Annotated in this window: 33 protein-coding genes and 2 pseudogenes; 14 read left to right on the forward strand and 21 right to left on the reverse strand. The window is 71.1% G+C overall.

Annotated elements, in window-relative coordinates; translation table 11 throughout:
* Positions 1 to 227 precede the first annotated feature (227 nt).
* Both AB0I18_RS38465 and argF read left to right on the forward strand, forming a co-directional pair.
* Complete coding sequence (locus AB0I18_RS38465) at positions 228 to 1454, forward strand: arginine deiminase (protein WP_363110363.1); 1227 nt, start codon at positions 228 to 230, stop codon at positions 1452 to 1454.
* Between the two features lie 174 nt (positions 1455 to 1628).
* Complete coding sequence (gene argF, locus AB0I18_RS38470; protein ID WP_363110364.1) at positions 1629 to 2636, forward strand: ornithine carbamoyltransferase; 1008 nt, start codon at positions 1629 to 1631, stop codon at positions 2634 to 2636.
* Positions 2637 to 2648: 12 nt separating this feature from the next.
* Here argF and AB0I18_RS38475 read toward each other — a convergent pair whose 3' ends face one another.
* The gene (locus AB0I18_RS38475) at positions 2649 to 3101 is read right to left on the reverse strand and encodes an ATP-binding protein (RefSeq protein ID WP_363110365.1); all 453 of its coding nucleotides are present in this window, start codon (positions 3099 to 3101) and stop codon (positions 2649 to 2651) included.
* 359 nt (positions 3102 to 3460) lie between these two features.
* On the opposite strand from AB0I18_RS38475, the gene AB0I18_RS38480 reads away from it, so the two are divergent.
* Together AB0I18_RS38480 and AB0I18_RS38485 are read left to right on the forward strand one after the other, a co-directional pair.
* Positions 3461 to 4288 carry an enoyl-CoA hydratase family protein gene (locus tag AB0I18_RS38480; protein ID WP_363110366.1) on the forward strand — a complete coding sequence of 276 codons (828 nt, stop codon included), beginning with the start codon at positions 3461 to 3463 and terminating at the stop codon, positions 4286 to 4288.
* Positions 4289 to 4323: 35 nt separating this feature from the next.
* A complete protein-coding gene (locus AB0I18_RS38485) occupies positions 4324 to 6660 on the forward strand; it encodes a bifunctional salicylyl-CoA 5-hydroxylase/oxidoreductase (RefSeq protein ID WP_363110394.1) in 2337 nt (778 codons plus the stop codon).
* 54 nt (positions 6661 to 6714) lie between these two features.
* On the opposite strand, the gene cysC is transcribed toward AB0I18_RS38485, so the two are convergent.
* From cysC to AB0I18_RS38515, 6 genes are all read right to left on the reverse strand, one after another.
* A complete protein-coding gene (cysC, locus tag AB0I18_RS38490) occupies positions 6715 to 7266 on the reverse strand; it encodes an adenylyl-sulfate kinase (protein ID WP_363110367.1) in 552 nt (183 codons plus the stop codon).
* Positions 7263 to 8582, reverse strand: coding sequence for a glycosyltransferase family 4 protein (locus AB0I18_RS38495; protein ID WP_363110368.1), 1320 nt, complete (start codon positions 8580 to 8582; stop codon positions 7263 to 7265). Before AB0I18_RS38495 ends, cysC begins: the two co-directional genes overlap by 4 nt.
* Positions 8579 to 8989 carry a hypothetical protein gene (locus tag AB0I18_RS38500; RefSeq protein WP_363110369.1) on the reverse strand — a complete coding sequence of 137 codons (411 nt, stop codon included), beginning with the start codon at positions 8987 to 8989 and terminating at the stop codon, positions 8579 to 8581. Before AB0I18_RS38500 ends, AB0I18_RS38495 begins: the two co-directional genes overlap by 4 nt.
* Complete coding sequence (locus AB0I18_RS38505; protein WP_363110370.1) at positions 8986 to 9885, reverse strand: sulfotransferase; 900 nt, start codon at positions 9883 to 9885, stop codon at positions 8986 to 8988. The genes AB0I18_RS38500 and AB0I18_RS38505 overlap by 4 nt, the downstream gene beginning before the upstream one ends.
* A 93-nt stretch (positions 9886 to 9978) precedes the next feature.
* Positions 9979 to 10812, reverse strand: a complete 834-nt coding sequence (locus tag AB0I18_RS38510) for a PaaX family transcriptional regulator C-terminal domain-containing protein (protein ID WP_363110371.1) — start codon at positions 10810 to 10812, stop codon at positions 9979 to 9981.
* A gap of 15 nt (positions 10813 to 10827) precedes the next feature.
* Positions 10828 to 12696, reverse strand: coding sequence for an AMP-binding protein (locus AB0I18_RS38515; RefSeq protein WP_363110395.1), 1869 nt, complete (start codon positions 12694 to 12696; stop codon positions 10828 to 10830).
* A 55-nt stretch (positions 12697 to 12751) separates the two neighbouring features.
* Here AB0I18_RS38515 and AB0I18_RS38520 point away from each other — a divergent pair, with 55 nt between their 5' ends.
* A complete protein-coding gene (locus tag AB0I18_RS38520) occupies positions 12752 to 14002 on the forward strand; it encodes an acyl-CoA dehydrogenase family protein (RefSeq protein WP_363110372.1) in 1251 nt (416 codons plus the stop codon).
* 9 nt (positions 14003 to 14011) lie between these two features.
* On the forward strand, positions 14012 to 14410 hold the full coding sequence (locus AB0I18_RS38525) for a RidA family protein (protein WP_363110373.1): 399 nt from the start codon (positions 14012 to 14014) through the stop codon (positions 14408 to 14410).
* A gap of 19 nt (positions 14411 to 14429) precedes the next feature.
* Here AB0I18_RS38525 and AB0I18_RS38530 read toward each other — a convergent pair whose 3' ends face one another.
* Positions 14430 to 14657: a DUF5999 family protein gene (locus tag AB0I18_RS38530; RefSeq protein ID WP_363110374.1), complete on the reverse strand. Its 228-nt coding sequence runs from the start codon at positions 14655 to 14657 to the stop codon at positions 14430 to 14432.
* A 236-nt stretch (positions 14658 to 14893) separates the two neighbouring features.
* On the opposite strand from AB0I18_RS38530, the gene AB0I18_RS38535 reads away from it, so the two are divergent.
* The gene (locus tag AB0I18_RS38535; protein ID WP_363110375.1) at positions 14894 to 15373 is read left to right on the forward strand and encodes a DUF6299 family protein; all 480 of its coding nucleotides are present in this window, start codon (positions 14894 to 14896) and stop codon (positions 15371 to 15373) included.
* 145 nt (positions 15374 to 15518) lie between these two features.
* Here the strand turns inward: AB0I18_RS38535 and AB0I18_RS38540 are convergent, their stop codons facing one another.
* The 4 genes from AB0I18_RS38540 to AB0I18_RS38555 all read right to left on the reverse strand — a co-directional run bounded on the left by AB0I18_RS38540 (position 15519) and on the right by AB0I18_RS38555 (position 22110).
* On the reverse strand, positions 15519 to 17294 hold the full coding sequence (locus AB0I18_RS38540; protein ID WP_363110376.1) for a hypothetical protein: 1776 nt from the start codon (positions 17292 to 17294) through the stop codon (positions 15519 to 15521).
* A 191-nt stretch (positions 17295 to 17485) separates the two neighbouring features.
* Positions 17486 to 19282, reverse strand: a complete 1797-nt coding sequence (locus AB0I18_RS38545) for an FAD-dependent oxidoreductase (protein ID WP_363110377.1) — start codon at positions 19280 to 19282, stop codon at positions 17486 to 17488.
* Complete coding sequence (locus AB0I18_RS38550) at positions 19279 to 20769, reverse strand: amidase (protein ID WP_363110378.1); 1491 nt, start codon at positions 20767 to 20769, stop codon at positions 19279 to 19281. Before AB0I18_RS38550 ends, AB0I18_RS38545 begins: the two co-directional genes overlap by 4 nt.
* A 33-nt stretch (positions 20770 to 20802) precedes the next feature.
* Positions 20803 to 22110 (reverse strand): Nramp family divalent metal transporter, encoded by a 1308-nt coding sequence (locus AB0I18_RS38555; RefSeq protein ID WP_363110379.1) that lies wholly within the window; start codon positions 22108 to 22110, stop codon positions 20803 to 20805.
* Between the two features lie 156 nt (positions 22111 to 22266).
* On the opposite strand from AB0I18_RS38555, the gene AB0I18_RS38560 reads away from it, so the two are divergent.
* Positions 22267 to 23265, forward strand: coding sequence for an Lrp/AsnC family transcriptional regulator (locus tag AB0I18_RS38560; protein ID WP_363110380.1), 999 nt, complete (start codon positions 22267 to 22269; stop codon positions 23263 to 23265).
* Between the two features lie 102 nt (positions 23266 to 23367).
* Here the strand turns inward: AB0I18_RS38560 and AB0I18_RS38565 are convergent, their stop codons facing one another.
* Both AB0I18_RS38565 and AB0I18_RS38570 read right to left on the reverse strand, forming a co-directional pair.
* Complete coding sequence (locus AB0I18_RS38565; protein ID WP_363110381.1) at positions 23368 to 24612, reverse strand: cytochrome P450; 1245 nt, start codon at positions 24610 to 24612, stop codon at positions 23368 to 23370.
* A gap of 529 nt (positions 24613 to 25141) precedes the next feature.
* Entirely contained in the window at positions 25142 to 27913 is a 2772-nt protein-coding gene (locus AB0I18_RS38570; RefSeq protein WP_363110382.1) for an AAA family ATPase, read from the reverse strand.
* Between the two features lie 488 nt (positions 27914 to 28401).
* On the opposite strand from AB0I18_RS38570, the gene AB0I18_RS38575 reads away from it, so the two are divergent.
* Complete coding sequence (locus AB0I18_RS38575; protein ID WP_363110383.1) at positions 28402 to 29181, forward strand: MBL fold metallo-hydrolase; 780 nt, start codon at positions 28402 to 28404, stop codon at positions 29179 to 29181.
* A 290-nt stretch (positions 29182 to 29471) separates the two neighbouring features.
* On the opposite strand, the gene AB0I18_RS38580 is transcribed toward AB0I18_RS38575, so the two are convergent.
* Complete coding sequence (locus AB0I18_RS38580) at positions 29472 to 30488, reverse strand: NADP-dependent oxidoreductase (protein ID WP_363110384.1); 1017 nt, start codon at positions 30486 to 30488, stop codon at positions 29472 to 29474.
* 132 nt (positions 30489 to 30620) lie between these two features.
* Entirely contained in the window at positions 30621 to 31202 is a 582-nt protein-coding gene (locus AB0I18_RS38585) for a TetR/AcrR family transcriptional regulator (RefSeq protein ID WP_363110385.1), read from the reverse strand.
* A gap of 639 nt (positions 31203 to 31841) precedes the next feature.
* Here AB0I18_RS38585 and AB0I18_RS38590 point away from each other — a divergent pair.
* The 4 genes from AB0I18_RS38590 to AB0I18_RS38605 all read left to right on the forward strand — a co-directional run bounded on the left by AB0I18_RS38590 (position 31842) and on the right by AB0I18_RS38605 (position 35317).
* Positions 31842 to 33293, forward strand: a complete 1452-nt coding sequence (locus AB0I18_RS38590; RefSeq protein ID WP_363110386.1) for a DHA2 family efflux MFS transporter permease subunit — start codon at positions 31842 to 31844, stop codon at positions 33291 to 33293.
* A gap of 529 nt (positions 33294 to 33822) precedes the next feature.
* Positions 33823 to 34425: a helix-turn-helix domain-containing protein gene (locus tag AB0I18_RS38595; RefSeq protein WP_363110387.1), complete on the forward strand. Its 603-nt coding sequence runs from the start codon at positions 33823 to 33825 to the stop codon at positions 34423 to 34425.
* Positions 34426 to 34633: 208 nt separating this feature from the next.
* Positions 34634 to 34981, forward strand: a complete 348-nt coding sequence (locus tag AB0I18_RS38600; RefSeq protein WP_363110388.1) for a hemerythrin domain-containing protein — start codon at positions 34634 to 34636, stop codon at positions 34979 to 34981.
* A gap of 189 nt (positions 34982 to 35170) precedes the next feature.
* On the forward strand, positions 35171 to 35317 hold the full coding sequence (locus tag AB0I18_RS38605; protein ID WP_363110389.1) for a hypothetical protein: 147 nt from the start codon (positions 35171 to 35173) through the stop codon (positions 35315 to 35317).
* Between the two features lie 277 nt (positions 35318 to 35594).
* On the opposite strand, the pseudogene AB0I18_RS38610 reads toward AB0I18_RS38605, so the two are convergent.
* The 5 genes and pseudogenes from AB0I18_RS38610 to AB0I18_RS38630 all read right to left on the reverse strand — a co-directional run bounded on the left by AB0I18_RS38610 (position 35595) and on the right by AB0I18_RS38630 (position 40630).
* Positions 35595 to 36263 (reverse strand): annotated as a pseudogene (locus AB0I18_RS38610) (nucleotidyl transferase AbiEii/AbiGii toxin family protein).
* Positions 36264 to 36268: 5 nt separating this feature from the next.
* Entirely contained in the window at positions 36269 to 36661 is a 393-nt protein-coding gene (locus tag AB0I18_RS38615) for a hypothetical protein (RefSeq protein WP_363110390.1), read from the reverse strand.
* 382 nt (positions 36662 to 37043) lie between these two features.
* Positions 37044 to 38573 carry a UDP-N-acetylglucosamine 1-carboxyvinyltransferase gene (locus tag AB0I18_RS38620; RefSeq protein ID WP_363110391.1) on the reverse strand — a complete coding sequence of 510 codons (1530 nt, stop codon included), beginning with the start codon at positions 38571 to 38573 and terminating at the stop codon, positions 37044 to 37046.
* Positions 38574 to 38636: 63 nt separating this feature from the next.
* A complete protein-coding gene (locus AB0I18_RS38625) occupies positions 38637 to 38849 on the reverse strand; it encodes a DUF4236 domain-containing protein (RefSeq protein ID WP_363110392.1) in 213 nt (70 codons plus the stop codon).
* Positions 38850 to 38965: 116 nt separating this feature from the next.
* The gene (locus AB0I18_RS38630) at positions 38966 to 40630 is read right to left on the reverse strand and encodes a regulator (protein ID WP_363110393.1); all 1665 of its coding nucleotides are present in this window, start codon (positions 40628 to 40630) and stop codon (positions 38966 to 38968) included.
* A 22-nt stretch (positions 40631 to 40652) separates the two neighbouring features.
* On the opposite strand from AB0I18_RS38630, the pseudogene AB0I18_RS38635 reads away from it, so the two are divergent.
* Positions 40653 to 40957, forward strand: a pseudogene (locus AB0I18_RS38635) (hypothetical protein); the annotation flags it as partial.

The raw sequence follows: 40957 nt of genomic DNA on the forward strand, positions 1-40957 counted from the left end.
CAGACCCCGTGGGGCATGTGGTCGGGTGCGGGTGGGTGGGGGCTGGTCGCGCAGTTCCCCGCGCCCCTGGAGGGCGGGCTGCGCCCTGCCCTCCAGCCCGGGCACCCTCAGCCCGTCCGGCGTTTGAGGACGAGGCCGATCAACGGAAGAAACCCGAGGGTCGGCCCCCGGAGGGACTTCGGGGTGATCCGTGGGTGAACACGCGTCCGGATGGTCAGGATGGAGACATGGGATTCCAAGTCGACTCCGAGGCCGGGCGCCTGCGCCGCGTCATCCTGCACCGGCCGGATCTTGAGCTCAAAAGGCTCACCCCCAGCAACAAGGACGCCCTGCTCTTCGACGACGTGCTCTGGGTACGCCGGGCCCGCGCCGAGCACGACGGCTTCGCGGACGTGCTGCGCGACCGCGGCGTCACCGTCCACCTCTTCGGTGACCTGCTGACCGAGGCCCTGGCGATCCCGGTGGCCCGCTCACTCGTACTGGACCGGGTCTTCGACGAGAAGGAGTACGGGCCGCTGGCCACCGACCACCTCCGGGCCGCCTTCGAGACGCTGCCCGCGCCCGAACTGGCCGAGCTGCTCATCGGCGGGATGACCAAGCGGGAGTTCCTGGACGCGCACCCGGAGCCGACATCCGTGCGCTTCCACGTCATGGACCTCGACGACTTCCTGCTCAGACCGCTGCCCAACCACCTCTTCACCCGGGACACCTCCGCCTGGATCTACGACGGTGTCTCCATCAACGCGATGCGCTGGCCGGCGCGGCAGCGCGAGACCGTGCACTTCGAGGCGATCTACCGGCACCATCCGCTCTTCCGGGACGAGACCTTCCACCTCTGGTCGGAGGGTCAGGCCGACTACCCGTCCACCATCGAGGGCGGCGACGTGCTGGTGATCGGCAACGGAGCCGTGCTCATCGGCATGAGCGAGCGGACGACACCCCAGGCCGTGGAGATGCTCGCGCACAAGCTGTTCGCCGCTGGGTCGGCGGAGACGATCGTGGCGCTCGACATGCCGAAGAAGCGGGCCCTCATGCATCTCGACACGGTGATGACGATGGTCGACGGCGACACCTTCACGCAGTACGCGGGGCTAGGCATGCTCCGCTCGTACACCATCGAACCGGGCGTCGGGGACAAGGAGTTGAAGGTCACCGACCATCCGGCGGAGCACATGCACCGGGCGATCGCGGCGGCCCTCGGGCTCGACCGGATCCGGGTGCTCACCGCCACCCAGGACGTGCACGCCGCCGAGCGCGAGCAGTGGGACGACGGCTGCAACGTCCTCGCGGTCGAGCCGGGCGTCGTGGTCGCGTACGAGCGGAACGCGACCACGAACACGCACCTGCGCAAGCAGGGCATCGAGGTGATCGAGATCCCGGGGAGCGAGCTGGGGCGGGGGCGGGGCGGACCGCGCTGTATGAGCTGTCCGGTGGAGCGGGACCCCGTCGGCTGAGCGGAACGGGGATCCGGGGACCATCCGGGGACCGACCGTGGCTCGGCACAGCCCTGCGTCCCTGCCTCTGAAGGGCGGCCCTGGTGTGTCCGTTCGAACACGGGGCCGTATAGAAATGTGGAGCGTCGTATAGAATTCCAAGCGTCCCTGTTTACATGACCCTGGAGCGCCCTCATGGCGACTGTCCCGCACGCCCTCGCCGGCCGCCATTTCCTGAAGGAGCTGGACTTCACGGAAGACGAGTTCCGCGGCCTGATCGAGCTTGCCGCCGAGCTGAAGGCGGCGAAGCGGGCCGGGGCGGAGACCCGGTATCTGGGGGGCCGGAACATCGCGCTGATCTTCGAGAAGACCTCGACGCGCACCCGCTGCGCGTTCGAGGTCGCGGCCGCGGACCAGGGTGCGTCGACCACGTATCTCGACCCGTCGGGCTCGCAGATAGGGCACAAGGAGTCCGTGAAGGACACCGCGCGGGTGCTCGGCCGGATGTTCGACGCGATCGAGTACCGCGGTGACAGCCAGGAGAGCGTGGAGGAGCTGGCCGCCCACGCCGGCGTGCCCGTCTACAACGGTCTGACCGCCGACTGGCATCCGACGCAGATGCTCGCCGACGTGCTCACGATGACCGAGCACACCACCAAGCCGCTGAGCGGGATCGCCTTCGCCTACCTGGGCGACGCCCGCCTCAACATGGGCAACTCGTACCTGATCACCGGCGCGCTGCTCGGCATGGACGTACGGATCGTCGCGCCGAAGGCCTACTGGCCCGCCGAGCCGATCGTGACGCGGGCGCGTGAGCTCGCCGTGCGCAGTGGGGCGCGGGTCACGCTCACCGAGGACCTCGCCAAGGGTGTCGCGGGCGTCGACTTCGTGGCCACCGACGTCTGGGTCTCCATGGGGGAGCCCAAGGAGGTCTGGGACGAGCGTATCGAGGCCCTCGGTCCGTACGCCGTGACGATGGACGTCCTGCGGGCCACCGGCAACGCCGACGTCAGGTTCCTGCACTGCCTGCCGGCCTTCCATGACCTGGGTACCAAGGTCGGCCGCGAGATCCACGAGCGGCACGGGCTGGAGTCCCTGGAGGTCACCGACGAGGTCTTCGAGTCGGCCCACTCGGTCGTCTTCGACGAGGCGGAGAACCGGTTGCACACGATCAAGGCGGTCCTGGTCGCGACCCTGGCCTGACCGGCAGGGGCCCTACTGGGGCCTTCGCTGTCTCGGTACCACCGGCAGTCTGAACCAGACCGCCTTGCCGGACTCGGTCGGCCGGTGCCCGCAGGACGAGCTGAGTGTGCGGATCAGGAGCAGCCCGCGGCCGTGCTCCTGCCAGGGGTCGGGCTCGCCCGACGGGTCGGGGACCGTGAGGTCGCCGGGCGGCGACGGGTCTGGGTCGTGCACCTCGACCTGACAGCCGGACGGCAGCAGCTCCACGACCAGCTCTATGGGCGCCTCGCCCTTGGTGTGCTCCACGGCGTTGGCCACCAGCTCGGCGGTGAGCAGCTCGGCGGTGTCGCTGTCGGCGGCGTGCTCGATCTCGGCGAGTGCTGTACGGACCAGGGCGCGGGCGACGGGCACGGCCGCGGCGGTGTGCGGCAGGGCGATACGCCAGGAGGCTGGGGCGTGGGGCTCGTGCAAGGCGGGTCCGTTCATGGAGCAGGAAGTCCTGCTTTCAACAATAGGAATAATACGACGTGGCCGGAAAGAGCTGCTCGTCGGGCTTTTTTCGGGACGTTCGGCCCGGTATCAGGGTGCGTACCCAGCTGAACGGCCCGGCTCCCGCGGTCTGCTCCCGCCGTTACGGGCCTATCGCCGAGTCGTGACTCCGTGACCGGTCTCTGTGTCTGGACTGTGTGCGACCGGAATGTGTGGAGCCGGACCGTGTGTAACCGGACCGTGTGTGGCCGGACTGCGTGACAGGTCTATCGCGCACTCATGACGACAGTCACGGATGGGTGATAACTTCGTGAGTGCAGCACGACCGACGCCCCCGCCCGAGGAGGCCGCACGTCATGAGTCCCTTCACCGGCTCCGCGACCCGCACGTCCGACTGGCGGCATCTGCGCTGCGAGCTCGTCGACGGGGTCGCCACGGTCACCCTGAACCGCCCCGAGAAGCTGAACGCGCTCACCTTCGGCGCGTACGCCGACCTGCGCGACCTGCTCGCCGAGCTGTCCCGGGAGCGGTCCGTGCGCGCCCTGGTGCTGGCCGGTGAGGGGCGCGGTTTCTGCTCCGGCGGGGACGTCGACGAGATCATCGGCGCGACCCTGGCCATGGACACGTCCCAGCTGCTCGACTTCAACCGGATGACCGGGCAGGTCGTGCGGGCCGTACGGGAGTGCCCCTTCCCGGTGATCGCGGCGGTGCACGGGGTGGCGGCGGGCGCGGGTGCGGTGCTCGCCCTGGCGGCCGACTTCCGGGTGGCCGATCCGAGCGCGCGCTTCTCCTTCCTCTTCACGCGGGTCGGCCTTTCCGGCGGCGACATGGGCGCCGCGTATCTGCTGCCCCGGGTCGTCGGGCTCGGACACGCGACGCGGCTGCTGATGCTGGGCGAACCGGTGCGGGCACCCGAGGCCGAGCGGATCGGGCTGGTCAGCGAGCTGACGGACGAGGGACGGGCGGACGTGGCCGCGCAGGCGCTGGCCCGCCGTCTCGCCGAGGGCCCGGCCCTCGCGTACGCCCAGACGAAGGCCCTCCTCACCGCCGAACTGGACATGCCGCTCGCCGCGAGCGTGGAACTGGACGCCGCCACCCAGGCTCTGCTCATGAACGGCGAGGACTACGCGGAGTTCCACGCGGCGTTCAAGGACAAGCGACCTCCCAAGTGGAGAGGGCGGTAACTGTGTCCACCTCAGAGGCGCGGGGCGGTGTCGATATGCGGCTCCGCCGCGGGGAGCGCGCGGCCCCCACCGGCCCGCAGCCGCTCAAGACGCCCAGCCACCTCCGACGCATCGCCATCATCGGCGGCGGCCCCGGCGGCCTCTACGCCGCCGCCCTCCTCAAACGCCTCGACCCGGCCCGCGAGATCACCGTCTGGGAGCGCAACGCCCCCGACGACACCTTCGGCTTCGGCGTCGTCCTCTCCGACGAGACGCTCGGCGGCATCGAGCACGCCGACCCGGTCGTGTACGCGGCCCTGCGGGACGAGTTCGTGCGCTGGGACGACATCGACATCGTGCACCGGGGCACACGGCACACCTCCGGCGGCCACGGTTTCGCGGCTCTCGGCCGGCGCAGACTCCTGGAGATCCTGCACGAGCGGTGCCGTTCGCTCGGGGTCGAGCTGCGGTTCCGTACGGAGGCGCCGTCCCCGGAACGGCTCTCGGAGACGTACGACCTCGTCGTCGCGGCGGACGGTGTCAACAGCACCACCCGCGAGGCGCACACCGATGTGTTCAGGCCACATGTGGTCACCCACCGGTGCCGCTATATCTGGCTGGCCGCCGACTTCGCCTTCGACGCGTTCCGCTTCGAGATCGCGGAGACCGAGCACGGTGTGGCGCAGCTGCACGGCTATCCGTACGCGGCCGACGCCTCCACCGTCATCGTCGAGATGCGCGAGGAGGTGTGGCAGGCGGCCGGGTTCGCGGAGCTCGACGAGCAGGCGTCCGCCGAGCAGTGCGCCAAGATCTTCGCGGACGCGCTCGGCGGACGGCCGCTCAGGTCCAACAAATCCGCCTGGATCAACTTCAGGACCGTCGTCAACGAACGCTGGTCGCACGGGAACACGGTTCTGCTCGGGGACGCCGCACACACCGCGCACTTCTCCATCGGCTCCGGTACGAAGCTGGCGGTGGAGGACGCCCTGGCGCTGGCCGCCTGTCTGGAGGAGCACGCCGAACTGCCGGCGGCCCTCGCCGCGTACGAGGCGGAGCGGCGCCCCGTCGTCGCCTCCACCCAGCGGGCGGCGCGCGCGAGCCTGGAGTGGTTCGAGAACCTGCCGCTCTATCTGGACCAGCCCGCCCGGCAGTTCGCCTTCAACCTGCTCACCCGCAGCCGCCGGGTCACGCACGACAACCTGCGGCTGCGCGACGCGCACTTCACCGCGAGTGTGGAGCGCGAGTTCGGCTGCCCGCCCGGTACGCCGCCGATGTTCACGCCGTTCCGGCTGCGCGGGCTGACCCTACGCAACCGTGTCGTCGTCTCGCCCATGGACATGTACTCGGCCGTGGACGGTGTGCCCGGCGACTTCCACCTGGTCCACCTGGGCGCGCGGGCACTGGGCGGTGCCGGGCTCGTGATGACCGAGATGGTGTGCGTGAGTCCGGAGGGCCGGATCACACCGGGCTGCGCCGGGCTCTACACCGGTCAGCAGACCGAGGCCTGGCGGCGGATCACCGAATTCGTGCATGCCCGGGCGCCGGGTACCGCCATCGGCGTGCAGCTCGGCCACTCCGGACGCAAGGGCTCGACCAAGCTGATGTGGGAGGGCATGGACGAGCCGCTGGAGGAGGGCAACTGGCCGCTCGTGGCCGCGTCCCCGATCCCGTACAAGCCGGAGAGCCAGACGCCCCATGAGCTGACGGCGTCTCAACTCGCTGACATCCGTGAGCAGTTCGCCGCCGCGGCCTGGCGGGCCACCCGCTGCGGCTTCGATCTGCTCGAACTGCACTGTGCGCACGGCTACTTGCTGTCCGGTTTCCTGTCCCCGCTGACCAACCGGCGGACGGACGCGTACGGCGGGACCCCGGAGAACAGGCTGCGCTTCCCGCTCGAAGTCCTCGACGCCGTACGGGCCGTATGGCCCGAGGACCGGCCGTTGACCGTGCGCGTCTCCGCCACCGACTGGGCCGAAGGCGGCACCACCGGCGACGACGCCGTCGCGATCGCCCGTGCCTTCGCCGCGCACGGCGCCGACGCGATCGACGTCTCGACGGGGCAGGTGGTGGCGGACGAACGGCCGGAGTACGGTCGCTCCTACCAGACGCCGTACGCCGACCGGATCCGCAACGAGACCGGCATCCCGGTGATCGCCGTCGGCGCGATCTCCTCCTGGGACGACGTCAACTCCCTGATCCTGGCAGGGCGTACGGACCTGTGTGCCCTCGCCCGGCCGCACCTGTACGACCCGCACTGGACCGTGCACGCGGCGGCCGAGCAGGGTTACACGGGGCCGGGGGTCGAGTGGCCCGCGCCCTACCGCGCGGGCAGCCGGCGTCCACAGACGGGACGCACGGACGCCCCCAAACCCCGGCTCACACTGGGGACTTGACCAGCTTCGAGAGCGTGCGGGCGCGTTCGGCGGATGCCGGGGCCGTCGACGGGCTCATACGAGCCCCCTGGCCGCCAGTACCGCGTGCACCGAGCCCGCCGACTCCTCCGGCGTCTGCGACTGCGTCGCCAGCGTGACGGCCGGGTCCAGCGGCGGCTCGTACGGGTCGTCGACACCGGTGAGGCCGGTCAGCATGCCCGCCGCCTGCCGCGCGTACAGCCCCTTCACGTCCCGCTCGCCGCACACCTCGACCGGCGTCGCGACATGCACCTCGATGTACGGCGTCCCGCTGGCCTCGTGCCGCTTGCGCACCGCCTCGCGGCTGTCGGCGTACGGCGCGATGACCGGCACCAGGGCCAGCACCCCGTTGCGGGCGAGGACTTCGGCGACCAGGCCGATGCGCTGCACGTTGGTGTCGCGGTCCTCGCGGCTGAAGCCGAGGCCCGCGGAGAGGAAGCGGCGGACCTCGTCGCCGTCGAGGACCTCCACCCGGTGGCCCTCGGACCGCAGCCGGCCGGCGAGGAAGCGGGCGACCGTCGTCTTGCCCGCGCTCGGCAGCCCGGTGAGCCAGATCGTGGCCCCCTGAGCCTTGGGCGTGCTGGTCATGCCTGCGGTCCTTTCGCGGCGCCCGCGGGGCGGTGCCGTTGTCCGGAACGGTCGTTGAGCCCGTGAGGTTCGTGCTGCCCGTGCAGTTCCCTGAAGAGGGCCTCCCAGCGCGGGTGCACGGCGTCCGGGCCGTACGAAGCCGCCGTCAGCACGGCCGCGACGCCCATGTCGGCGCGCAGCGCCCGGTCGCCCATCAGCTTGCCCATGGCCTCGGCGAGCGCGTCGGGGTCCTCCGGCGGAACCAGCAGACCGTCGACCCCGTGGGTGAGCACGTCCGACGGGCCGGTGGGACAGTCGAAGCTCACCACGGGCAACGAGTGGCTCATCGCCTCGATCATCACCATCGGCAGCCCCTCGAAGCGCGAACTGAGCACGTAGAAGGAGGCCTTGGCGAGTTCGTCGTCGAGCCGGTCCGAATGACCCATCAGGAACACGTGGTTGTAGAGGTGGTGCTCCTCGATGAGCGTGCGCAGCTCGCACTTCTTCTCGCCGCTGCCGTAGATGCGCAACTGCCAGTCGGGGTACGTCTCGACGAGCTTCGCCCACGCCGGGATCAGCAGGTCGAAGCCCTTCTGCGGGAAGAGCCGGCCGGCCGCCACCGCGATCTTCGACCGGTGGTCGGAGGGGACCTGGTCGAGGGAGTGCACGGCGTTGGGGATGTGGACGATCCGGGTGCCGGGCAGCAGCTCCTCGTACTCCCGGCGGTCCCGTTCCGTCAGGACGGCGACCGCGTCGAAGCGGGGGTAGGTCTCCTGGATGCGCTGCCGTACATCGGGCTTGTGGGCGGCGTGGTTCATGTGTTCCTGCGCGATCCGCAGCACGCCGCCCGTCGCGTACCGCGCGGCAAGGAAGTTGAGGGCGGGCCGCGTGGTCACCAGGACACCGTCCCGCAGCGCGGACAGGTACGCGATCAGCCGCCGCTCGACGTACCGGTCGAAGTGGCGGTAGCCGAACTCGCCCTTCGGGATGTGCCGCGCGGGGTGCTCGGCCAGCCGTCCGCGGCGCCAGTCCTGCCAGCGGCCGACGATGCCCGACGGCGGGATGTACGCCCCTTCGCGCAGGTCGACGACCGTGGAGACCGTCACCCGCGGGTCGAGCGGGAACTGGATGTCGTCCCGGCGGCGCAGCGCGCTCACCAGCTCGACCTCCCAGCCCGCCCGGACCAGGGAGTTGGCCTGGTTCAGCACGGTGCGGATGGTGCCGCCGCGGCCGTAGGCGTGCAGGAGCAGGTAGCGGATCTTCGGTCGCCGCTGGGTCTGCCGGCTCTGCCCGGTCTGTCGGGTCGGCTCGCTCTGCCGGATCTGATGGACGGTCATGTGCTGGCTCCTGTGCGGCACTCCAGTGAAAGGTTGTCCTTCACCGTGTAGTACGGACGCACGCCGAGGCCGTGTACCCGCTGTTCCGGAAAGACCATGATCTTCTTCTTGCCGTGGATGTCGTCGAGCCGGCGCCCGGCCCGCAACTCCGTCTCGCCATCAGTGAGATGGATGTCCCACTCTTCCAGCTCTGCGGCGTCGGCCACCACCAGATCCGCGATGGGCAGCTCGCCCTCGAACCGGTCGCCCTTCACCTGCGCGGGGTAGCCCAGCCGGTGGCCGGCGTGACCCCGGCGGACGAGCAGCAGCCGCCAGTCGCCGTCGGTGGGCCGCCCGTGGATGTGCCCGACGAGCCGGACGCGCCCGTCGCGCGGCCAGACCTCGGCTATCTCGGCGTACGGTTTCACGAGCTGTAGCCCCAGGCCCCGCACATCGGCCGCAGGATCTCCGGGATCTCGTCCTCGCCGGGCAGCGCGCGCCCGGTCTGCACCCGGCCGGTACGGATCTTGTCCCGCCAGTCGCCGAGCCCCTTCACGACCTGGGTGTCGTCCTTCTCGCCGTAGTCGAGCATCGACGGCTCGAAGTCCACGGCCAGGAAGTCGCAGAGCCGGCGCATCTCCTTCTCGGGACCGGCGGTGATGTCCTCGTAGCGCACGGTGTGGCCGCCGGTGATCCCCTTGCGGGCGTTGTCTACGGCCTTCATGTAGCGCAGCGCGTCGGCCGCGGCCTCGTCGAAGCTGCGCTTGCCGGGGTCGCCCTCGTGCCAGGACCGGGCGATGGACACCGGGTGGCGGAGCAGGAAGACGAAGCGTGCGTCGGGCCAGCAGTCCCTGATGCGCCGGTACACGAACGCGTTGCTCGGCGTCTTCTCGACGAGGAAGTCCTTGCCGGACCTGACCAGCTCGCGGTGGAGCACGCGGTCCCACAGGAGGTGTTCCAGGTCGCCGCGCTCCAGGTCGAGGGCGCTCATGGCGCGCTGCGACAGCTTGCTGCCGAAGTCGACCTCCAGGCGGCGGATGTGCAGCTCGTGCGGGGAGAACAGCCGGGAGTGCGCGTTCAGGAGCATCCGCAGCAGGGTCGAGCCGGAGCGCACGGGCGACATGATGAAGACCGGCTGCCGCAGCAGCCGGTCCGTCGCGAGGTCCTCGGGGGCCGGGCACCGGTACACCGGCGTGGGCCGCTTGCCGGCTTTCGCGGCCACGGCCTTCTTCGGCCGGGGCGGCGGCGCGCCGGCTGCGGCCCTACGCACCTGGAGGCCGGTGGTGGCGGAGAGCGCCCGGTTCAGACTGCGCATCAGACTCATGCGGCACGACGCTAGGTAAGGATTATGAGAAGAGGGCCGGAGCAGCCTGAGCGTTCCCTTAGCGCCCTTGAATGTGCCCGACATCACATGACTTCAGGTTTCGGACGGCCTCTCCGGCGCGCCCGCGAAGGCCGCCCCCGCGTCCCGCAGCCGCTCGTGCAGTGCCCGGAAGACGGCCGCCGAGCGGGCGCCCGGCCAGTCCCGCGGCAGCAGCGCGGGCGGCAGCCCGGGATCGGCGTACGGGAGGTGGCGCCAGGAGTCCAGGGCGAGCAGGTAGTCGCGGTACGCCTCCTCCGGAGGAGTGTCGGTCCGCGCCTCCCAGGCGTGCAGCACGCGCGCGTGGCGGTCGAGAAACGCCTCGTGCTGCTTGGCGATCGCGGCCAGGTCCCACCAGCGGGCGACCGCCTCGGCCGTCGCCGCGAAGCCCAGGTGCTCGCCGCGGAACAGCTCCACGTACGCGTCGAGACGCAGCCGTTCCAACGTGTGGCGGGTCTCTTCGTAGAGGCGCGCCGGTGCCAGCCACACCCCGGGGGCGGCCGTTCCGAAACCGAGCCCCGCGAGCCGGGAGCGCAGTACGTGACGTTTCTGCCGCTCGGACTCCGGCACGGAGAACACGGCGAGCACCCAGCCGTCGTCCTTGGGGGGCGAGGCCGCGTAGACCCGGCGGTCGCCGTCGTCGAGGAGCTGGCGCGCGTCCGGCGACAGTACGTACCCGGCCGCGCCCGTCGCCGTACGCGCCGGCCGGAGCAGCCCGCGGCGTTTGAGCCGGGACACCGACGACCGCACCGCGGGTGCGTCCACGCCGACCGCGGCGAGGAGGCGAATCAGTTCGGCTACGGGTACGGGGCCAGGGGTGAAGCGGCCGTACGCGCCGTAGAGGGTGACGATGAGGGACCGGGGGGCGTGCTGCTCGGACACGTTGATCATTCTAGGTCGTCGGCGTCACGCGGGATCGCTTTCCGGGGGCAGGGGATCACTTTCCGTTCGTACGGAAACCCCTGCCGCACGTGCCGGGTTGACGTCCGCCCGCAGCCGGAACCGCTGCAGCTTCCCCGTCGCCGTACGCGGCAGCGCGTCCAGGAAGGCGATCTCGCGCGGGCATTTGTACGGCGCCAGTTCGGACTTGACGAAGGCGCGCAGCGCGTCGGCGTCCTGGCGGGCCCCGGCCCGCAGCACCGCGTACGCGACCACGGCCTGGCCGCGTGACGCGTCGGGCCGTCCCACGACCGCCGCCTCGACCACGTCCGGGTGACGCAGGAGCGCGTCCTCGACCTCCGGGCCCGCGATGTTGTACCCGGCGGAAATGATCATGTCGTCCGCGCGGGCCACGTACCGGAAGTAGCCGTCGGGGTCGCGGACATAGGTGTCCCCGGTGATGTTCCAGCCGTCGCGTACGTACTCCCGCTGTCGTGGGTCGGCGAGGTAGCGGCAGCCGACCGGGCCCCGTACCGCGAGCAGCCCGGGTGTGCCGTCGGGTACGGGCTCACCGGAATCGTCGACCACGCGCGCGTGCCACCCCGGTACGGGGACGCCCGTGGTGCCGGGGCGGATGTGTTCGTCGGCCGCGGAGATGAAGATGTGCAGCAGCTCGGTGGCGCCGATGCCGTTGATGACGCGCAGGCCGGTGCGCTCGTGCCAGGCCTGCCAGGTGGCGGCGGGGAGGTTCTCGCCCGCCGAGACGCAGCGGCGCAGCGACGAGGTGTCGTACGCGTCCAGCTCCGCCAGCATCGCGCGGTACGCCGTCGGCGCGGTGAACAGCACCGAGACGCGGTGCTCGGCGATCGCGGGCAACAGCTGCCTGGGGCCCGCCTGTTCCAGCAGCAGCGCGCTGGCGCCGGCGCGCATCGGGAAGATCACCAGACCGCCGAGCCCGAAGGTGAAGCCCAGTGGGGGACTGCCCGCGAAGACGTCGTCGGCATGTGGCCGCAGGACATGCTTCGAGAAGGTGTCCGCTGTCGCCAGCACATCACGGTGGAAGTGCATACAGCCCTTGGGGCGGCCGGTGGTGCCGGACGTGAACGCGATCAGCGCCACGTCGTCGGCCGCGGTCTCCACGGCGGCGAAGGGCTCGTCGGGCGCGTCGCGGCGCAGCAGGTCGTCGGGGGCGTCTCCGCCGTACGTGGTGATCCGCAGCCCGGGGACCTCCGCCTTCGCCAGGTCGTCCACGGCCCGGATGTCGCACAGGGCGTGCCCGACCCGGGCGATCTCGCACATCGTGGCCAGCTCGTGGGGGCGCTGCTGGGCGAGGACCGTGACGGCGACCGCGCCCGCCTTCAGGACGGCCAGCCAGCACGCGGCCAGCCAGGGCGTCGTGGGGCCGCGCAGGAGGACCCGGTTGCCGGGTACCACGCCGAGGTCGGCGGTCAGGACGTGCGCGATCCGATCCACGCGGGTGCGCAGTTCGCCGTACGTCCACACGTCACCGGACGCCGTACGGAAGACCGGGCGGTCCGGGGACGTGTCGGCGAGGAGTTCCGCGGCGCAGTTGAGCCGCTCGGGGTAGCGCAGCTCGGGGAGGTCGAAGCGGAGCTCCGGCCACTGGTCTGGGGGCGGGAGGTGGTCGCGCGGGAAGGTGTCGACGTGGGCGCCGGTCGTGGTGGCGGCCGTCGTGCCGACCGTGGCGCCGGTCGGCGTGGTGGCCGCGTTCACCGGGACGTAATCGTTCGCGTAAGCGTTTACGTCGGCCGAGGTCGTCGGCCGCCCGGCATTCGTGGGCTCCCTGGGCTCCGTGGGGTCGCTCGGGTCCATGGCGGTTCGCCCCCTTTGTCGTGGTGGGCTCGCACAAGGAGCGTATCGTGTTGGTGACGACAGTCAACGGTCCGCGATAGCCTCGCAGTGCAGCCCGACAGGGGAGAGGGGACCGGTTATGCCCGCATTCTCGCTCGATCCGGCACAGACCGCCTGGTGCGCGGAGCTGCGCGCACTCGCCGCGGACCGGCTGCGCCCACTGGCCGAGAAGGGTGAACCGGGCCACGTCAACCGCCCACTCGTCGCCGAACTCGGCCGACTCGGACTCCTCGATCGCCTGTTCACCTCCGGCGCGCTCGACCTGTGTCTGATGCGGGAGTCCCTCGCGTACGCCTGCACCGAGGCCGAGACGGCCCTCGCTCTCCAGGGACTGGGCGCGCACCCCGTCCACGCGTACGGCAGCCCGGCCCAGCGCGAGCACTGGCTGCCGCGGGTGATCGAGGGCAGCGCGGTGGCGGCCTTCGCACTGAGCGAGCCGGGGGCGGGATCGGACGCGGCGGCGCTCGCCCTGCGGGCGGAACCGGTCGCCCAGCCCTCCGGCCTGCCCGGCTTGTCCGGCCTGTCGAGCGCCGAGCCCGACGGCACCCGTCGCTGGCGGCTCACCGGGGAGAAGTGCTGGATCTCCAACGCCCCCGAGGCCGACTTCTACACCGTCTTCGCGCGCACCGACCCCGACGCCGGCGCCCGCGGCGTGACCGCCTTCCTCGTCCCCGCCGACCGGCCCGGTCTCACCGGCTCGCCTCTCGACATGCTCTCCCCGCACCCGATCGGCGCCCTCGCCTTCGACGCCGTCCCGGTGACGGCGGACGACGTACTCGGGGAGCCCGGCCGCGGGTTCCGGGTCGCGATGAGCACGCTCAACCTGTTCCGGCCGAGCGTCGGCGCGTTCGCGGTCGGTATGGCACGGGCCGCGCTGGACGCCACGCTCACGCATACGGACCAACGCCAGGCGTTCGGCGGCAGGTTGAGGGACCTTCAGACAGTGGCCCACCAGGTCGCGGAGATGGCCCTGCGCACAGAGGCGGCCCGGCTGATGGTGTACGCGGCAGCGGCGGCGTACGACGAAGGTGTGCCGGATGTGCCGAAGCGGGCGGCGATGGCGAAGCTGCTGGCCACCGAGACCGCCCAGTACGTGGTCGACGCGGCCGTGCAACTGCACGGCGCCCGCGCCCTGCGCCGCGGCCATCTGCTCGAACACCTCTACCGCGAGGTACGCGCGCCACGGATCTACGAGGGTGCGAGCGAGGTCCAACGGGCCGTCATCGCGAAGGAGTTGTACGCCACGATCACCGAGGATCCGGCACGACCACCGAAGGGTCGCGATGATCACCGAGGAGTCGGGGATGACCGGAGTCGGGATGACCACTGAGGAGCCGCGATGACCATCGAGCGCGTCAATCCGCCCGAGCTCTCCCCGCCCACCGGCTTCTCGCATGCCGTCACCGCCACCGGCTCCCGCCTGGTCTTCCTCGCGGGTCAGACGGCACTCGACACGGACGGAAAGATCGTCGGCTCCACGCTCCCCTTGCAGTTCGAGCGGGCCCTGGCCAATCTCCTCATCGCCCTGCACGCGGCCGGCGGCGTCCCGTCCGATCTCGTCCGGGTCACCGTCTACACCACGGATGTCGACGACTACCGCGGCCACGCCCCCGAACTCGGGCGTATCTGGCGGCGGTTGGCCGGACGCGATTACCCCGCGATGGCGGTGATCGGGGTGGTCCGGCTCTGGGACGGTCAGGCGCTGGTGGAACTCGACGGAGTCGCCGTACCGGCCTGACCGTGCGACCGAAGGTGCGTCAGGCCGCGACGGCCAGCTGCTCGACCGGCACGCGGTGCGGGGCGACGACCCGGCCGTCGGGCAGCAGCTCACCGGTGTCGTCGAAGACGATCGCGCCGTCGCACAGCAGGTACCAGCCCTGCTCGGGGTGCGAGGCGACGATGTGCGCGTCGCTGTGGGAGCGCCGGGACCGGTCGGAGCGGTCGGAGAAGTCGGCGGACGGGCACGAAGACCGGTGGGAACACATGGTGTACCTCCACGTGCGATGGGTTCGGGCGGCGTCGTCGTCGCCTCGCATAGATAGACCATGCGCCCGGCGAGAACTCATCGGAACAGCCGGGAGGGAAGCGTGACAACACGCGGACAACACTCGGACGCGCCCAAGACGGTCGGTGCGGACTCGCCACCAAAGGGGTGACGATCACGCCCGCGGCCGCACCGGACCGGTACCTGTGGAGACCCCCACCCCCAGGAGGTACTCCGATGCCATCGCGCCAGGTCATGAGCGCAGCCGCGGGCGCCGCGCTGCTGCTGTTCGCCGCCCCGTCCGCGCTCGCCCTGTCCGAGTCGTCCGCGTCCGCCGCGCCGACCGCGTCCGTCGACCCGTACGAGACGGTGACAGTCGACCCGACGGGCCAGGTCGCCGCGGACGGCACCGTCACCCTCTCCGGCACCTACCGCTGTACCGGCGCCACCGGTCCGGTCTTCGTGAGCTCCTCCCTCGGCCAGGGCGACAGCCGCGTACGCAAGGGAGTCGGCGGGACCGCCGCGCTCTGCGACGGCGCCGAGCACCGCTGGACGAACACCGACCGTACGGAGCCGGGCCGGTTCAAGCCGGGCGCGGCCCGCGTCGAGGCGACGCTGATGGAACTGCGCTCCGGCGGTGGCCTGCCGCTGCCGCACTTTCACGCGTCCCAGCAGCAGGACGTCACGCTGGAGGGGGACGCCACCCCCGTCCAGTGATCCCTGTCCAGTGACCGTCGACTCCCGATTCCAGACTCCCGATTCCCGGCTCCTGCCCAGTGACCGTCGGGGAACGCGCCACCGCCGGGTCCGCCCGTCGAGCCCACGAGCTCGGCGGGCGGACCTGTTTCTCAGGAATCCGCTCTCAGGAATCCGCGCCCCGCGCCAGCCGGCAACCGTCCTCCGCCGCGGGCCCCCGCGCATAGCTGGAGTCCAGCCGGTACACGCCCGCCCGCGGCACGACCAGCTCCGTCCAGGGACCGTTCGGGCGTACGCAGGCACCCGTCGCCCGCAGCCACGGCGAGTACCGGACCCGTACGGTCACCGCCCCGGCGCGCGGCATCTTCAGGACCACGGCCGCCTCGCCCGCCCGCACCACCCGGGCCGGCGTCGAGACGAGCGGCTCCGCGTCCCTGACGCGGTAGATCCGCCAGTGCGCGTCGCGCCAGACGGGCGCCAGCCACTTCTGCCCCGACGTGACCAGGGCGGCCTCGTGCTCGGCGGGGCCGTCGGGCTGTCCGTCGGGCACGACGACGTATCCCACGGCCCAGTGGCGCAGCCAGGCGTGGTAGCGCGGAGCGTCGAGGCCGCCCTCGTAGAACAGCCGACCCCGCTCGACGTCCAACTGCCGGTTCCAGCCCCGCATCAGCTGCGCGTGCGGGGCGAAGAGGGTGGCTTCCCGATGGTTGCGGGCGGGCACCACCTCGACCCGGTCGCGGGCCGCGTGCAACCGGTCGAGTTCCGCGAGCACCCCGCCGGTATGTGTGGCCCAGGCCGGTACGGACGTGGCGACCCGCAGGTCGTTGACGGTCGTCATGGTGGTCCAGACGACCGAGACGGCGAGCGCGAGAGCGAGCGGGCGGGTCCGGTGCACGGCCGCCCGCGCGACGCCGGTGGCGGTGGAGGGGGCGGGGGCGGCACCGGACCGGGCGCTCAGCAGGGCCGCGAGCAGCACGGCGGGTGCGAAGAGCGTGGCCAGCCGCTCCACGTTCGTGCCGATCGGCGAGGGAACCAGACAGGTCAGCACCACCCCGACGGCGTACACGGCCGCCCCGCCCCGGGCCGCTCGCCAGCCGTGGGGTGCCGCCCACCACACGGCGGCGGTCAGGAGCAGCGGCAGGACCGTCCGGCCGACCGCCATGGGCTGCTCGCCCTGGAAGGGGAACAGCACGGTCGTCACGGCACAGACGGCGACGGGCGGTACGGCGAGCACGAGGCACTTGGCGTACCGCCGGTCGAGCAGATACCCGGCCCCGGCGACCAGCAGGAACAGCCCGGCCACCGGGCTGGCCAGGGTGGCGAGCAGCGTGCCCAGGGCGCCCGCGGTGAGCCGGTCCGGCCGTTCCGTCCGGCCGGCCAGGGCGAGGAGGCCCGCGAGTCCGAAGGCCAGTCCGAGGGCGAAGGTGGTGCGTCCCGAGGCGACGTTGGCCCAGAGCCCGAACGCGCCGAGCAGCGCGGGCCACAGCGGCGCCCGGCCGGCGGTCCGCGCCAGCAGGGCGCCCAGCAGCCAGGTGGCGGCCACGCCGGAGAGGACGGAGACGGTACGCACGCCGAGCGCCGCCATCAACGGGGGTGACAGCACGCTGTAGTTGGCGGTGTGCGTGCCGCCGTACCAGAACAGCCCGTAGGCCGTGTCCGGGTTCCGGGCGGCGAAGCCCGCCCAGGCGTACTGGGCGGCGAGGTCGCCGCCGCCCGTCGCGAGAAGGGCGGCCCACACCCCGTACAGGGGGAGGACGGCGAGGACCGCGAGGGCCGGTACGCGACCCGTCAGAAGCCGGGGTTGAAGCCGAAGCCGAAGCCGAAGTCGGAACACCCAGGGTCTGCGGGGCGGCCGGTACGCGGGTGGCCGCCCACTGCCTTCGCGGAGTTCCGGTCCCGGCGGCGGGGCCGGGGCGAGCACGGAGGACGGCTGTACGGGCATGGCGGCTGTTCCCGGGGCAGGACGGGCAGAAGGACCGGAACGGGCTGTCGCGGAGGCCGATGCGGTTCCCGCCGGTGACGTTCACCGTTCGGCCACTGCTCGACGTTCCGGTTCCGGTCCAACGACCTGCCTCCGCGGCCGTCACGTGCCGCGCGTCCGAGGGTTCCTCGGTGAGTTGCCCGGCGGGTGCCTCAGCGCAGGGGATGCAAGGCGGTGAGTTCGGCGGGGCTCTGCCCGGTCACGATCGATTCGGCGAGGAGCTTGCCGCTCAGCGGGCCCAGGGCGATGCCCCACATCCCGTGGCCGCCGCAGACATGGACGCGCGGTGAGCGGGTCGGGCCGACGAGGGGCAGCCCGTCCGCGGTGCAGGGGCGCGGGCCCGCCCACACGTCGGTGCGGCGGGCGAAGTCGGCGCCGGGCAGCATCGGGCGAACCGCGTCGATGACGGCCTGGACCCGGCGCGGGTCCGCGGGCCGGTCCGGATCGGTGAACTCCATCATTCCGGCGACCCTTACGCGGTCGCCCAGCGGCGTGCACACCACGCGCTGGGCGGCGAAGTACGTGGGCCCCGCGGGCAGTCCGTCGGCTGGCAGACTGAAGCTGTAGCCGCGGCCTGACTGGACGGGAGCGCGCACGCCGAAGGGCGCCGCGAGCCGGTTCAGCCAGGCCCCGCTGGCGAGAACCACCACGTCGGCACGGAGTTCCGTACTGCCGGAGCTGCCGGAGCTGCCGGAGCTGCCGGAGCTGCCGGAGCTGCCGGAGCTGCTGGAGCTGCCGGAGCTGCCGGAGCTGGGCGAACCGCTGAAGCCGCCGGAGCCGCCGAAGTCGGGAGAACCGCCCAAGCCTCCTGAGCCGTTGGGTCCACTCGAGTCGGCCGAGCCCCCTGAGCTGCTGGAGCTGGGAGAACTGCTCAAGCTCTCTGAGCCGTTGGGTCCGCCCGAGTCGGCCGAGTCCTCGGAGCTGCTGGAGCTGGGAGAACTGCTCAAGCTCTCTGAGCCGTTGGGTCCACTCGAGTCGGCTGAGTCCTCGGAGCCGCCGGAGCTGGGAGACCTGCCCAAGCCATCTGAGCCGCCGGGTCCGGGAGAACCGGTCAAGCCTCCTGAGCCGTCAGGTCTGCCCGAGCTACCCGTGCCGCCCGAGCTACCCGTGCCGTCCGTGCCGTCCGTGCCGCCCGAGCCTCCTGGGCCGTTGGGTCCGCCCGAGTCGCCCGAGTCGCCCGAGTCGCCCGAGTCGCCCGAGGACTCGGTGCCGAGGACGGCGACCTCGTTTCCGAGGTCCCGTATTCCGGTGACCCGTAGGCCCTCGATGATCTTGCCGCCTCGCTCGCGTACCGCGTCGGCGAGTGCCTCGGCATAGGCCCCCGGGTTGAGGAAGCGCTGGCCGTGCAGGCGTACGGCGGCGTCGGTCCGTTCGGACAGTGCCGGCTCCTGGGCCCGGGCCTCGGCGCCGGTCAGCAGGTCGTAGTCGACGTGCTGGCCGGCCGCGCGCACCGCCTCCAGTTCGGCGGTGAACGGCGCGCGGGCGGCCTCGGTGGTGAAGGCGATCAGGCACGGGTCGCTCGGCCGCGTCGGTTCGGCGACGCCGCCCCGGGCGAGTTCGTCGTACGCGGCGAGCGCCTGCCGGTTCAGCGGGGCCAGCGCGCTCATCGCGACGTGCCAGCGCCGCGGCGTGCAGTTGCGACTGAACGACAGCAGGAACCTGGCCAGCCGCGGATCCGCGCGGGGCGGGATGTAGAGCGGCGAGGAAGGGGAGAGCAGCGTGCGCAACCCCAGCCGCAGGGCGCCCGGTTCGGGCAGCGGCACGGCGAGCGAGGGGGAGAGCCAGCCGGCGTTCCCCCAGGACGCGCCGGCCGCGACGTGCCGGCGGTCGACGACGGTGACCTCGACGCCCGCTTCCTGGAGGAACCAGGCGGTGGCCAGGCCGGTCATGCCGGCGCCGATCACGAGGGCGGTGCGCGGGGGTGCGGCGGTGTCCTGGTGAGGGGTCATGACCGGCTTCCGTCCCTCAGGGCGACGGCCGGCCTGCGCTCGGCGGTCCGCGTCGCCTGCTCGAAGGCGTACCCGGCCGCGAGGACCGCTCGGTCCTGCCGGTGCGGGCCGACCACCTGCAGCCCGACCGGCAGGCCCTCCGGGGTGAAACCGGCCGGCACCGACAGCGCGGGGCAACCGGTGACGGAGATCAGGTAGGCCGAGCGCATCCAGTCCAGGTAGGTCTCCATCGCCGTGCCGTCCACGGAGGCGGGGTACGGGAGCCGGATGTCGAACGGGGCGACCTGACTGACCGGCAGCAGCAGCAGGTCGTACGTCTCGAAGAACTCCCGGACGCGGTGGTAGAGGGCCGTTTGCAGCAGTTGTGCGCGGGCCAGCTCCGGGCCGGTGAGTTTGCGGCCTTCCTCGATGTTCCACACCACATCGGGCGCCATCCGGTGGCGGTGCTCGTCCAGCAGGGCTCCGTAAGCGAGTTCCATCTGCCAGGCGCGCTGGACGAGGAAGACCTCGTCGGCGCCGGACAGGTCCGGGCAGGCCTCCTCGACCTCGCAGCCCAGCGAGGCGAACACCTCGACGGCCGGACCCAGCGCGTCCCGTACCTCGGCGTCGACGGGCACGGCTCCGCCGAGGTCGGCCGACCAGGCCACCCGCAGACCGCGCACCCCGCCGTCCAGGGGCCCGGCGAAGGCGGCGCCCGGCGTCTCCAGGGCCAGCGGGCTGCGCGGGTCGGGGCCCGCGAGCACGGACAGGCCCAGCGCGACGTCCGTCACGGTCCTGGCCATCGGGCCCTTCACCGACAGCTGGCTCCAGGGCGCCTTGTCGGGCCAGGACGGCACCCGGCCGGGGGAGGGGCGCAGCCCGACGACGTTGTTGAAGGAGGCGGGATTGCGCAGCGAGCCACCCGTGTCACTGCCGTCGGCGATCGGCAGCATGCCGGCGGCGAGCGCCGCCCCCGCGCCGCCGCTGCTGCCGCCCGCGCTGCGGGAGAGGTCGTACGGGTTGCGGGTGGGCCCGAACACCTCGTTGACGGTGTGCGAACCCATGCCGAGTTCGGGGACGTTGGTCTTGCCGATGGTGATGGCCCCGGCGTTCTTCAGGCGCTCGACGACCAGGTGGTCCAGGTCGGGGACCCGGTCGGCGAAGATCGGCGAACCGTACGTGGTCCGGATGCCCGCTGTGTCGTGCAGGTCCTTGTGCGCGACGGGCAGCCCGTGCAGCGGGCCGACCTCCGCGCCCGACATCAGCCGCGCGTCGGCCTTGGCCGCTTCCTCCAGGGCCTGCTCGGCGACCAGGGTGACGATGGCGTTCACCGCCGGATTGACGCGTTCGATCTGTTCCAGATGGGCGGTGACGACCTCCCGCGCGGACACCTCGCGGCGCCGGATCGCGGCGGCGAGGTCGGTGGCGGTCCGGAAGCAGAGCTCGTCCGGGCCGGTCACCGTGCCGGCCACCGGGCCGGCTGCGGAGTGCACGGCCTGGTCATCCATGGGGTTCACGAAGGGATTCACGCCTCTCGGATCTCAGAACGTTTCCTTGACCTGCACGACGGCCAGCACCCCGAAGAGGAGGAAGGCGCCGGACAGGAGCACATTCGACATGACCTTGTTGCGGTACAGCGGCTCGATGCCCCGGCGGTTGAGCAGCACCAGCAGCGCCCCGGAGAGCAGGGGCAGGATCAGGGACCCGAAGGCGGCGTACGTCAGCACCAGGGCGACCGGCTTCCCCATGAACGTGACGGCCACCGAGGCCAGCGCGCAGTAGAGAACGAAGGCGCGGAAGGGCCGGCTGTGCTGTGCCATGTGGGGCTCGGCGTCGGACTCCGGGATGCCGCGCATGGTCCGCAGGGAGTCCGCCAGCAGGTAGCACAGGGCGTTGAACCCGCCGACGAGCGCGCTGAGCGTCACGAAGAAGAACGTCGCCAGGAACAGGACGCGGGCCGCGGAGCCGAGGTCCGCGCCGAGCGGGTCGGCGAGTGCGGCGAGACCGTCGTTGCCGCTGATGGTGTTGCCGGTGCCGTAGAGCAGACCCGTGCCCACCACGGTGGTGCAGAGCACGAAGAGGAAGGTGACGGCGTAACTGACCGCCGAGTCCGCGCGCATGACGGGCAGCCAGCTCCGGTGCTGCCAGTTCCGCTCCCGTACCCAGTAGCTGTACGAGGCGATGCCGGCCGTGCCGCCCACACCGCCGATGAGGGCGAGCACCGTCACCACGTCTCCCTCCGGCAGCCTCGGGCGCATGGTGGAGACGAGCCCCGGCAGGTCGTCGACGGTGGCGAGCATGGCCACCGCCAGGACGACCATGCCGAGGAACTTGACGAGGATGAAGACGCTCATCACCCGCTCGAAGAGCGCGTACCGGCCGACGTACACGAGCGCGGCGGACGCCAGCGCGATCGCGATGCCCAGCGGTCGCTGGGGGAGCGCGGGGAACAGCGTGGACAGGGCCAGCGAGGCCACCGAGCTCAGCGCGGCCCCGTAGAGCAGGCCGATGACCAGGACGAAGACGAAGAACGCCGGGGGCAGCCAGCGGCCGACCGACCGCAGGCTCGCGATCACCGTCTGGCCGGTCGCCATGTACAGCCGCCCCACCGACTCGGTGAGCACGAACTTCAGGACGACACCGATGAGGATCGCCCACAGCAGGGCCATCCCGTAGCCGGCGGCGCCCGCGAGGGACGTCACCATGTCCCCGGCGCCCACACTCGCGGCCGCCAGGACCAGGCCGGGGCCCAGCAGAGCCAGTCGCCCTCGCCTGGTGGCGGGGGCCTGTGCGGGTTCAACCGCCGGTTGCCGAAGGGGAGTTCCTTGCGTCGCGGTCACGTCGACCATCTCCGTACGTCGTGATGAGAGCGGGGAGTCATCGGTTCGTGCGGCTCGTTCGGTTCGTGCGGTGGTTCGGGCGGCTCACCGGCAGGCTCGGGCACGATGACGGAAGGGAACAAGATTTTCGGCCAGAGTGACGGAATCGGCCATATGCTTGGTGCAATGGACGCACCGCAGACCGGTCCCGTGGCGGATTCACTGGACCGGCGCATCATCAGCGCACTGCAGATCGACGGCCGGGCCTCCTGGCACCGCGTCGCGGCGGCGCTCGGCGAGGCCGAACGCACGGTCGTCCGCCGCGGCACCCGGCTGCTCGACTCCGGGCTCGTGCGGATCGGGGCCATGCCGCTGCACGGCCGCAGCACGGTGGTCGGGGTGCGCTGCGCCCCGGGGCAGGCGCGGATGGTCGCGAGCGCGCTGACCCGCAGGACCGACTGCGTCTTCACCCATGTGCTGACCGGTTCCCCGGACTGTGTCGCGGAACTGCTCTGCCCGCGGGACCAGCTGGCGAGCCTGGTGATGGACGAACTGCCGGGCCTGCCGGGCATGGTGGAGACGTTCACGCTCCCGGTGCTGCGCCACATCCGGACGATCCGCGAGTGGCACTCCGGTCTGCTCACGGACGAGGAGATCGCCGCGCTGGCGGGCCCGCCCGAGGCGCCCGCCGCGTCCTCCGGTGACGTGATGCCGCCCGGTGACGCGGCCCAGGACCTCTCCCGCCAGGACCGCCTCCTGCTCAACGCGCTGGCCGAGGACGGGCGGTGCACCTACGAGGAGCTCGGCCGGGTCGCGGGGGTGTCCGAGGCCACTGCGCGGCGGCGGCTGGGCGCGCTGCGGCGCGAGGGCCGGGTGCGCATCCGTGCCGTGATCGAGCCGGCGCTGCTCGGGCTGCCGGTGGAGGCGGTACTCCGGGTGCGTACCGCCCCGGCCGACGCCGAGGCGGTGGCGGCGGCGCTGGTGGACAACGTCCATGTGCGGTACGCGAGTTTCGTCACCGGGGAGCACCAGATCCTGGTGCTGGCGGCGCTGCCCAGCGAGTCGGCGCTGTACGACTTCGTCACCCGGGCGCCCTGGCTGCGGGGCGTGGCGTCGGTGGACACCTCGCTCGTCCTCAGCTCACTGAAGCGCGGCGGCATGCTCGCGCGACGGCCGCGGGACTGAGGAACCCGCGACCGACCGGGGGACCGGCGACCGACCGGGGAACCGGCGACCGAGGAACCCGGGCACGGGCCGCCGCACGCGACGCGCGATGCGGCTACACGGCTACCAGGTCACCGGCAGCTCATAGGTGCCGTAGACCAGGCCGTCCTCCTTGAACGGGATCCGCGCCGGCTCGGTGGCCAGGCGCAGCGTGGGGATGCGGCGGAGGAGCGTGCTGTAGACGACCTGGAGTTCCAGCCGGGCCAGCGGCTGGCCCAGGCACTGGTGGATGCCGAAGCTGAAGGTCAGGTGGCGGCGGGCGTCCCGGCGGACGTCGAGCCGTTCGGGCTCCGGGAAGTACTCCGGGTCCCAGTTGGCGGTGGCGCCGGGGAGGATGACGCCCTCTCCCGCCCGGATGGTCCCGCCGCCGATCTCGATGTCCTCCAGGGCCAGCCGGCGGTTGCCGACGTGGATGATGCTCAAGTAACGCAGCAGTTCCTCGACCGCTCCCGCGAGGACCTTCGGGTCGTCGGTGTCCCGGACGACGGCGAGCTGATCGGGGTGCTCCAGCAGGGCGAGGGTGCCCAGCGCGATCATGTTGGCGGTGGTCTCGTGCCCGGCGCCGAGCAGCAGGACGCCCAGCTTGGCGGCCTCGAAGCGGGGCAGGTCGCCGGACGCGACGCGGGTCGCCAGCTCGGAGAGCAGGTCGTCGCCGGGGTCGGCGAGTTTCCGGTCGAGCTGATCCATCAGGTACTTCAGCAGCTCGCCACTGGACTCCCTGGTCTGCTCGGGCGTGGCGTCCCGGCGGAGTCCCACCTCGCTGTTGCGCTGGAAGAACTCGTGGTCCTCGTACGGGACTCCGAGCAGTTCGCAGATCACCAGCGACGGCAGCGGCAGCGCGAGGGCCGCCACCAGGTCGGCGGGTTTCGGCCCGGCCAGCATGCCGTCGATCAGGCCGTCGGTCATCCGCTGGACGGCGGGCCGCATGGCCTCCATGCGCTTGATGGCGAACGGGGCGGTGACCATCCGGCGGATCCGGGCGTGCTCGGGATCGTCCATGTTGAGGAAGGACGGCGAGTTGCCCTTGGCGGCCTCCCGGAAGACCGGGCTGGAATAGGGGAACCCCGGCCGGGCGAGGTCGACGCTGCAACGCGGGTCGGAGAGCAGGGCTTTCTGGTCCTCGTACCGCGTGACGAGCCAGGGCGTGCTGCCGTCCCACAGCCGGACTCTCGCGAGCGGCGTCTCGGCGTGCAGGTTCAGCAGCGCCGGGGGAGGGTCGAACGGGCATCCGGCGGCCCGGGGCATGGGGAAGTCCGGAACCGGACCGGCTGAGTCCTCGCCCGCGGTGTGCGTAAGCATGTCGGACATGGCCACTCCTCACAGTGGGGGGAAGGGAGCGGTCGCCATGCAATCCGACGGTCCTGACAGCGGGCGGACAGATACCTGACACGAGGCCGGTGTGAGTGAGATCACGGGCCTCTTGAGGATGCCCTGCCGCGGCCCCTCCGGGTCGGCGTTCTCGCCGGTAGGAGGGGCGCGACGGCGGGGTCTGCTCAGATGTCCCGGAAGAGACCAGACGGCCCTGTGACCTGGCAAGTTGGGTAGAATCGCGCTCCTGACCTGCACAGATGGCCTTTCGGCTGTTTCACGTTCGTGCTCGTTGACGCAGCCGGAAGTCCCAGAAAAGTCCCAGAGGACCCCCGCTGCTGACGGGTGCCCTTTCGGCTCTGGTGAGGGTGAGGCAGCGCTGTGTGGGCTGGATCCTGGCGGTGTGCAGTTCCAGCCGGGGGTATCGGGGTAGCGGCAGGCGGGTCAGCGGTGGGGTGTCGACACCACCTGCCGAAGGGCGGCTGACGTCGGCTCCGCCGCCCTTCAGCCGGTCTTGGGAGACCGCCGGTCAGTCCGTCAGACGCAGCCCGTCCCCGAGGTCGACGCGCGCGAGGTCGGCGCGGGAGACGATGCCGAGCTTGGGGAAGACGTTGGCCAGGTGATAGCCCACCGTACGAGGACTGATCAGCAGCTGTGTCCCGATCTCCCGGTTGGTGAGGCCCTCCGCGGCCAGCCGTACGACTCTCGCCTCCTGCGCGGTCAGGACCGTTGCGGCGTCCCGGTCCGGTGCCGGGTCGCGGCGCACGTGCTGCCCGCTCAGTTCCTGTTCGGCCCGCGTGCGGGCGAGCAGAGGGGCCGCGTCGAGTCGCCGGAAAGTCTCCGCGGCTTCCGCCAGCTGTGCCCGGGCGTCGGTTCGGCGGCGGGCGCGTCGCAGCCACTCGCCGTAGAGGAGGCGGGTGCGGGCGTAGTTGAAGGGCCGCGACTGGGCTCCGGGGACATCCAGCGCGAGCCGGAAGTGCTTCTCCGCCTCCGGTCCGGACTCCAGCAGGGCATGGACAAGGTGCAGCGCGGAGACCGCCCAGGGGGCGTTGGACCGCTCGGCCCACCGCCGCAGCAGCCGCGCCTGATCCTCGGCCGTCGCCCGCTGCCCGGCCTGGAGGGCGGCCTCGGCGGTGTCCGGCGCGGCCAGCAGCGCGATGGTGGGGTGCGCCGCGTGGTGCCCGTCCTCGGTCAGCCGGACCAGGCGGCCCACAGCCTCCTCGGCCCGGCCGCCGAAGAGCGCCGACATACCGAGGCTCCACTGCGCGGCCGCGCTGAAGACGCGCCCTCCGCGCGGCATCCAGAGCTCCATGGTCCGGGCGGCATGGTCCGCGACGGTCCGCCCATCGCCTCGCACGGCGGCCAGCCATCCGAGACAGTTGCGGTACTGCGACGCCGAGTGTTCGTCGCCGATTTCCTGCGCCACTCGGAGTCCCTCGACGGTATTCGCCTCGGCCAGGGCCCAGGCTCCCTGCGCGAGGTCGACCGTCACGGTCTGGGCCAGCGCCTGGGTCAGGGCCGTCACCTGGTCGGTGTGCCGCAGCGTGTCGATCCCGCGGTGGAGGGCCTCCCCGAGGACGTGCTCGATGCCCCAGGCCACTCCCAGCGGCGCCGGTGGCATCAGAAGCCAGGAACTGTTGCTGAGCCGGCCGAAGCCCTCACCGCTGAGAGCCACCACCTGGTCGTGGTCATCGGCGCCGCAGTCCTGGTCCTCCGTCCACCATGCGCGCAGCAACGGCAGCAGATCGGCGTTCGGGAAGTCCCCCTGCGAGAGCCGCCGCTCGAGCCGGCGGAGCGCCTCGCGCTGCAGTTTGCCGTGCCCGGCCGCCCACGCCGCCCACAGCGCCATGATGCCGAGTGTGAACGCCTGCCCGGGATCGGCCACCCGCTCCATGTCCCGGGCAAGCCGACCGCAGGCGGTTTCGAGATGGCCGTGCGTGAACTCGATCAGCCCACGCAAGCCCTCACTGAGGTCCGCGACCTGGGCCTCGGAGGAGATCCGTTCGGCCCGCGCCAGCATGTCCCGCGCCACATCGGCCTGGCCGGCCGCCCAGGCCGCCTTAGCGCCGAGAGCCAGCCGCCTGGCCGCGTCGTCGGTGACAGGGGACAGCGCGGCCGCGCGCTGCAGGGCACGGCCGGCCGTGGCACAGGCGCCGCGTGCCCAGGAGCGATCGGCCGACTCCTCCAGCAGCCGCGCCACCTCCCCGTCAGGTCCGCCCGCGGCTTCCACAGCCGCGGCGAGGTGCCACGGGCGCAGCTCGTCGGCGTTCTCACCGGTCAGCACGGAGGCGAGCGCGCGATGAACCGCCTGCCGGTCCGCGGCCGGCGCCTCCTCGTAGACCACCGCCGCCATCAGCTGGTGGCGGAGGCAGATACGACCGTCCGAACGCTTGGTGAGCAGGCCCGAGCGCATCGCCTCGTCCCACGCGACCGGGTCGAGGCCGAGCACACCACCGGCCTGGCACATGGTGTTCCGGTCGCTGCGGTCATCGGCGGCGATCAGCAGCAGCGCGGTGCGTGCGGGCGCGGACAACCTCCTGATGCGAGTGCGGAAGGCGCGGCGCAGGCGGGGCCCGACGGCGATTTGCTCACCGGCGAGAGGGTGGGTCGGGATGTCACCGGCCGCCATGGAGGTGGGCAGTTCCTGGAGCGCGAGCGGATTGCCGGCCGCCGCGCGGACCGCGCGCCGGATCAGCGTCTCGTCGGCGTGCGGGGCGACGGCGGTGGCGAGCAGCCGGGCGTCCTCGTCGTCCAGCCCACGGAGCTCCATCGCCGCCAGTTCCTCCCACGGTCCCTCGGCGGGATCGTCGTGTCCGGTCAGGAGCATGGCCACGGGCTCGTCGCGCAGCCGGCGGGCGACGAAGGCCAGGCACCGTGCGGAGGGCTCGTCCAGCCACTGGGCGTCGTCGACGGCGATCAGTACGGGCCGTTGCCCGGCCAGCTCGCCGACGAGCGTCAGCACGGCCACACTGATCAGAAACGGGTCCGCCACGTCGCCGCTGAGGCCGAGTGCCCCGTTCAGGGCGTTGGCCTGCGGCTCGGGGAGTGTGCTGATCCGCTCCGTCACCGGCCACAGCAGTTCGTGCAGGCCGGCGAACACCACCCCCGACTCCAGACGGGTACCCCGGCATCTCAAGACGGTGAAGTCTCCACCAGCTGCTTCGGCCACGTGATCGAGCAGGGCGGTCTTGCCGATACCGGGCTCGCCCCACACCATCAGAGCCGCCCCGGCGCCTTGACGAGCCGCGTCAAGGATCCGGTCGAGGGCTGCCTGCTCCTGGCGCCGTCCATACAGGTTCATTTGCTTGAAATCTTAATGGCCCACTGCAGCCGGGGCCACTCACAACACTGTTGGTTCGCCGCCGCTTGGCACCCCTTTGACAGATGCGGTGACAGATCCGCTACCGCCCCTTCCCTCGTAGCGTCATGCCCGCGTGCTCGATGCACTCGCGCTTCACCACAGGAGGACCACATGGCGGCGGCCACCGAAACTGCGCTACGCCGTCGCCCCGGCCGCCTGGTGCGTCAGCACGCCATGCCGCGCGTTCTCGCCTGAGGTGCTGAGCCCTCGACAGGCAGCTTCCGTCCTTACCACTCAAGGTTGGCCGTGGATGATTCGCGCTTCCCTCGGACGGGGGCGACTGCCCGGGCGCCAGGCGCAGATTCGACACGCGATGTCCGCCTGAACGAGAACCCGGCTTCCGTCATACGAAGCAAGACGCCGAGGAGATCCTCAACCCCTACTACAGGGCGGTCTTCGCAGGCGAGAGACTTAGAAGGAGCAGAACAATGAGGGGCACAGTCACCGTCATCGACAAGGGCAACGTGCGGGTGCACAGCTACATGGCTCCCGACACGGGTCTGAACGTCACCACCCAGCTGATCGAAACCCCGAACCTGCTCATCGCGGTGGACGGTCAGGTCAACGTCGCGGACGCCGACGAGGTCGTCGAATACGCCAAGGGACTCGGCAAGCCGCTGGACCGGCTCATCGTCACCCATGACCACCCGGACCACTATCATGGCGCAGCCAGCTTCAACGCACCCATTCACGCGCTGGCGATCGTACGAGATCAGATGGCGGCCCGCGGCGACCTCCAGGACCTGAACGGCGTCCCGGTCCCGGCAGCGCAAGTGGCCCCCACCGACCTGATCACTCCGGGCACCGAGGTCATCGACGGCGTCACCTTCGTCTTCGAAGCCGTCTTGGGCGGTGAGACCAGCGACCAGCTGCTGATCCGGCTGCCCGAGCAGGGCGTACTGGTGGCACAGGACCTCGTCTACCACCACACCCACGCGTTCGTCGGACACAACGACATCGCCCGCTGGCAGGTCATCCTGCAGGAGCTCGCCGACCCGTCCTACGACACCGTCCTGCCTGGACACGGGCTGCCCGCGGGACAGGCAGTTTTCGCCGAGATGGCCGCGTACCTGGAAGCCGCCGACGACCTGCTCGGGGACGACGGCGATGCCTACAAGCGGGCCATCATCGAGCGCTACCCCGACTACGCGGCTCCCTTCGTGATCGACATCGGCAACTTCTACCTGTTCGGCACCCGGCCCGCCTGACCAACACCGTTGAGACGACGCCCGGCTCCCGGTCGAGTCGGCGCCGGTGGACGACCCCGTGTTGTCGACCAGGATGGGCAGGTCGCCGATGACCGCGGCGGCGGTCTGCACGGATGCGGGATCGGTGTTGTCGAGCGCGACCGGTCGGCGCCGGGCAGGTCGACATGGTCGGGGTTGCGGGCGCGGGCGTGGACGGTGGCACCGCGGCTGGGCAGCTCGGCGACGAGGAGGGAAAGGCGGAGGGGCCTGCCGTCCAAGCAGGCCCCTCGCGCAGTCGGCTGAGGGCGGACTCAGAGCTTGACGATCATCTTTCCGGTGTTCTCGCCCCGCATCAGTGCGAGGTAGGCGTCCATGGTGTTGTCGAGGCCCTCCCACACGGTCTCCTGGAAGTGCAGCTTGCCCGTGGCCATCCAGCCGCCGACGTCGCGGACGAAGTCGGGCAGGAGGTCGAGTTCCTCGGTCACCATGAAGGTCAGCATGTCCGAACGCGTCACGGACAGGTTCCACAGGTTGCGCGGCCCGACGACCTCCTCCTCGTTGTACTGGGAGACCATCCCGGACAGAACGATGCGCGCGTGCAGTTTGAGGGCGCCGATCGCCGCTTCCAGGTGCTCGCCGCCGACGTTGTCGAAGAAGACGTCGATGCCGTCCGGCGCCGCCTGTGCCAGTTGTTCGGCGACCGGTCCGTTCTTGTAGTTGAAGGCCGCGTCGAAGCCGTACTCCTCGGTCAGCAGCTTGACCTTGTCGTCCGAGCCGGCGCTGCCGATCACCCGGCCGGCGCCCTGCAGCCTGGCGATCTGGCCGGCCGCGCTGCCGACCGCGCCCGCTGCGCCGGAGACGAAGACCGTGTCGCCCTCCTTGACCTTCGCGAACCGGGTCAGCCCGATGTAGGCGGTGAGGCCCGTGGCGCCGAGCACGCCGAGGTAGGTGGAGAGCGGCGCCAGGTTCGGGTCCACCTTCTGGGCGGTGGCCGCGTCGATGACCGCGTGGTCGCGCATGCCGAGGAAGTGCGTCACGTGATCGCCGGGAGCGAAGCCCTCGGCGTTGGAGGCCAGGACGCGACCGACCGCGGTGCCGTCCATGGGTGCACCCACCTCGAACGGCTCGATGTAGGACTTCTTGTCGCTCATCCGGCCGCGCATGTAGGGGTCGACCGAGAGGTACTCGTTGACGACCAGGAGCTGGCCAGAGCCCAGGGCGGGGAGGTCGACCTCGCGCAGCGCGAAGTCGGACGGCGTCGGTCGGCCCTCCGGGCGGGACTCCAGGTGCCAGGCACGTGCGGTGGTGGGCAGGGTCTGCTCGAGCATGTGGACCAAGTCCTTTCGATGGGGTTCTGCTTCTGTGAACAGAAAGGTCTGTCTACTAAAAACCGAACAGAAGGGTCTGTTCGCTGGGTCGCGGTTGAGGCACCCGCTGGTCGGTGCGCGGGCCCGATAGGGTCAGCCGGTCTCCGGGCAGGCTGCGGCGAGCAGGTCGCGTGCTGTTCGTTTGGCGGCCTCGGCGGCGGCGTCGGCCCGTTCGACGCGGGTAGCCGCCAGCGTGCCGTCGATGAGGAGCGTCAGCTGGAACGCGAGCGTGTCGGGGTCCGCGGCGCCGGCCGCGGCCGCCAGGTCGCGCACCCAGTCACGTACGGCGCGCTTGTGCTCGACGGTGATGGCGTGCGCGGTGCTGCCGGGGGCGTACTCCGCCACCGCGTTGATGAACGCACAGCCCAGGGTGCCCTCTCGCGCCGCCGCTTCCAGTGCGACGAAGAGGCCGAAGAGCTGCTCGCGCGGGTCGCCCCCGGCCGCGAGTGCGGCTGAGCGCAGCTGACGCCGCCAGCTGTCGTCCATCCGCCGGAGGTAGGCGGCGACGACGTCATCCTTGCTGGGGAACTGCTTGTACAGCGTGGCCTTGGCGACTCCCGACTCGGCGATCAGCCGGTCCACCCCCACGGCGTGGATGCCGTGGGCGTAGAACAGCTCGCAGGCGGTGTCGAGGATGCGCTCCCGGGCAGGGAGTCGCTTGGGTGCGATGGCCATGAGATGCAAGTTAACAGACAGGTCTGTCTACTGCAAGGCGGGCTGGACCCGTCTGTACCGGCGGGTTGGAGGATGTCCGATGAGCGGCATTGGCGACCTGGGTCTCGAAAACGTTCGGGGTCTACCCCTTTCTGCGCCCGAGTTCAGCGATCAACTGTCCTGAACCACTGCCGCATCACCACCGGCGCCCGTCATCACGGAGAAGAGTCCCCGTCCGCCGCTCCTACTCAGAGGGCAGTGTCAAGTACGCCGCCGCGTACCGGTGTTCAAACGCCTTGATCGCGCCACTGCGCCAGCCCGCCGGCTGCTTCGGCCGCGTGATCGAGCAGGGCGGTATCTGCCGATGCAAGGCTCGCCCCACGCCATCAGCGCCGCCCCGGCGCCTTGACAAGCGGCGTCGAGGAAAGGGCCCACTGCAGCCGGGACCACTCATGACGCCGCCTCTTCACCGATGCTCGGCAACCCGGTGACAGATGAGGTGACAGATCCGCTTCCAGCCCTTTCTCCGTAGCGTCATACCTGCGCGCTCAGCGCACTCGCGCTCACCGCAGGAGGATCACGCACCGCATTGATCCGGCGCAAGGCCCCCGGCCTGCCCTTTATTGATCAGTCACTCGTTCCCTCCGACATAGGAAAGTCATGTCACAGCAGCAACCGCAGCAGCCCGCCCGGAGCGGCTCCGCCTTCTGGGCCGTGGTCATCACCAGCGCGGCCGGGTTCATCACCGCGCTCGACAACCTGATCGTCACCACTGCCCTGCCCTCGATCCGTGAGGACCTCGGCGGCGCACTCGAGGACCTCGAATGGACGGTGAGCGCCTACACCCTCACCTTCGCGGTCCTGATGATGTTCGGCGCCTCGCTGGGTGACCGGTTCGGGCGGCGACGGCTGTTCGTCCTGGGGCTCGGCATCTTCACCGCCGCCTCCGCCGCGGCCGCTCTCGCACCGGGGATGAACGAACTTATCGCCGCGCGAGCGGTGCAGGGCGTCGGGGCCGCCATCGTGACGCCCCTGACGCTCACCCTGCTGTCGGCCGCCGTTCCGCCCGAGCGGCGTGGCGTGGCATTCGGTGTCTGGGGCGCGGCCAGCGGCATCGCCGTCGCCACCGGACCTCTGATCGGCGGCACGCTCACCGAGCACCTCTCCTGGCAGTGGATCTTCTGGGTGAACGTCCCGCTCGGGCTGATCCTGATGCCGCTCGCCCTGCTGCGTCTCAAGGAGAGCCACGGCCCCGCCCCGAGCCTCGACCTCGTCGGCACGGCACTGGCCAGCGGCGGTCTGTTCGGCATCGTCTACGCCCTGATCCGCGGCAACGTCGACGGCTGGACCAGCACCCCGGTGCTGGGCGGTTTCATCGCGGGCGCTGCCCTGCTCGTCGGGTTCGTCCTGTGGGAACGGCGCGTAGAGCACCCGATGCTGCCGATGCGCCTCTTCCGTCACCGCGCCTTCAGCGCCATCAACGCGGCCAGCCTGCTGATGATGCTCGGCATGTTCGGCTCGATCTTCCTCCTCAGCCAGTACCTGCAGACCGTCGGCGGCTACTCACCGATGGAAGCCGGCGTGCGCATGCTGCCCTGGACCGCCATGCCGATGATCGCCGGACCCATCGCGGGCGCGGTCTCCGACCGCATCGGCGGTGCCCCCGTCGTCATCGTGGGCATGACCCTCAACGCCGTGGGCCTGGGACTCTGGGCACTGGCCGTCGAACCAGAGGTGTCGTACTCCTCCCTGCTGCCGGCCCTGATCGTCTGCGGCATCGGCATGGGCATGTTCTTCGCGCCGTCCGCGAACCTGGTCATGAGTACCGTCCGCCCAGAGGAAGAGGGCATCGCCTCCGGTGCCAACAACGCCATCCGCGAGGTCGGCGGCGCCATCGGCGTCGCATCGCTGGCAGCCGTCTTCTCCGCCCAGGGCGGCTACGAATCCGCTTTTACGTTCGTGGACGGACTGATCCCGGCGCTCTGGGTCGGTGCCGGTGCGGTCGCCCTGGCCGCAGCCGTCTCGCTCCTGATGCTCGGCCGGCCCAAGGCCGACAGCCAGGCTGCCGACCTCTCGAAAGGCACTCCGGCCGGCGCCCCGGCCACCATCTGAACCCCGCACACCCCTGAATACGAGGAACCGTCCCTGCTGAACGCCCTGTAGAACCCGCCCCTCACCGGGGCCATCCCCTGCCGCACCGGCCGGCGATGGCCCCCGGGACACGAAACCGAGCCACCCGGAAGGCGTACCGACCGCCGAAGCCGACCTGATCGTCCGGGGGAGGCGTCGGGACCTCGCCAGTTGTTCGGCCCCGACACAGCCGAAAGCTGTACGAGCTGGTGGACCGGGGTGATGGCGACCCCAACCTCTGTGCCGTCATTTCGACAGGGGCACCTCCCGGTCGGTTCGTCAGCCACGCCGACGTCCAGTAGCTGGAAGAAGGTGCCGCCAGCCCTATGGTCGGCGGGCGCGGCGCCTTCGCAGTGAACAGCGTGGCCGAGACGGCGGACAAAGCCCATGCCGTCGAGCCTGTGCTGCGCGTGCCCCTGACCACCCATCCCGTCCATGTGCACCTACGTGCACTTACGCGGAGCGGGGAGTCGAAGCACGTGTACGCACGCGTGACACCACGGAGTGAACCGTGCCGGAAACACCGGACAGCACATCGGTCGACGTCTCCACCGAGCGAGTGGATGCCGCCCGCAACCGCGCCCGGTTGCTGGAGGCGGCGACGCTGCTGGTCGCCGAACGGGGACCCGAGCACGTGACGATGCGGGAGGTCGCCGAAGCGGCCGGCGTGGGCAAGGGCACGCTCTTTCGCCGGTTCGGCGACCGCGACGGCCTCCTGCTCGCCCTCCTCGACGACGCCGAGGCGGAGTTCCAGGAGGCGTACACCACAGGTCCTCCTCCGCTGGGACCCGGAGCACCTGCGGCGGAACGGCTGGCGTCGTTCGGCTGCGCCCTCCTCGGACGCATCGCCACCGACGCGGACCTGGGCGCCGCCCTGGGACGTCAGGTCCCCTACGCACGCCGCGCCGCCTCGGGCAGCGGCCGGTCCTTCCACAGCCACCTCTCAACCCTCCTCAGCCAGGCGGGACTTGACAGCGACCACGACATGCTCGCCCACGCCCTGCTCGCCTTCTTGAGCTTCGAGGTGGCGGACCACCTGCGCGAGGAGCACGCAGTGCCCGTCGCCCGTCTACAGGCCACCTGGGTCGACCTCATAAGGCGGCTGACCTCATAACTGTCGGTGGCGGAACGAGGCGCCGTGTCACACGATCGGATCACGTCGCTGCAAGTGCTGTCCGTTCCGGGTGACGACTTCGATCCGGTCGATGATCCGGCGGAACGGGTCGACGTGGACGCTCTCGGTCCGCCCATGGACAGCGACAGTCAGGCCGGCAGCGCTCGTGTCTCCGGCATGGAAACACCCCCGACGAAGGGGACTATCGATGAGTACGAACGCCGCGCCGGGCGCCCTGCACGGCCCCGGCCTGACCGACGTCCGCGACATGGTCATGGCGCATGTCGCGTTCCGACGCGCCCTGGACTCCGGCGCGTCACTGGTGAGCGCCGTCGGCGACGGCGACCACAAACGGGCCGGTGTGGTCGCCGACCACCTGGACCTGATGCTCGACATGCTCGTACATCATCACGAGGGCGAGGACCTGTATCTGTGGCCGGTGCTGCTGCAGCGCGTGCCCAAGGAACTGGCTCCTCTGGTGCACCGGATGGAGGCCCAGCACGAGGCGGTGCACGGGATGCTGGACGAGGCCGCCGCCCTGATTCCGGACTGGTGAGAGAACCCCACCAGCGCGGCCCGCACGCGGCTGGCCGACCGTGTCGAGCACCTCCTCGTCCTGCTGGAGGAGCATCTGCAGGACGAGGAGAAACATCTTCTGCCGGTCGCCGCACGTACCGTCACCCAGCCCGAGTGGGACGCGGTTTCCGAGCACAACCTCAAAGCTCTCTCGCCGTCGAAGATTCCCATGGTCTTCGGCCTGTTCATGGAGGTCGGTGACCCGGAGGTCACCGCGCAGGCACTCGCCAAGGCACCTGCGCCGCTTCGTCTGCTGCTGCGCCTCACCGCCCGACGCGCCTGGCACCGCTACGAGGCCCGGCTCTTCTCGGCCTGACCTGACCTCGCCGCCGGCCGCGTTCCGCGCAGCGCCGCAGTCCTGCCGGAGACCGCCGAGAGCCACTCGGTCGCCTGGGCCGCAGCGGCGGGCCCCGACCGCCCGACCTGGTCGACGTCTTTGCGTGCTGGGCTGGGCAGTGGCTCCGGCAGATGCATACAGAGGGCCTGCCCGGTGGTTTTGTCGTCGGACAAACCTACAACCGACTGCCTTCCCGCGTACTCATCACTTGACTTCTACGCTGCTCGCTGGCGGAGGCCGTCTCATTCGGATGTGATCAGTCGATGTCTGGAATATCTGCCTCTTCGAGGAGACGGGCCGCGAGGCCGTCGGCCCACTCCTAGGCTCAAGCGCGGAGTGCGGTGATGGTGGCGTCATTGAGCCCATAGGCGGCGAAGGCTTCGTCGTCAGTCCACTCGGCGCCCGTGAGGTTCGACTGCAGGTCCTCGCGCTCGAAGCGGCCACGGGCGTGGCGGCGGCCGAACTCCTCGAGCTCGGCGTTGGTCCAGCGGCGGGAGGCTGCGAACACGTCGATCAGGTCGCGGGGCGCTCCACGGTCGGCGAGGGCGCGGACCTTGGTCCCGATCACGTCCTCCGCCGCGAGGACGGGCCCGTACGGGCTCTGGGCGACCGGCCGCCAGAAGATCTCCTTGAGGATGTCGACTTCGCACTCCTGCCCGGTGGCCGGGTCAGTCACGGTGAAGCGGGCGGACAGCGGAGCGGTCTCCAGCGCGTGCACCTTCCAGCCGCGGGCTTCCAGGCCGGCGCGGAGTGTGGCGGCGATGTCGGCCATGGGCGCAGGGTTCTCGGTGGCGACATCAAGGTCCTGGCTTGGGCGGTTCACGAGGCGGTGCGCCCGCACGGCATACCCGCCGGTGAGGACCAGGGGATACGGGGAGCCGAGCGCGATCACATCCGCCAGGAGCCGCGTGTGCAGCTCCGGCATGTCCGTCACGCGGCTGCCCGGGTGCGGGAGGCGAGCTCGGGGAAGGCGTTCTCCCATACGACGCGCAGGGTGCGACCGACGAGTGTGCGCAGCACAGGCCACAGTTGGAGGAGCAGGTCCTGGTTGAGGTACAGGGGCAGGTCGTCTCGCAGGCCCTCGTGCAGAACAGTGCGGTACAGGCCCATCCGCTGGCGAGGCTTGCCCATGTCGTACGACGTCAGCCCGGACCAGGCCATGTGCAGCGGTAGCTCCACCACCCCCTCGGTCGGGCCGTGCAACTCGTCCAGAGACTCCGGCAGACGCCGCCGGAACTTCTCCCGGTACAGCGCGAGGTCCTCGGCGTCCGCGCCAGAGAGATCCATCGGCGCGGGGGCGGGGTGCTGTGGGCTGGAGGACATGACGCCATTATGGCGGCCGTGAAGTCGTGCGGGCACATGATGTGCGAGCTGACGTCGGCGGAGGCCGCCCGGAACCATGCTGGGTGAGAGCTGGTTGTGGCGGCGTCTTCTGCCCCGAGAGGAGACGAGGACTGTCGGTCATAACGCTCGTTTGACGCTCTGGGCGCCCGCACGTGGGGCAGTGAGCCGAGAAGCAGGTCCTTGACCGGCCTTTTCCGTAACCCGCTCAGGCCGACACCTCTCCGATGACGCATCATGTCGAGTGCGCAGCGAGCTGAAGGCTTCGGTCCCGGCCAAAAGTCCCAGAGGCGCCGCCACCTCCCCTCCCGCCTCACGTTCGTGCAGGTCAGCAGGGGTGTGATGGCGCTTTTTCTGACGACCCTCAGATGTCCCGGAAGATCTCGATCTGCGCCCCGATCGTGTTGAGCCGCTCGGCCAGGTCCTCGTACCCGCGGTTGATGACGTACACGTTCCGCAGGACGGACGTGCCCTCGGCCGCCATCATCGCCAGCAGGACGACCACGGCGGGGCGCAGCGCGGGCGGGCACATCATCTCGGCGGCGCGCCAGCGGGTCGGGCCCTCGACCAGCACGCGGTGCGGGTCGAGGAGTTGGAGGCGGCCGCCGAGGCGGTTGAGGTCCGTGAGGTAGATCGCGCGGTTGTCGTAGACCCAGTCGTGGATCAGCGTCTTGCCCGTCGCGGAGGCCGCGATGGCCGCGAAGAACGGGACGTTGTCGATGTTCAGGCCCGGGAACGGCATCGGGTGGATCTTGTCGATCGGCGCCTCCAGCTTGGAGGGCCGGACGGTGAGGTCGACCAGGCGCGTACGGCCGTTGTCCGCGAAGTACTCGGGCGTGCGGTCGTGGTCGAGGCCCATCTCCTCCAGGACCGCCAGCTCGATCTCCAGGAACTCGATCGGCACGCGGCGGACGGTGAGTTCGGACTCGGTGACGACGGCGGCGGCCAGCAGGCTCATCGCCTCGACCGGGTCCTCGGAGGGTGAGTAGTCCACGTCGACGTCGATGTTCGGCACGCCGTGCACGGTGAGCGTCGTGGTGCCGATGCCCTCGACCCGCACGCCGAGCGCTTCCAGGAAGAAGCACAGGTCCTGGACCATGTAGTTGGACGACGCGTTGCGGATGACGGTCGTGCCGTCGTGGCGCGCGGCGGCGAGCAGCGCGTTCTCGGTCACCGTGTCGCCGCGCTCGGTCAGCACGATGGGCCGGTCCGGGGCCACCTCGCGGTCCACCTGCGCGTGGTACAGCCCCTCGGTGGCCGCGATGTCCAGACCGAACCGGCGCAGCGCGATCATGTGCGGCTCGATCGTGCGTGTACCGAGGTCGCAGCCGCCCGCGTACGGCAGCTTGAAGCTGTCCATGCGGTGCAGCAGCGGGCCGAGAAACATGATGATCGAACGCGTGCGGCGAGCCGCCGCCTCGTCGATCGCCGCCATGTCCAGCTCGGCCGGCGGCACGATCTCCAGGTCCACGCCACCGTTGATCCACCGGGTGCGTACGCCGATGGAGCCCAGCACCTCCAGAAGGCGGTACACCTCCTCGATGCGGGCCACCCGGCGCAGCACCGTGCGTCCCCTGTTCAGGAGCGTCGCGCAGAGCAGCGCCACGCACGCGTTCTTGCTGGTCTTCACGTCGATGGAGCCGGAGAGCCGTCGGCCGCCGACCACTCGTAGATGCATCGGACCCGCGTACCCGAGGGAGACGATTTCACTGTCCAGGGCTTCACCGATTCGGGCGATCATCTCAAGGCTGATGTTCTGGTTCCCGCGCTCGATGCGGTTCACAGCACTCTGACTGGTGTTGAGCGCCTCGGCCAACTGCGTCTGTGTCCAGCCCCGATGCTGACGGGCGTCACGGATGAGCTTGCCGATGCGTACGAGGTAGTCGTCTGCCATGGCGGCAGGCTATCTCACATATGAGATGCCGCATCCCGAGGGGTCCGGCCGGGTGACGACCCCTCAGATGCGGCGCCTGCGGCGCCTGGTGGCGGTGCGGGTCCTGCGCCATCCGAAGGGGCCCGGCAGATCCATCGACGTCGTCCGCCGCCCGGTGCTGCTGTGGGTGCGCCGCGGACCGTGCCGGCCGCCGGTGGTGATGGACCACGAGCGCCGGTTGATGTTGAGCCGCACCCCGGGAAGGATGCGGAAACTCTTACGGAACGTGAGCGGCATCGGTGCCTCCTTGCCCGACGGGCCGAGTTGCCCGCTTCCGAAGCGGACCGGGTACCCGCGAAGAGGCGGGGCATGACTGCCCATTCCCGTTCCCGTTCACCTGCCGGGCCCGGGCGTCACGTGCAGGGGCGCAGGCCGTAGGCGATGCCCTCGTCGATGTCGGATTCCAGGCCCGCCCCGTACGCCGTCTCGTACGCCGTGTCGCCGATGTCCTGCCGTGCTTGGCGCTCGGTCGCCTCGCGGGCGGCCACGAGTTCGGGCATGCCCAGCTGGGACAGGCCGAGGGTCTCCCAGATCCGCTGGCCGATGCCGAGCAGCCGGGCCGCGCGCTCGCTCCGGCCCGTGGCCACGGCGGCCGAGGCCAGCAGGTCGACGGCCACGGCGCTACCGAGGCTGTCATGGAACAGCGCCTTGCCCTCCAGGGCCGTCCGGGCGAAGGAGGCGGCCTCGTCCGGGCGGCCGAGGCCGAACGCGGACAGCGCGAGTATCCAGTCGGCCCAGGCCCTGCCCCATCGTTCGCCGCGCCTCACAGACTCCGTGCGCAGGCCGGCGGCCACTACTGCCGCGTCGTCGAACTCCCCGAGATTGGCGTGTACGAACGCCCGGACCACCCCGCTCAGGAACCGCACAGCCGTGTACGTACTTCCGTGGTCCTGTGTGTACGGCGCCGCGTCGAGCACCACGGCGGCGTCCCGGTTCTTCCCGAGCTGCATCAGGGAGGCGCCGTCGAGGTAGGCCGCGACCGTCAGTGCGGCCGGGTCGCTCCGGCTTTCGGCAGCCGTCCTGAAGTTCCGCCCCAGCCGGGCAGCGGCGTCGGCGTCGCCCTGCGCGAGGGCCGAGAGACCGCAGGCCCAGACGGCTCTGGCCCGGTGCGGGCCCGGAGCCGGGAAGCGGTCCAGTGCCTGTTCCAGATAGTGGCGGCCCTCACGCGCGAACCCACAGCCGCACCAGAAGAACCACAGCGCCCCGCCCATCTCCAGCGCGGAGCGGCCATCCGCATCGGTCAGGCAGAAGTCCAGCGCGCACCGCAGGTTGGCGTGGTCGGCGACAGTGCGCTCGTACCAGGAAACCTGGTGCGGGCCGAACCACTCGGCGTCGGCCCGCCGGGCCAGTTCCCGATAGAAGTCCCGGTGCCGACGCCGTGCCGCGTCCGCCTCGTCCTCGCCGAGCTCCCGCAGCCAGTGCGTGCCGTACTCGCGGACCGTGTCGAGCATGCCGTAGCGCAGCACCGGGCCCGGGCCGTCCGCCCGGGGCCGCACCAGGGACTTGGCCACCAGACCGTCCAGCGTCTCCGGGACCGTCCGGGCCGGGAGCGGTCCACCGGAGCACACCGACTCCGCGGCGTTCAGATCGAAGCCTCCCGCGAAGACCGAAAGACGGGCCCAGAGCAGCCGCTCCAGAGGTGTGCACAGCTCATGACTCCATCCGATGGTGGTACGGAGCGTGCTGTGCCGCGCCAGCGCACCGCTGACGGCGTGGTGCCGCGCGGTCAGCACCTCGAAGCGGGAGTGCAGCCGCTCGCTGAGCGCGTCGAGGGAGCAGTCGGAGAGCTGGGCCGCCGCGAGTTCGATGGCCAGCGGGATGCCGTCGAGCCGGCGGCAGAGGGCCTCGGCCGCTGCCCTGGCGACGTCGTCGAGTTCGAGTCCGAGATCGAGCCCCGGCGCCGCGGCGGCCGCACGGTCGACGAAGAGCGCGAGCGCGTCACTGCACCCGTGCACGGCGACCGGCCCGGGCGCGCACTCCGGCCCGGGCCTCGGGTCCGGCCCTGGGTTCGTCTTCACGTTCGGCCCTGGGCCCGCCTTCGTGTCCGGCCTCGGGCCCGCCTTCGTGTCCGGCCTCGGGCCCGTCTTCACGTCCGGCCCCGGGTCCGTCTTCACGTTCGGCCCTGGGCCCGTCTCCACGTTCGGCCTCGGGTCCGTCTTCGTGTCCGGCTCTGGGCTCGCCTTGGTGTCCGGCCCTGGGCCCGTCTCCGTGTTCGGCCTCGGGTCCGTCTCCGTGTCCGGCCCTGGGCCCGCCTTCGTGTCCGGCCTCGGGCCCGTCTTCACGTCCGGCCCCGGGTCCGTCTTCACGTTCGGCCCCGGGCCCGTCTCCACGTTCGGCCTCGGGCC

It is taken from the genome of Streptomyces sp. NPDC050704 (assembly GCF_040654355.1).
GTDB lineage: Bacteria > Actinomycetota > Actinomycetes > Streptomycetales > Streptomycetaceae > Streptomyces.

What these genes read in the sequence shown, in the direction of transcription:
- AB0I18_RS38465 (WP_363110363.1), top strand. Translation starts at nt 228, where the DNA reads ATGGGATTCCAAGTCGACTCCGAGGCCGGGCGCCTGCGCCGCGTCATC.
- argF (WP_363110364.1), top strand. Translation starts at nt 1,629, where the DNA reads ATGGCGACTGTCCCGCACGCCCTCGCCGGCCGCCATTTCCTGAAGGAG.
- AB0I18_RS38475 (WP_363110365.1), bottom strand. Translation starts at nt 3,101, where the DNA reads ATGAACGGACCCGCCTTGCACGAGCCCCACGCCCCAGCCTCCTGGCGT.
- AB0I18_RS38480 (WP_363110366.1), top strand. Translation starts at nt 3,461, where the DNA reads ATGAGTCCCTTCACCGGCTCCGCGACCCGCACGTCCGACTGGCGGCAT.
- AB0I18_RS38485 (WP_363110394.1), top strand. Translation starts at nt 4,324, where the DNA reads ATGCGGCTCCGCCGCGGGGAGCGCGCGGCCCCCACCGGCCCGCAGCCG.
- cysC (WP_363110367.1), bottom strand. Translation starts at nt 7,266, where the DNA reads ATGACCAGCACGCCCAAGGCTCAGGGGGCCACGATCTGGCTCACCGGG.
- AB0I18_RS38495 (WP_363110368.1), bottom strand. Translation starts at nt 8,582, where the DNA reads ATGACCGTCCATCAGATCCGGCAGAGCGAGCCGACCCGACAGACCGGG.
- AB0I18_RS38505 (WP_363110370.1), bottom strand. Translation starts at nt 9,885, where the DNA reads ATGAGTCTGATGCGCAGTCTGAACCGGGCGCTCTCCGCCACCACCGGC.
- AB0I18_RS38510 (WP_363110371.1), bottom strand. Translation starts at nt 10,812, where the DNA reads ATGATCAACGTGTCCGAGCAGCACGCCCCCCGGTCCCTCATCGTCACC.
- AB0I18_RS38520 (WP_363110372.1), top strand. Translation starts at nt 12,752, where the DNA reads ATGCCCGCATTCTCGCTCGATCCGGCACAGACCGCCTGGTGCGCGGAG.
- AB0I18_RS38525 (WP_363110373.1), top strand. Translation starts at nt 14,012, where the DNA reads ATGACCATCGAGCGCGTCAATCCGCCCGAGCTCTCCCCGCCCACCGGC.
- AB0I18_RS38530 (WP_363110374.1), bottom strand. Translation starts at nt 14,657, where the DNA reads ATGTGTTCCCACCGGTCTTCGTGCCCGTCCGCCGACTTCTCCGACCGC.
- AB0I18_RS38535 (WP_363110375.1), top strand. Translation starts at nt 14,894, where the DNA reads ATGCCATCGCGCCAGGTCATGAGCGCAGCCGCGGGCGCCGCGCTGCTG.
- AB0I18_RS38540 (WP_363110376.1), bottom strand. Translation starts at nt 17,294, where the DNA reads ATGCCCGTACAGCCGTCCTCCGTGCTCGCCCCGGCCCCGCCGCCGGGA.
- AB0I18_RS38545 (WP_363110377.1), bottom strand. Translation starts at nt 19,282, where the DNA reads ATGACCCCTCACCAGGACACCGCCGCACCCCCGCGCACCGCCCTCGTG.
- AB0I18_RS38550 (WP_363110378.1), bottom strand. Translation starts at nt 20,769, where the DNA reads ATGGATGACCAGGCCGTGCACTCCGCAGCCGGCCCGGTGGCCGGCACG.
- AB0I18_RS38555 (WP_363110379.1), bottom strand. Translation starts at nt 22,110, where the DNA reads ATGGTCGACGTGACCGCGACGCAAGGAACTCCCCTTCGGCAACCGGCG.
- AB0I18_RS38560 (WP_363110380.1), top strand. Translation starts at nt 22,267, where the DNA reads ATGGACGCACCGCAGACCGGTCCCGTGGCGGATTCACTGGACCGGCGC.
- AB0I18_RS38565 (WP_363110381.1), bottom strand. Translation starts at nt 24,612, where the DNA reads ATGTCCGACATGCTTACGCACACCGCGGGCGAGGACTCAGCCGGTCCG.
- AB0I18_RS38570 (WP_363110382.1), bottom strand. Translation starts at nt 27,913, where the DNA reads ATGAACCTGTATGGACGGCGCCAGGAGCAGGCAGCCCTCGACCGGATC.
- AB0I18_RS38575 (WP_363110383.1), top strand. Translation starts at nt 28,402, where the DNA reads ATGAGGGGCACAGTCACCGTCATCGACAAGGGCAACGTGCGGGTGCAC.
- AB0I18_RS38580 (WP_363110384.1), bottom strand. Translation starts at nt 30,488, where the DNA reads ATGCTCGAGCAGACCCTGCCCACCACCGCACGTGCCTGGCACCTGGAG.
- AB0I18_RS38585 (WP_363110385.1), bottom strand. Translation starts at nt 31,202, where the DNA reads ATGGCCATCGCACCCAAGCGACTCCCTGCCCGGGAGCGCATCCTCGAC.
- AB0I18_RS38590 (WP_363110386.1), top strand. Translation starts at nt 31,842, where the DNA reads ATGTCACAGCAGCAACCGCAGCAGCCCGCCCGGAGCGGCTCCGCCTTC.
- AB0I18_RS38600 (WP_363110388.1), top strand. Translation starts at nt 34,634, where the DNA reads ATGAGTACGAACGCCGCGCCGGGCGCCCTGCACGGCCCCGGCCTGACC.
- AB0I18_RS38605 (WP_363110389.1), top strand. Translation starts at nt 35,171, where the DNA reads ATGGTCTTCGGCCTGTTCATGGAGGTCGGTGACCCGGAGGTCACCGCG.
- AB0I18_RS38615 (WP_363110390.1), bottom strand. Translation starts at nt 36,661, where the DNA reads ATGTCCTCCAGCCCACAGCACCCCGCCCCCGCGCCGATGGATCTCTCT.
- AB0I18_RS38620 (WP_363110391.1), bottom strand. Translation starts at nt 38,573, where the DNA reads ATGGCAGACGACTACCTCGTACGCATCGGCAAGCTCATCCGTGACGCC.
- AB0I18_RS38625 (WP_363110392.1), bottom strand. Translation starts at nt 38,849, where the DNA reads ATGCCGCTCACGTTCCGTAAGAGTTTCCGCATCCTTCCCGGGGTGCGG.